Here is a 57,419-nt window from a genome sequence, read left to right as displayed (position 1 = left end):
TGCGATCGAAACGCGCGTTCAGATGCACGCGGATGTTCGGGTGGTCGAGCAACTTCTCGACGATGTACGTGTAGCCGTTCTTCGGCATACCCTGGAACGCGCTGTTGTAGTAATTGTCGTCGTAGTTGAAGCGGACCGGCAGACGCTTCAGGATACTCGCAGGCAGTTGCGACGGTTCCATGCCCCACTGCTTCTTCGTGTAGCCGTAGAAGAATGCTTCGTATAACTCACGACCAACGAAGCGCAGCGCCTGCTCTTCGAATGTCCGCGGCTCGACGATCGACTTGTCACCAATCGATTCCATGAATTCGCGCGCCTCGGCTGGAGAGAACGTCTTGCCGAAGAACTGGTTGATCGTCAGCAGCGAGATCGGCAGCGTGTACACGCGCCCTTTGACGATCGCCTTCACGCGGTTCACGAACGGCATAAATTCGTCGAATTCGTTGACGAAGTTCCAGACACGCTCGTTGCTCGTGTGGAAGATATGCGGACCATAGACGTGCACCATCACGCCAGTGTCGGCATCGCGCTCCGAGTGGCAGTTGCCCGCGACATGCGGACGGCTGTCGAACACGTCGACCGAATAGCCCTGCGCGGCGAGGCGATACGCAATCACGGCACCTGAAAAACCGGCACCGACAATACCAATCTTTTGCATGATTTACTCTTGATGAAACTGTCGTCAAAGACGAGTGACAGTTTTTCGAAAGATACGACGTATGATCGAATGTGGGATATTTGATTCCCGCATCGTCCGACACGCCCACTCCGGCCCATCGATCTGTATCCGGGCCGGCTGGCCCTGCGCAATCCGCACGCGCCGACGGCTAAGTACTTGTCCGGGAACGCGGACGATACTAACAAAGGGCTCATGACAGCGTCAATTTGTGAACTTTTGGGTGCTTTTCCGGCAGACTCCTTCACATCACCGACACAATCGAGCCATGTTCGAGTGTCACGCGCTTCGTGGCCAGCCGATCCACGAGCCCCTGGTCGTGAGTCGCGATGACGAGAATGCCGGCATCGCCGACGAACTTCTCGAGCCGTTCCTCGGCCTTCTCCTTGAAATGCGCGTCGCCGACGCTCATCCACTCGTCCATCAGCAGAATCTCGGGCTTGATGACCGTCGAGATCGAGAATGCGAGCCGCAACGTCATGCCGGACGAATACGTCCGTACCGGCATATCGAGAAAGTGACCGAGCTCGCTGAAATCGGCGATCTCGTCCGCGAGCTCGTCGATCTGCTTCGGCTTGAGGCCGAGGAACAGCCCGCGCAGGTACATGTTCTCGTAACCGGTCGACTCGCCGTCCATCCCTAGCATCGAATCCAGCAGACTGGTAATGCGCCCCTGAACGCTGATCTTGCCCTGCTCGGGGGTATAGACGCCGGCGAGCACACGCAGCAGCGTGGTCTTGCCGGCTCCGTTGCCACCGATGAGCGCGACGCGCTCGCCTTCGTGGATGTCGAGATTGATGTCGCGCAGCGCTTCGACGATCGTGAGCTTGCTCGATTGTGCCGCCACAAACCGCCCGCCGCTCGCGGCGGACATCACGGTCCGCTTGAACGATCGTGCGCGCGCGTCGTAGATCGGGAACCGGACCGTCACGTTTTCCAGTGAAATATGCATATGACGTCCCCTCTTACAGCCAGTACGTGACGCGATGCCGGTATCGATTCAGCACGAGCATCGCAAGCACGTTGCCGATCACGGCCATCGCAATCGCGCGCACCCAGATGTACCCGTCCGGCGCGACGCCGAGCAGCGGCTCTCGCAGCAGCTCGAGCAAATAGAAAAATGGATTGGCGTGTATCAGGTGCTGACGCGCCATCGGTAACTGTTCAGCTTTCCAGATGATCGGCGTAACGAAGAACAGCACCTGCACGAGGTTTCCTATCACGGGCTGCATGTCACGGAACCGCGTGCAGAAAATCGCGGTGGCGCAGCCGATCCAGAACAGGTTCGCAAGCACGATCACCGCCGCGAGCGGGAAATACAGCACGCTCCAGTTCAGGTGCACGGGCAACACGGCCCAGACGACCACGAAAACGATGATGTTGTGTGCGAATATCAGCGAGTGCCGATACATGACCCGGAACACAAACAGGGACAGCGGCAACTCCATCTGCCTCAGATAGTGGGTCGACGCGGAGAACGCTTCGCCGAAATCGGAAATCTGGCCGGCAATGAAGCCCCAGAAGATCAGCCCGAGCGCGAGGTGGGGAATGAACGCGGACGGGTTGTAACCGAACAGTGTGCCGTAGAGCGGGCCCATCGCACCGATCATCACGCCCATGCTGATGGTCAGCCAGAACGGCCCGAGTAGCGAGCGTCGGTAGCGCTGGCGGATGTCCAGCATGCCGAGCGCAAGCCAGAGCGACCGCTGATGCCATCCTCCCCTGATGTCCTTTACTGCACTCGAATAATTCACTCTCGGCTGCTCAAGAAATAATTGGCCCGTGATTATACCGGCGAACCGAACCCGAACCGCGGCCAACGCACGTCGTTCGGTGTCAGGGCGCGCCTCGACAAAAGCCGCAATCTTATCCTGAGCAGCCCGCTCAATCTGTCAGAAAAAGTTACTTGCCGCCAGCGGAGCCGCCACACAGCCCCCAATCGGGCGGCGGAAGAGTCAGGTCCTCGGATCTCGCAGACACCGCGCCAACCCCTCCCGCCAATCCGGCGCCCTCAGCCCGAACACGTCGAACAGCTTGTCATTGGACAGCCTCGAATTGTGCGGCCGCGTCGCCGGGGTCGGATACTGATCGCTGGTAATCGGACGCACCTCGACGTCCTTACAATTTGTTGCAGCGAATATCGTCTGCGCAAAATCGCACCACGACGTCTCCCCGGCATTCGTCAGATGATAAATGCCCCGATGCTGGCGCCACCAATCGCGCGCCTCCACGCGATCGGCACAATATCGCGCGACGACATGCGCGGTCAGCGCGGCAATGGTGCAACTCCAGGTCGGCGCACCGATCTGATCCGCGACGACATTCAGTTCGCGGCGCTCCCGCGCGAGACGCAACATCGTCGTCAGAAAATTGCGTCCGGTCGCGCTGTACACCCAGCTCGTCCGAAACATCAGATGCTCGCCGCCAACCGCGGCCACCGCCTGCTCGCCCGCGAGCTTGGTTCGGCCGTACGCGTTCAGCGGCCCCGTCGGATCGTCTTCACGGAATGGCGCATCGCCGCAGCCGTCGAACACGTAGTCGGTCGAATAGTGCACGAGCAATGCGTCGATGCGCTTCGCCTCTTCGGCCAGCACCCCCGGCGCATCGCCGTTGATGCGCCGCGCGAGCGCCTCTTCGGATTCCGCACGATCGACGGCCGTGTACGCGGCGGCGTTCACGATCACCGCGGGACCGATATCGCGCACGACGCGGCGAATCGAGTCGAGATCCGCGAGATCGAGCCCATGCCGATCGAGCGCGACGATCGGCGCGAGCCCCTGAAGCGCGCGCACGAGCTCGAACCCGACCTGCCCGTTCGCGCCGGTCACGACGATGGGCGGCGTATCACGCATAGGTATCGGCCTCGACGAGCGGCTTGCCCGCCGCGTCCTTCACCGCGAGCACGGGTTCGGTTTCGATCGGCCAGTCGATGCCGAGAGCGGGATCGGACCACAGCAGCACACGCTCATGCTCGGGGAACCAGTAGTCGGTCGTCTTGTACAGCAGCTCGGCGGATTCGGACACGACGACGAAACCATGCGCAAAGCCCGGCGGTACCCACAATTGCCGGCGATTGTCGGCCGATAGCGCAACACCCGCCCATTTGCCGAACGTCGGCGAGCCGCGGCGCAAATCCACCGCCACATCGAACACCTCCCCCTGCACGACCCGCACGAGCTTGCCCTGCGCATGCTCGATCTGATAATGCAACCCGCGCAGCACGCCGCGCGACGAACGCGAATGGTTGTCCTGCACGAACTCCACATCCACGCCGATTTCGTTCGCGAATTCCCGCGCGTTGAAGCTTTCGAAGAAGAAACCGCGCGCATCGCCGAACACCTTCGGTTCGATGATCTTGACGTCCGGCAGCGCGGTCGCCGTTACTGTGATTGCCATATCACCCTGTCGTTCAGCAGGTTGTTCAGATAGACGCCGTAGCCGCTCTTCGCGAGCGGCGCCGCGAGCCGGGCGAGTTGCGCGCCGTCGATCCAGCGGTTGCGATACGCGATCTCCTCCGGGCACGCGACCATCAGCCCCTGCCGCTTCTGCAGCGTCGCGATGAACGTCGATGCTTCGATCAACGAATCATGCGTGCCCGTATCGAGCCACGCGAAGCCGCGCCCCATGATCTCGACGCGCAGCTTGCCCGTGTCGAGATAGCGCGAGTTCACGTCGGTGATCTCGAGCTCGCCGCGCGTGGACGGCGCGATATCGGCCGCGATGTCGCACACGTCGTTGTCGTAGAAGTACAGGCCCGTCACCGCATAGCTCGAGCGCGGCTTCGCGGGCTTCTCCTCGATCGACAGCGCACGGAACTGCTCGTCGAATTCGATGACGCCGTAGCGCTGCGGATCGACGACGTGGTACGCGAACACGGTCGCACCGCTGCGCGCGTTCGCGTTGCCGAGTTGATGCGCGAGATCGTGACCGTAGAAGATGTTGTCGCCGAGGATCAGTGCGCACGGATCGTGGCCGATGAAGTCGCGGCCGATGATGAACGCCTGCGCAAGCCCGTCCGGCGACGGTTGCACCGCATAGCTGAGATTCATCCCCCACTGCGCGCCGTCGCCGAGCAGCGTCTCGAAACGCGGCGTGTCGGCGGGCGTCGAGATCACGAGCACGTCGCGAATGCCGGCGAGCATCAGCGTCGTCAGCGGGTAGTAGATCATCGGCTTGTCGTACACCGGCAGCAGCTGCTTCGAGATCGCCTGCGTGATCGGATACAGGCGCGAACCTGATCCGCCGGCAAGAATGATGCCCTTGCGCTTCATCGGACTGCCTCCCATCGCATCACGCGTAGTGCCTGTCGATCCATTGACGGTAGCTGCCGCTCGTCACGCCCTCGATCCACTTCGCGTTGTCGAGATACCAGCGGACGGTTTTCGCGAGCCCGGTATCGAACGTCTCCGCGGGCCGCCAGCCGAGCTCGCGCTCGATGAGCGTCGCGTCGATCGCGTAGCGGCGGTCGTGGCCGGGCCGGTCCTTCACGAACTCGATCTGCTCCGCATACGACGCGCCCGACGGGTTCGGCCGCTGCGCATCGAGCAGCGCGCAGATCGCGCGCACGACGTCGATGTTCGCCTGCTCGTTCCAGCCGCCGATATTGTAGGTCGCACCCGGCGTGCCGCGCTCGAGCACTGCGCGAATCGCAGCGCAATGATCGCTCACGTACAGCCAGTCGCGCACGTTCCGTCCGTCGCCGTACACGGGCAGCCGCTTGCCGGCAAGCGCGTTCAGGATCATCAACGGAATCAGCTTCTCCGGAAACTGATACGGACCGTAGTTGTTCGAGCAGTTCGTCGTCAGCGTCGGCAGCCCGTACGTGTGATGCCACGCGCGCACGAAGTGATCGGATGCGGCCTTGCTCGCGGAATACGGGCTGTTCGGCGCATACGGGGTTCGTTCGTCGAACGCGGCATCGGTCGCGCCGAGCGAGCCGAACACCTCGTCGGTCGAGACGTGCAGGAAGCGGAACGCATCCCGCTCTTCGCCGGGCAGCGTGCGCCAGTACGCGGTCGCCGCGTCGAGCAGCGTGAACGTGCCGACGACGTTCGTCTGCAGAAAATCGCCGGGACCGTGAATCGAGCGATCGACGTGGCTCTCGGCCGCGAAGTGCACGATCGCGCGCGGACGATGCGCGGCGAGGAGCGCGTCGATCGCCGCACGGTCGCAGATGTCGACCCGCGCGAACACGTGACGCGCGTCGCCGTCGAGCGGCGCGAGCGTTGCCGCGTTGCCCGCGTACGTGAGCTTGTCGACGTTCACGACGGGCTCGCCGGCGTCACGCAGCCAGTCGAGCACGAAGTTGGCGCCGATAAACCCCGCGCCGCCTGTCACCAGAATCATCGCTCGTTCCCTCAGCGATCGGCACGCATCGACGGCAGTTGCACGCCGGCCAGATACTCGCCGAACTCCGCGCCCATTTCCGGATGGCGCAGCGCGAACTCGACGGTCGCCTTCAGATACCCGAGCTTGCTGCCGCAGTCGTAGCGCTTGCCCTGATATTTGTATGCGAGAACCTGCTCGTCGGCGAGCAGTGCTTCGATCGCATCGGTGAGCTGCAGCTCGCCGCCCGCGCCCGGCTTCAGATTGCGCAGATGGTGGAAGATCCGCGGCTTCAGCACGTAGCGCCCGACCACGCCGAGGTTGGACGGCGCCACTTCCGGCGCCGGCTTCTCGATGATCGCCGACATCTTGACGATCGACTCTTCCCACTCCTTGCCGTCGACGATCCCGTACGACTTCGTGTCCGACGGCGGAATCTCTTCGACCCCGATCACCGAGCTGTGATAGTGATCGAACACGTCAACCATCTGCTTCATCACCGGCGGGTTGCCGTCGAGCAGGTCGTCGGCGAGGATCACCGCGAACGGACTGTCGGCGACCAGCTTCTCCGCGCACAGCACCGCGTGGCCGAGGCCGAGCGCTTCCGGCTGGCGCACGTAGACGCAGTCGACGTGGCTCGGCTTGATGCTGCGCACGAGTTCGAGCAGCTTCTCCTTGCCGCGCGCCTCGAGCTCGGCCTCGATCTCGTACGACTTGTCGAAATGGTCCTCGATCGCGCGCTTGCTGCGGCCCGTGACGAAGATCATCTCGGTGATGCCGGCGGCGATCGCTTCCTCGACCGCGTACTGGATCAGTGGCTTGTCGACGACGGGCAGCATCTCCTTCGGGCTCGCCTTCGTGGCGGGCAGGAAGCGCGTGCCGAGGCCGGCAACCGGAAAAACGGCTTTGGTGACTTTTAGCATCGGGAGGACATCTGTCTGTGCATCGGATGGGCGCTGATTATATGTGCATTACCTTCCCGGCACTGTCAAATTAGCTTCGCCGGGCCGACTTCTCCCTGTATTGCGCGATGCGTGGGGCGGCCGTGCGCGGTGCGGATCGGACCCCGAAAGTGCTGGTGCTGGATGGCACCTCGACGCGATCCGCATCTGGCACGCAGTCTTTGTAACGTCATCGTGCTATCGTTTCCCACTTCGTCAGTCTCGGCCCGCAAGAGGCCTGTCATCGCCGCGCATGCCCGACTCATCCCGCCCCATCATCCCCATCGCCTTCGGCGACCTACAGGGCTGTCATTCCGCTTTCGCCGCGTTGCTCAAGAAACTCGCGCCGAACCCCGACACGCCCTTCTGGTTCTGCGGCGACGTCGTCAACCGCGGCCCGTCTTCGCTCGCGATGCTGCGCGCGCTCATCGAGCTCGGCCCGCGCGCGACGGTCGTGCTCGGCAATCACGATCTGCATCTGCTCGCGGTGGCGGCCGGCATCCGCACCGAGCGCCCCGGCGACACGATCGGGGAGATTCTCGACGCGCCCGACGCCGAATTGCTGCTCGAATGGGTCCGTCACCGCCCGTTCGCGCATGTCGAGAACGGGATGCTGCTCGTGCACGCAGGCGTGCTGCCGCAGTGGGACGTCACGCTCGCGCTCGAGCTCGCCGACGAGTTGCAGCGCGCATTGCGCGCGCCCGACTGGCACGACACGCTGCGCCAGCTCTACGGCAACGAGCCGAACCAGTGGCACTCGAATCTGAAGAAGCGCGACCGGCTGCGCGTCGCGTTCAACGCGTTCACGCGGATCCGCTTCTGCACGGCCGACGGCGCGATGGAATTCCGCGCGAACGGCGGGCCCGATGCGGCGCCGCGCGGCTACATGCCGTGGTACGACGTGCCCGGCCGCCGCACCGCCGATGCGACGGTCGTGTTCGGCCACTGGGCCGCGCTCGGCATCATGATGCGCAAGCGGCTCATCGCGCTCGATTCGGGGTGCGTGTGGGGGAACAAGCTGTCGGCCGTTCGTCTCGCGGACGATCCGGCCAAGCGCACGGTCACGCAGGTGAAGTGCGAAGCGTGCAGAGCGCAGGGGGAATGACGGTCGAAGGGCCTACGGCGACGGAGCAGACGCGGTCAGAAAACCGTTTATCTTCAATGGTCCGCCGCCGCACGAACAGGCGCTCGCGTATCTGCTGCGCAATACGGCTCATATCGTGAGCCGCATTTCACGGTTTGCGGCTCACGTTTCGCCCCCCTTGGTACCGCCCGAGTCATCGATCAGTCCTCATCGCGTCAAGGTCACCGTCCCAGTGGAGCTTTCCTCGGAATTGCTGGATTTGCTCTTGCTGCTTGAGTCTGATGATCGTCTTCAAGCCGAGCTCGACAACCTCCCGCGCGGTCTTAATGCCGGTCGCAGCAAGCGCTTCGGCTATCAACCTGTCGTCAATTTCGATGTTGGTACGCATGGCGTATCTCGCAATGTGTATAAGCGACTAAAACTATGCACCATGATCGCTCGCCGCGATGCTCATGCGCGGCGCAGCCGCCACCGCGCGCCGCCGTTGTGCACGACGAGCCGCAGCAGTTCTCGGCACCACATCTGATTCTGAGCAACGGAAAGAATACGTATTTCGCGTACAATACGTATCGTTACTGAAGGAACTCCAATGCCTATCATTACCGCTACCGATCTGGCCCGCCACACCCGTCAGATCCTTGATAGGGTCGCCCGCAGCGGCGAAACCGTGATCGTCGAACGCAACCAGACTCCCGTCGCGCGCATCGTGCCGGCCGAACCGAACATGACCGCCTCGCAGGCTCTCGAGGGGCTGGCAACCGGCCTGTCGGCGATCGAAGGACAGCGTTGGCTGCAAGACAGCCGCGCCGATTTCAGCGATGAGGTCCGCGATCCGTGGGCGTAATCATCGACAGTTGCGTGTGGGTCGGCCTGGCGGCCGGTCAGGTCGCGCCGCGCGCGATCATCGAAGCCGCGGGCGACGCGCCGGTCTACATTTCAGTGGTGTCGTTGGGTGAATTGGCCTTCGGCGTACAGGTCTGCGCCGACGCGGCCGAGCGCGCGCGCCGAGCCGCGCATTTGCGACAACTTGAACGACGCCCTGTGTTGGACCTCACGCGGCACACGGCGTCCGCCTTCGGGGTGCTCGCTGCAGCTGTGAAGCAAGCGGGCCGTTCGCCGCGACCTCGCTATAACGACTTGTGGATTGCCGCCCAAGCGATCGAACACGGATTCCAGTTGATGACCTTCAATATCGCGGATTTCGCCGATTTACCGGGAGTTCGGTTGAGCACGCTTTCCTGACGTGCGCAATTCGCGCATGCATCGGCCACGATCGACGACCACCATTTTTTGAGACACCGTTTCTTCGCGTCGCCCCCGCGTCACCCCTCCCGTCCCGTCACCGCGTCATCGGCCGCGACCTCCGTCCCTACATCGACCGCCTTCTCCGGATACGCGTCCCGCGCCAACTCATTGAGCGCATCGATGGTCGGCCGCCCAGCCTGCGCCTGCATCTCGCCCAACGCAGCCGCCACCGCCGCCTGAGCCGCAGCCGCCACCGCGCGCCGATCCCCGCCCGGCTCGATCGGATCGCACACATACAAATGCGCGACGAACGGCCCCCCACCGAGCACCAGGTCGAGCGACCGCCCAAGCGACAGATCCCCGACATACGCCGGCGACACCGACTGGCGCCCGTGCGCATCCTCGTACATCACGCAGATCGGCTGCACCGCGCAGCCGGCCGACACCGCGGCCTGGAACAGGTTCGCGTGAAACGGCAGCAGCCCGAGCCCGTCCGACGTCGTCCCTTCCGGAAACACGCACATCAGCCCGCCGCCGCGCAGCCGCTCGGCCATCGCATGCATCGCCCGCATCGCCTCGGTGCGCTTCTCGCGCTGCAGGAACAGGGTATCGAGCTTCTCGGCGAGCCAGCCGACGACGGGCCACTGCCGCACCTCGGCCTTCGACACGAACGGCGTCGGCCGCCACGCGTTGATCACGTAGATGTCGGCCCACGACACGTGATTGCCGACGACGAGCGCGCTCGCATCGAGCCGCGCGCCGCCGTTGTGCACGACGAGCCGCATCCCGGCGAGCCGCAGCAGCTTCAGCGACCAGCGCCGCGTGAGCTCGGCGCGCCGCGCGGGCGTCACGCGCGAGAAGCACAGCGCGACGATCGCCATCCCGCGCAGCAGATGGAGCACGAGACGCAGCTTGCGAAGGGCGATCATGGCGACGGCCCGCGTCAGTTGCGCTCGAACGCGAGCTGCCCGGCGACGAGCGTCGCGCGCACGCGCGCCGGCAGCTCGTAGCCGAGGAACGGCGAATTGTGGCCCTGGCTCTTCAGCGCGCGCGGATCGACGCGCCAGTGCGCGCGCGGATCGAACACGCAGAGGTCGGCAACGCCGCCTTCCGCGATCCGCCCGGCCGGCAGCTTCAGCACGTCCGCCGGCGCCGACGTGATGCGCTTGAGCGCCTGCGCGAGCGGCGTGCGCGTCTCGTCTGCCCACTTCACCGTCAGCGACAGCAGCAGCTCGAGCCCGGTCGCGCCCGGCGTCGCCTCGCCGAACGGCAGCAGCTTCTCGTCGTCGTCGACCGGCGTGTGATCGGAGCAGATCGCGTCGATCGTGCCATCGGCGAGCGCCGCGCGAATCGCTTCGCGGTCGCGCTCGCTGCGCAGCGGCGGATCGAGCCGGAACTGCGAATCGAAGTAGCCGATGTCGACGTCGATCAGATGCAGCTGGTTCACGGCGACGTCACAGCTCACCGGGAGCCCCTCGGCCTTCGCCGCGCGCACGAGCGCCACGCCCGCCGCCGACGACAGCCGCGCGAGGTGCACGCGCGCGCCCGTCACGCGAACCAGCTCGAAAATCGTGTGCAGCGCGATCGTCTCGGCCGCGACCGGCACGCCGGACAACCCGAGCCGCGACGCAACCGGCCCGCTCGCCGCGACGCCGCCCTTCGCGAGGAACGCATCGAGTGGCCGCAGCCACACGGTGAAGCCGTACGTGCTCGCATACTGCAGCGCGCGCAGCATCACCTGCGTATCGCGCACCGGCACGTTCGCCTGCGTGAAGCCGACACAGCCGGATTCGGTCAGCTCGACCATCTCGGTGATGGTCTCGCCCTTCAGGCCGACCGTCAGCGCGCCGAGCGGATACACGTGCGCCTGATGCAGATTGCGCGCGCGGAACTTCAGCATCTCGACGAGGCCGGGCTCGTCGAGCACCGGGTCGGTGTCCGGCGGGCACGCGAGGCTCGTCACGCCACCCGCGACCGCGGCCGCCATCTCGGATTCGAGCGTCGCCTTGTGCTCGTAGCCCGGCTCGCGCAGCCGCGCGCACAGGTCGACGAAGCCGGGCGACACGTAGAGGCCCGTCGCGTCGATCGTCTTCGCCGCGTGGAAATCGGCCGGCGCCGCGCCGATCGCGGCGATCTTGCCGGCCGCGACGAACACGTCGGCCTGGCGTTCGGTGCCGGAGACCGGATCGAGCAGCGTGCCGCCTTTGATATGAATCTTCATGCGCTGTCTTCTGAAAGCTGTGAATGCGTTGAATGAGGAGTCGCAGCCGCGCGGCGCGCGGTCAGTCGCTCGTGCCGGCGACGATGCCCATCACCGCCATCCGCACCGCGATCCCGAACGTCACCTGGTTCAGGATCACCGACTGCGGACCGTCGGCGACCTGCGAATCGATCTCGACGCCGCGGTTCATCGGGCCCGGGTGCATCACGATCGCGTCGGGCGCGGCGAGCGCGAGACGTTCCGGCGTGAGCCCCCAGCTCTTGAAGTACTCCTGCGCGGACGGCAGCAGCGCGCCGCTCATCCGCTCGTTCTGCAGGCGCAGCATGATGATCACGTCGACGCCCTTCAGCCCTTCGTCGAGGTTGTGGAACACGCGCACGCCCATCTGCTCGAGCCCGCCCGGCAGCAGCGTGCGCGGGCCGATCGCGCGCACTTCGGGCACGCCGAGCGTCGTCAGCGCGTGGATGTCCGAGCGCGCGACGCGCGAGTGCAGGATGTCGCCGACGATCGCGACGCGCAGCTTCGTGAAGTCGCGCTTGTAGTGGCGGATCGTGTACATGTCGAGCAGGCCCTGCGTCGGGTGCGCGTGGCGGCCGTCGCCGGCGTTGATCACGTGCACGTGCGGCGCGCAGTGCTCGGCGATCAGGTACGGCGCGCCGCTCGACGCGTGGCGCACGACGAACAGGTCGGCATGCATCGCGGACAGGTTGTTGATCGTGTCGAGCAGCGATTCGCCCTTGCTCGTCGACGATGCGTTGATGTTCAGGTTCAGCACGTCGGCCGACAGCCGCGTCGCGGCGATCTCGAACGTCGTGCGCGTGCGCGTCGAGTTCTCGAAGAACAGGTTGAACACCGACTTGCCGCGCAACAGCGGCACCTTCTTCACCTCGCGGTCGGTCACGCTGACGAACTGCTCGGCGGTGTCGAGGATGTGCGTGACGATCGAGCGCGGCAGCCCTTCGATCGACAGCAGGTGCTTGAGCTCGCCGTTCTTCGTGAGCTGCGGGTTGCCCTTCAGGAAGCCGTAGCGGAATCGCTCGGCGTTCGCGGCGGCAGCGGCATTGCCAGTGCGGCCAGTGGTGTCGGTGGTCATGATGTGCGTGATTCCAGCTTATGCATAACAGGCCGCGGGTCTAGGCCGCGATTCGGGGCCGCGATTCGGGGCCGCAATTCGGGGCCACGGTTCGCGCGGCCCGTCGTTCCGGTTCGGGATCGGCTCAGGCGCCGCGCGTCTCGACGCGCAGCGTGAATTGCGCCGGGCCGTCGCGCTCGAGCACGAGCGTCGCGTCGGCGCCGACGTCGGGCGTGCCGCCGACGAAGCGGGCGGCGACCGGCAGCTCGCGCCCTCCGCGGTCGGCGAGCACCGCAAGCTCGACCGATGCCGGGCGGCCGTAGTCGAACAGCTCGTTGAGCGCCGCGCGCACGGTGCGGCCCGTGTACAGCACGTCGTCGACGAGCACGATGTGCGCGCCGTCGACGTCGAACGGCAGCGACGTCGGGCTCGCCTGGCTGTGCAGGCCTTTCTTCGCGTAGTCGTCGCGATGCAGCGCGACGTTCACGACGCCGAAGCCCGGCGCGCCGAGATCGCGCGCGAGCCGCTCGGCGAGCCACGCGCCGCCGCTGTGGATGCCGGCGAGCACGGGCGCGCCGGGGGCGGCGAACGCGGCCTCGCCGTACGCGCCGCGAATCTGGTCGAGCAGGACGCGATATAGCGCCTCGGCATCAATGGGGCTCATGATCGGACTGTTGATCGAGATACTGTTGAAGGATCACGCGGGCCGCTTCGGCGTCGAGCGCGTCGTTGCGGCCGACCCGCACACCCGCCGCGCGCAGCTCGGCCGCGGCCTCGACGGACGAATAGCGCTCGTCGACCCAGCTCACCGGCAGCCCGAAGCGGCCGTTCAGCTGATTGCCGAAGCGTTTCGCCAGCTGGGTCATCTCGTGCGGCGTGCCGTCCGGATGCATCGGCAGGCCGACGACGAGCGCGTCGGGCCGCCATTCGGCAAGCAGCTCGCCGACCGCCTTGAAGCGATGCTCGCGATTGAGATTGGAAATGACGACGAGCGCGCGGGCGGAGCGCGTCAGCGTGTTGCCGATCGCGACGCCGATGCGCTTCTCGCCATAATCGAACGCCAGGAGCGTCGCATCGCGCGAGCTCGTCGCGCTCATGCGTGCCCTGCCTCGCCGGACAGCATCGACGAGCTGACGCCGAGCAGCCCGAGCGCGGCTTCGAAGCGCTCTTCGGCGGGCGTATCGAAGACGATCCGCGGATCGGCGGCGACGGTCAGCCAGCCGTTCTTCGAGATTTCCTCTTCGAGCTGCCCCGCGCCCCAGCCGGCATGGCCGAGCGTCAACAGGAAGCGTTTCGGGCCGGTGCCCGTCGCGACCGCCTCGAGCACGTCCTTCGACGTCGTCATCTCGAGCCCGCCTTCGACCGACATCGACGAACTGTAGCTGCTGCCCGCGACCGGCTCGTGCAGCACGAAGCCGCGTTCGGTCTGCACCGGCCCGCCGAAGTAGACGGGGATGTGCAAGAGCGGCTCGATCTCGAGCTTCAGGTCGATACGGTTGAACAGCGATTCGAGGTCGATGTCGGTGGGACGATTGATGACGAGGCCGAGCGCGCCGCGCTCGCTGTGATCGCAAAGATAGACCACCGTTCCCGAGAACGTCGGATCGGCCATGTTCGGCATGGCGATCAGGAACTGGTTGGTGAGGTTGATGCGATCGGGATTCGACATGGTTTGAATTTTAGCAAAGACTCGCGGCCTGGCCGATGCCGCGATCAACTAGCAACGCCGCCGCGCGCGTCGCACGCGGCGGGCGGATCACACGGCACTCTATCACGCGCGCGGCGGCCGACGGCAGGATCGTGCGGCCGCGTGTCGCTGCCTGTCGCTGCCTGTCGCTGCATGTCGCTGCATGTCGCCGACGGACAAACTGCACGCATCATGCGTGCCCGGCCCCGCCCTGCGTCGCGCCGAGCGTCGCGCCCAGCGCCGCGCACGCGGCCGTCAGGTCCGGCGGCGGGACGCCCGCCGCGATCTTCAGCAGCGCCGCGCGCATCATGTCCGTCGCGTGACGGTGCGCGGACAGGCCGCCGTCGCCGAAGCCCGCGCCGTGCGCGACGCGGCGCCACGCGAGGCCGAGCGTGTCGGCGAGCAGCGCCGTATGGCCGAGGCCGAGCGCGCACGCGGCCGCGCCGACCCGGTACGCGGCATCGGCCGCGCGCCACGCGGCGCCCGCGTCGGCCGCGCCGGGATCGACGGACAGCTCGGCCATCGACGCATCGGCGGTCTGCAGGAAATCCTCGTACGCATGCGCGTTGACGGTCACGACGCCGAGCTTGCGCGTCGGCGCCACGGCAACCGCGTCGAGCTCCGCGCGCGACGCATCCGCTTCCCACAGCGCCTCCGACGCGGACGTGCCGGCGACGTGCCAGTCGACGGTGAGCCCGTAGTCGTGCAGCACGTCGACGAGCGCCACATCCTCGGCGGCCGCGCCGAACAGCGCGAAATCGCGCCAGAGCAGCGCGGCGGTCTCGCGCACGAGCTCGGGCGACGCGACGCGGCGGCCGCGCGCATGCTCGCCGAGCAGCAGGTTCACGCGCGCGACGAAGCGCTTCAGCTCGGGCGCGCCGCTCGCGCGCAGCGCGCGCATGCACGCGGCCGCGAGCCGCCAGAAGTCGTACGGCGCATCGTCGCCGGCGAGCTCGGTCATGCACGCGTCGATCTCGTCGAGCGCAGGGTCGGACGGCGCATGCGCGCGCAGCGCGGCGAGCAGCGCCTGCTCGTAGCGCGCGCGCAGCCGCGCGACGGCGGCAGCCGGCATTGGTCTCAGCGTCGCCGGCGGCACCGCGCGGCCGACGAGCGCGAGCGCATCGGCCGGCACCGGCGTGCCGAGATCGGCCGCGCTTTGCGCGCGCAGCATCCGGTAGTGTTCGAAGAGGATCGGCGAGCAGGCCTGCTCGCGCAGATTGTGCCGCGCGACGGTCAAGCGAAAGTCGCGCAGCGCCGCACGCAGTCCGGCGGACGTCGGCTCCGTGCCGACGAGCAGCGCCGCCTGCGCCAACTGGCCGGCGAAGCGGGCGGCCGGCAGCCAGCCGGCTTCGGCCAGCGCCGCGGCCGCGGAAGACATCGGCACCGCGATGTCGGCGTGGCGGCCGAGCGCGTCATCCGCTGCATCGAGCCACATCTCCGCGGTGCGCACCGCGCCGCCGCGCGGGTTCGGCAACGCATCGCATACGGGAGGTACCGCCAGATCGGGCATCATGGACACTCGCGCCAGTCATGACCAAAGCGAATTCGAATTCGCGCGGGCCGCGGCGCGCCGGCGGACCGGCCGGCCGGCACCCGCTCCGCGCGAGGCCTAAGCGGGAATGTCCTGATGAAAGCGGCAATGGTCGGGTCAGATCTGGACCATCTCGAAGTCTTCCTTGCGCGCGCCGCATTCCGGGCACGTCCAGTTGATCGGGACGTCCTCCCAGCGCGTGCCCGGGGCGATGCCCTCCTCCGGCAGCCCGGCCTCTTCGTCGTAAATCCAGCCACAAATCAGGCACATCCAGCTCTTGTATTCCATCTTAAGCCGCGTCGGAAAAGTCGGTAAATTGGTGAGCCACGATGGTACCGTGTCGGGGCCGGACTGCCTAGCGATCGGGCTCTAGAGGGACGACTACGTTGCGCCAAGCTAAAAATTCCGTTCTATCCGACGGATTCCGCCGCATAATGGCTGCGAAGGTCGCACCCGGCGCTGGTGCGGCCGCTTGCCTCACCGATCTCTTTTGCCCGATTCGTCCATGTCCAGCAACGCCCCTCCGATCGTCCTCACCTTCGGCCTTTCCGATCCCACCGGCGGTTCCGGCTTGCAAGCCGATCTGATGACGCTGGCGAGCATGGGCTGCCACGGCGTGTCCGTGCTGACCGGCTACACCGTGCGCGATTCGGCCGCCTGCGACGAAGTGACCGGCCTCGACCCGGACGTCGTCGCCGCGCAGGCGCGCATGCTGCTCGAGGACATGCCGGTCGCCGCGTTCAAGATCGGCGCCGCGACGCGTGCCGAGGTCGTCAGCGCGATCGCCGAGGTCGTCGCCGACTACGACGGCGTGCCGCTCGTGCTCGCGCCGGACTTCACGCTCGACGACGAGCACGTGCTCGCCGCCGACGACCTGCGCGAATCGATCGCCGACCTGCTCGCGCCGCAGACGACGCTGCTCGTCGCCGATTACGCGACGCTGATTGCGCTCGCGCAGCCCGACGGCGACGCGGAAGCGCCGAACCTCGACGCCGCGCTGTCGCATCTACTGTCGCAGGGCTGCGAGTACATCCTCGCGACCGAGACGGGTTCGCACCGGCTCGTGAACACGCTGTACGGCGAGGAAGGGCAGATTCGCGAGGATCTGTGGGAGCGCACGCCGCACCGGCTGATGGGCATCACCGACACGCTCGGCGCGGCGATCGCGGCGCTGCTCGCGAATGGGCAGGAACCGCCGGAGGCGGTGCGCGAGGCGCAGGAATATCTGTACCAGGCCGCGCGCGATGCGTTCCGCCCCGGCATGGGCGCGTATCTGCCGGACCGGTTCTTCTGGGCGCGCAGCAACGACGAGGAGCCGTCGCCGCGCACGGTGCAGGCCGATTCGCTGCCGCGCATTACGCATCGGCACTGAACGGACACGAATTCACTCTCGTTTACCGTTTCAATTCAATGATTTAAAAAGAATTGGTGGTTAGCGTACAATTTAGTACGCTATCGACACGTATCCGCCTACCTCGGCTTCCTAGCAGTTCCTCGGCTTGCCCGCGGCGTATGCCTCCCTAGTGATCTCATCACCGAAACGGAGTGCGTCGTTATAGAGTCGATTGTCATGAGGAATCGGACCAGCCTCGTCCTCGCCGTAGAATTTGCGATAGGTTTTCTTGTCGAGGTGATTCCAACGAAACATCACTTCTTCAAATGGATAGTCAACGTAGACGTCCTCACTGTTGAAGCGCTCCCCTTTGTTGATTCCCATCGGTTCCTCCCTCCGATTCGTCTCGCACGCTCTCGCCGTCAATAGGGAGCTTCAGCGCGAGGCTATTCGTCCTGCTTGGGTTCGAACGACACGAACGCGAGACAACCGGGATTTCGCTCCTTGAAACCGAACGACAGCTTGCCCCACTGCAGAGTCGCCGAATACGTCGTCGCGTCGTCGAGCGAACGCCCATGCGGAACGTCGGTAATGCCGAGATGATTGTAGCGCCCGCGAACCACGTCGAGCCCCACGCAGGAACCACCGACGTGCAGCACCATGAATCCCGGATGGGTGCCTTTGCGCTTCACGCGCAAATCCACATCTTCGATAATCACGCCGTCCGAAAGCTCGAAGGGCGTGCTCTTGAAGAATTGGAACACGTCGTTTCCTTCGTCGTCGGCCTCGGCCAGCGGGATCGCGAACACGTTCTCGATCTTCGTTCTCGAGAACGGGATCTGCTGCGCCAATGCGTCAATGGCTTGCCACAGCGTCATCGTCGGCTGCGTCATGTGCGAATCCATCACGGTTTTCCCATGCGCCTGGCCCCATCCGGCAAACCAGACCGCGACGCCAAACGCCACAAGACCCCGTCGAATACTATTTCTTGGATGTACCGTGCCCATCATGGTCTCCAAAAAGACGAATCCCACGTTCCGAAAAACGTGGGATTCGTCAGCAACCGGAAGACCCGCATCGCTGCGGGTCTTTTTTTGGCTGAGGCACGCGTCGCCGCGCGCCCCGGACACCCTCGACCGAAGTCGATTACATGTCCATGCCCATGCCGCCCATGCCGCCCGGCATGCCGCCCGCCATCGGGGCGTCTTCCTTCGGCAGTTCGGCAACGGCTGCGTCCGTCGTCAGCAGCAGGCCGGCGACCGATGCGGCGTTCTGCAGCGCGGTGCGCGTGACCTTGGTCGGGTCGACGACGCCGGCCTCGACCATGTCGACGTACTCGCCCGTCGCTGCGTTGTAGCCGTAGTTGCCCTTGCCCGCGGCAACCGCCGCCACCACGACGCTCGCTTCTTCGCCGCCGTTCGTGACGATCTGGCGCAGCGGCTCTTCCATCGCGCGCAGCACGATCTTGATGCCGGCGTTCTGGTCGGCGTTCACGCCGGTCAGGCCTGCGATCGCGGTGCGAGCGCGGATCAGCGCAACGCCGCCGCCCGGGACGATGCCTTCTTCAACGGCAGCGCGGGTCGCGTGCAGCGCGTCTTCGACGCGTGCCTTCTTTTCCTTCATTTCGACTTCGGTCGCAGCGCCGACCTTGATCACCGCCACGCCGCCGGCCAGCTTCGCCACGCGCTCTTGCAGCTTTTCACGGTCGTAGTCCGACGTCGCTTCCTCGATCTGCGTGCGGATCTGCTTCACGCGCGCTTCGATGTTCACGGCTTCGCCAGCGCCGTCGATGATCGTCGTGTTTTCCTTGCCCACTTCGATGCGCTTCGCCTGGCCCAGTTCAGCCAGCGTCGCCTTCTCGAGCGTCAGGCCGGTTTCTTCCGCAACCACTTGACCGCCGGTCAGGATCGCGATGTCTTCCAGCATCGCCTTGCGACGATCGCCGAAGCCCGGCGCCTTGACCGCAACGGTCTTCAGGATGCCGCGGATGTTGTTCACGACCAGCGTCGCGAGCGCTTCGCCTTCGACGTCTTCAGCGATGATCAGCAGCGGACGGCCAGCCTTCGCGACTTGCTCGAGCACCGGCAGCAGATCACGGATGTTCGACACCTTCTTGTCGTGCAGCAGCACGAACGGGTTCTCGAGGACGGCGACTTGCTTGTCCGGGTTGTTGATGAAGTACGGCGACAGGTAGCCGCGGTCGAATTGCATGCCTTCGACGACGTCGAGTTCGTCGGCGAGCGACTTGCCGTCTTCGACGGTGATCACGCCTTCCTTGCCGACCTTGTCCATCGCTTCAGCGATGCGATCGCCGATCGACGAATCGCTGTTCGCCGAGATCGAGCCGACCTGCGCGATTTCCTTGTTCGTCGTGCACGGCTTGCTGAGCGTCTTCAGCTCTTCGACGGCGGCAGCCACTGCCTTGTCGATGCCGCGCTTCAGGTCCATCGGGTTCATGCCCGACGCGACGTACTTCATGCCTTCGCGAACGATCGATTGCGCGAGGACGGTTGCCGTCGTCGTGCCGTCGCCGGCGTTGTCGCTGGTCTTGGAAGCGACTTCCTTGACCATCTGCGCACCCATGTTCTGGAGCTTGTCCTTCAGCTCGATTTCCTTCGCGACCGACACGCCGTCCTTGGTGACCGTCGGGCCGCCGAACGAGCGCTCGAGCACCACGTTGCGGCCCTTCGGACCCAGCGTGACCTTCACTGCGTTGGCGAGAATGTTCACGCCTTCGACCATCTTCGAGCGGGCGGAATCGCCGAATACGACGTCTTTAGCTGCCATCTTCTAACTCCTTGAATACTTTGGGAATGTCGACCGTTCGAACGCTTACTGCGCGTTGACGACGGCCATGATGTCTTCTTCGCGCATCACGAGCAGTTCCTGCCCGTCGACCTTGACGGTCTGGCCCGCATACTTGCCGAACAGCACGCGATCGCCGACCTTCACGTCGAGCGCGATCAGCGCGCCCTTGTCGTCACGCTTGCCCGGGCCGACGGCCAGGATTTCGCCCTGATCCGGCTTTTCTGCTGCGGCTTCCGGGATCACGATGCCCGAGGCGGTCTTGGTTTCCTGATCCAGGCGCTTGACGATCACGCGATCGTGCAACGGACGAAGGTTCATATTCACTCCTCTCTTGAATGAGACTGAACAACGCTTGAGGGACCTGCCCGGCGGAACGCCCGGCAGAGAATTGTTAGCACTCTCGTGCAGCGAGTGCTAATTATATGGACGGGTTTTGACAATTTCAAGGAGCCGGAAGATCGGCCGATCGCGCGCGGGGCGCCGACCCGGACGCCCCACGGGAAAACCCCGATATTCCGGCGGCGGCGTCGCACGCCGCGCGTTCAGGCCGCGCGTTCAGGCCCCCCGGACCTGCTCCCGGGCCTGCGCGTTGTCCAGCGTCAGCACATAGCGGCGCAGCAGCCAGACGCAGCGCTCGAACAGCGACGTCGCCGTGAAGATCGATTGCTGGACATCGAGCGGAAACGCCTGGTCCGCGCGCTGCAGGCCGCGGCGGATGGAATCCATCAACTCGGAACGGTCGTGGGTGAGCGCACGCAGCAGGTGCAGGTCGTCCGGATCGGGTTCGCGCGCCGCGTCGGCCAGCATCTCGAGCAGCATGTGCAGGCTCTCGATGATGTTGCCGATCAGCATGCGCATCTCGCCCGCGATCGACGGATTTCCGCACGCGGCGCACATCGCGTGCAGGGTTTCCTGGAGCGAGCCGAGCAGCTCGTTCTGGCCCCGCAGCACGATGCTGTATTCGAGCACGTCGCGGCTGCGGCTGCGGTCGACGACTTCCGTCAGAAACTGCCCCGCTTCCTTGAGCACGTTCTGCTCGGCGGCGAAGCGCACGTCGATCGTCGGTCCGTTCGAATCGCCCTCCTCGCGCAGCGGCGCAAGGTAAAGCGGCAGCGTCACGAGCAGGCGCTGCAACTCCTTGCTGACGAGGATCAACGCGCTCTCGGATTCGGCCAGCGCGCCGTCGATCAGATAGCGAGGACGACCGAGGGTTTCCGCGTCGGACGGCGGGGAGAGCCTTTCGATCCAGCGAATCAGCGGGCCGTTGAGGATCTGCACCATCAGATAGGACGCAACCGGCACCATCACGTACAGCGCGGCCAGTTGGCCGGAGGGCGACAGGCCCAGCGCGCGCAACGCCGGTTGCAGATACGGATGGCCGCTCAGCGCATTGCCGATGTAGAGGCACAGCAGCGTGCCCGCGCCAAGCAGCCGGAGCGCCAGTTGAAAGAGCACGAACTGGCGCGCGCTGCCGCTGCGCTGGCCGATCAGCGGCCACGACGACAGCGCCGATCCGAAGTACGCGCCGATGACCATGATGGCCCCCGCGTTGAAGTTCAGCACGCCCGCGGCGGCCATCGACATCGCCACCAGCGTGATCGCGGAGGCCGACTGGGTCGCGAACGCGACGGCGGCGCCGATCGCGAATCCGAGCACGGGATAGTCGGCGGCGAACAGCAGATGGTCGTGCAGCCACGGGGACGCCTTCAGGAGCGTCGCACTCGCCTTCAGAAAATCGATGCCCAGAAACAGCATGCCCATGCCCAGCAGCCCGCCGATCACATGGCGATAGCGCGGCTTCTCGTCGAGCCTGAAAAACACCGCCCAGCCGGTCAGGCCGATCAGGATCAGCACCGCCAGGTGAATGTTCAGCGACGCGATGACGACCAGCGTCGCCGTGCCGATGTTGGTCCACGCGATCGCGGAAAACGCGCGGCGCGTGTCGATGGCCCCGGCGGCGATCAGCACCAGCAGCAGACAGGTGACGGCGTTCACGCTCTGGAAAATGGTGCCTGCCGCGAGGCCGAACAGCGCGACCGATCCTTTGCGCGAAACCGCCCGCGTGATCATGATCCGCATCTTGCGGCCGACCAGTTGCTGCAAATGCGTGCCGATGAAGCGCATGCCGACAAAAAACAGACCGAGCCCGGAGAAAATGAGCGCAAAGATGTCCATCGCTGATGCTCCTGCGTCGTGCGAAGTGACGGATCGACAGAGCGGCCGCGGCCGGCTACGCGTCGAAGTGGGACAGTGCCGCCGACGGATCGTCGGCGACGGTCAGAATCTTCAGGAAGCCGCTGATCTCGAACACCTCCCTGACGTGCGGCCGCAACCCGCAGAGCACCAGGCGCCCCTGCGCCTGCCTCGCGCGCTTGGCCGCCATCAGCACCACGCGCAGCCCCGCGCTGGAGATGTAGTCGACCGACGAGAAATCCATCAGCGCCTTCGCGCCCGACGACGCAAACAGTGTCTGCATATGCTTCTCGAAATCGCCGGACGTCGCGCTGTCCAGCCGGCCTGACAGATTGACCTGACGCACGCCGTTCGCGTCGATGCACTCGCACTGAAAAGTCATGTTCCGTTCTCCTTCTGTTGGAAGATTCGACGCGCCGGCGTCATCGGCGTGGCCCCGGCCGCGTCGTGCTCATTGCTGCAAGGTCTTAAGCAGTACGATCAGATTGCCGCTGCCGTCGTGGTACGCGCGTGCCGAGTCCATCATGGTCTTGACCATGTGCACGCCGAGGCCGCCGATCGGACGATCCTCCACGTCCAGATCGAGGGTCGGCGCCGGCGCATCGGTGAACGGATCGAACCGCGGGGCGTCGTCCTTCAGCGCGATCTCCAGCCACTCGGCCGACATGCTCAGTCGCACGTGGATCCAGCGGTCCGCCGCCCCGTGCAGGCCGTGCACGATCGTGTTGGTGATCAATTCCTCGAGGCACAGATTGGCCGAGAAGGCCAGGTCCGGGCGATCGCTCAATGCGCGCTCGACCGCCTGCGCGAGCGTCGCGATCTCCTCGAGCCGCGTGCGCAGCCGGTAATCCAGTAGCAACGCTTTGTCGCGCAACTCCTCGGGGGGCGTTTCCTTCACGGAGCCTCCTTGCTTTCGGCAAAGAACCAGACAAGTCAGATCGTCCGACGCCTCCGCCCCTTCGACGAATTGCGCGACGTCGCGAACGAGGCCGTCGAGCAGATCGCCGGCCGTGGCGTCGGGGGGCGTCGCCGCCAGCCACGCACGCAGGCGTTCGTCGCCGTACTCGTCGCCCGTGGGGGAGAACGCCTCGGTCACGCCGTCCGTATAGAGCAGCAGGCTGTCGCCCGGCTCCAGCACGGCGGCATGATCCGTGTAGCGCATGTCGGGCAGGATGCCCAGCGCGACGTCGCGCGGGCACGGCAGCGCCGTCACTTCGCCGGACGCGCTGCGCAACAGCGGCGGATGATGCCCGGCGCTCGCATAGACGAGGCTGCCGTTGCTCGGGTCGTAGATCACGTAGCACGCGGTCACGAAGAGCTCCATCGGATTGCGCTCGCACAGCAGCGCGTTCGCGTGCGCGAATACGTCGGCGGGCGAGCTGCCCGCCGACGACAGATCGAGCAGCACCGTGCGGGACACCGCCATGAAGAAGGCCGCGCCGATGCCTTTGCCGGACACGTCGGCCACCAGCACGCCGTAGCGGCCGTCGGGCAGCGCGAAGCAATCGTAGAAATCCCCGCTCAGCTCGCGCGCCGGGAACATGCCCGCGCAGACGCTCCAGCCGTCCTCGTCCGGAAACGACTGCGGCAGAATCGCCAGCTGCATGCTGCGCGCCAGATGAAGCTCCTCCTGCACGCGCTTGCCGGCGGTGAGCAGCAGTTCGTTCTTGTCCGCGAGCTCGGCGGTGCGCCGCTGCACCAGCGTTTCCAGCTCGCGCTGGCGAGACTCGCTCTGCGCACGGATGACCGCCAGCAGGCGCTGGACCTCCGCCGCCATCGTGTTGAAATTGCGCGCGACCAGCACCAGCTCGTCGCGGGTGTCGACTTCGATGCGCGTCGCCAACTGCCCGCCGCAGAACGCGTCGGTCCCCCGGGACAGTCGGCGCAGCGACCGCAGCGTCGACAGATAGATCCCGGCGAACAGATACGCGATGGCCACGATCACGCCGAGCAGCAACGTCGCGACGATCAGTCGAGTCCGATCGAGCCGGTCGATCCGGGACGCGAGGTGCCGGTCCGCCACGGCGGCCGCTTGCTTCAGCACGCTCTGCGCAAGCGCCAGGTTCGCGCGCGTGAGCCCGCCCAGCGCGTCGTTCGCCTTCGGATCGTCGAGCGCCTGGTCGGCGGCGTCCTGCTGCCGGACGATTCCATCCAGCAACCGCTGCAGCGCCGGCTGCAACGCGGCCGCCGCCTGATCCTGACTCGCCACCAGCTGGCCGATGCCGGCCTTCAGCGCGGGCGTCGACTCGGTCAGCACGACCTGCGCACCCAGCGCGTAGGACGCCATCTCGCCGGTGTGCAGCGCGAGCGCGTCGCGCTGCTTGCCGAGCGTTTCCAGCACCAGCGGCAGGCGGTTCGTCAGCATGTCGAAGGTCGCGTCGAGCTGCGGATCGACGCTGAGCCGGTACGTGCGCGCACTTTCCCCGATCAGCGCGAGCAATGCGTTGATGCTCGCCGTCATCGTCGCAAAGCGTCTCCGGAGGTCGTGATCCGCACCCGGGCTGTTCGCCTGCTCCCAGTTGCGCAACAGCCGCTCGGCGGGCGCCGCCATGCCGGCCCGCGCCGCGTGGTCGGCCAGCCGGTCGATGTCGGCGCTCAGCGCGGGAGACGGCGCCGCACCGGCGTCGTCGATACCCTGGCTGCGCAGCGCGATCAGGCTCGCGAGCACGTCGATCTGTGCGGCGTACTGCGTCAACCCTTCACGCTCGACGCCGGCCACGCGCCGCTCGTCGCGCACCTGCCGTTGCAGCGGCCAGCTCAACAGGCCGAGCGCCATCAGCACCACCGCCCCGATCAACAGAAACTTGCGGGAAAAGGTCAGGTGGCTGGACAGCCAGATGGTGGGCGCCAGCAGGCGCTGCACGCAGGAGCGCCGCCTGATGCGGGTGTCGGATGCGGGCACGTGTATCGAGGTCATTCACTTGCCCGGGTCGAGCACGATCTTCGCCGTCCCGTCGCGATCGTTCCGGCCGACATACCCGATCGCGCCGGACGTGTTCTGCACGATCTTGCTGACCTCTTCGGCCGTCGCGACCTGCCGGGGCGGGAAACCCATGCCGGTAAACGCCTGGCGCGCCCAATACGCACGCAATTGCGCGGGGCTGCGGCCGGTGATCTTGCTGTAGAACTCGGTGCGCAGCGGCGACCCTTCCTCGATGTCGATCGGATCGATCGCCTTGCCGTCAGGCCAGCTCTGAACGTGTTTCAGGAAGATTTGCGTGGCCTCGTCGGAACTGATCCGGTTGACCGGCGTGTCGCGGTTCGCGATCACGACGAACGGCTCCTCGGCCAGCGCGGTATGGGCCAGAAAGCAGCCCAGCAGCGCGAAGTAAAGCGATTTCATGGTTTGCGGCCTCAGAAAACGGCGTCGAAAGTGGCGGAGATCAGGTTCACCGTGTTCTTGAACGGCAGACTGGATACCGCGAAGTTGCCGGGCGTCATCGCATTCGGCGTGGTGATCCTGTCGTATTGCAGTTTCAGATCCATGCCGTCCCTGAAATCCCAGCGCACGCCCACGCTGGCGGAGCGGGTCGACAGATCGGCGAATCGGGCGGCCTGCTCGAGTGCCCCTTGCGCTTGCGCGAGGCCCGCATCCAGCGCCGGGTTCAGCCCCGTTGCGGACAGCGCACCGGCACCGTATGCCGGACTCGTGCGATCCCGGCGCGCATACGTGACGTAGGGCGTGAAATTGCCGTGCGTGTACCCGACCGTGATCTGATAGCTCTGGTATTTGCCGACGATCGCCGAACGCGAATCCAGATACGTCCATTCGCCCAGCACGCGCCATTTGTCGAGCGTCGCGTCGAAGCCGATGCTCGTGTAGATCGGATGGCTGTCGAACGGATTCCGGTATCCGTCGATACCGGCGGCCTGGTTGCGCAGCGCGGCCGCCAGCGGCGCGGGCAGGAACGGATTGGCCGCCAGCGCCGTCAGCGCGCCGGATGCGTCGTCGAGGCCCGCGTTGAGCTGATCGATCGCGCCGGAGCGGAACGTGTAGTCCTTTATCCAGGTGCGCGAGACGCGGAAGGTGACGCTCGGCAGCGACGCGCTGACCGCGAATCCGGCGATGCCGTTGATGCTCGCATCCGCCGCGGCCACCGGATTCAGATTGTAGAAATAGTGCTTGTATCCGTCGTGCCCGAAGTAGCCTTGCACCAGGATCGCGGTGCTGCCGAACGCGTGTCGCCATTGCACGTCACCGCCGTCGATGCCGTTGAAGCTGTTCACGTCGCCATAGACGGGAATCGGCGGGCGCACCGTCATGTATGCGTAACCGATCTCGGCGACGTCCGAATCGAAGAACACCGGGCTGCGGATGCGGCCGACGCGCACCGCGAAGTCGGTGCCGAACTGCTGCCGTAGATATCCCATGCGCAGTTCCGGCTGCATGTCGTTGCTCGGGCGCGAAACGGCCTGCGCGACGAACGACGTGTTCTGCAGCGGGCGCCATTCGAGCTGGAGGCCGACGACCGAGTCCAGGTAAGCGGACACGCCGTTCTCGGCCGGCCGTTTCTGCGTGTACGCATTGACGACACCGGCGCTATCGTTGTCGTTGTAGGTCAGCCCCAGCGTTGAAAACCCCGACAGATGCAGCGTGTCGAAGAGGGGCTTGCCGGAGGTCGCGTCGTCCGCCCACGCCGGCGCGCTTGCAAGACACAACGTCGACAGCGCCGCGCACGCGACGACGCGACGGCGGCCGTGCGGGCGCGCGATTGCCTGCACGGGACGCGATTCCCCATGTGCCGCGTTCCCGGCGACGCGGTATGCGTGATTCATTTGTTATTCCCCGATTTCGGCCACCGCGGGCGACGCCGGCGCCGACGATCGGGCGGACGGTCATTCACCATTCGCGCGTCAATCTACGCGCCGGGTCCAGTATCGGAAATACCGCGAATGCGGTAACGCCAGATCGCGGCGCGCCACGCAACGGCCACCGGCTCTAATTCGGCAACTACATAAAACAGCCGTGCAAACCCGTGATAATTCGAGATTTTCAAAGATTCGATTGACTTCAACGCGAATTTTCGGGAATCTACGATCGAATTCATTGGAGCCCCTGCTCCCGGCAAAGCGGTCACGGCATATTTTGCAGATATGTAGTTTAACTACTGTGTCCGCTACGATTCGTGGCCTTTTCGTTTCTCCGCAGGTGCCTCATGCTGACTCTGCACATCGCCGATCGCAGACCGACAGGTCGGACCATCCGGTATTCCGCTTCGACGCCGCGGCATACCGCTTCAAACGCTTGCCGCCATCCGCCGTCGGTCCCTTTATCGGCCGACTCGCGCGTTCATCGATATCCGCATTCGAACCCCCGCCGTTCCGACCGGTGCGACCACGCGATGGACGCCGTGCCCACCGCGCCCCGCGACGGTTTTCACCCGCACGGGTAACCGACGCCGCAAGCATCGCGCGCTGATCGCGAACATATGCCGGATAGCGGCCGCCCCGCGCGCCGCGCCCGTACGATCACGGAATGGCGACGCGTCGGGCCGATTGTCCGGCGAGCGGCCGGCATCGGCACCTCGGATGACGGCCGGCGCGCCATCAAGCAAGACGAACAAACAGGAGAATCATCGATGTCCAATCAGTGGTGGCGAGGCGGAATCATTTACCAGGTGTATCCGCGCAGCTTCGCCGACAGCAACGGCGACGGCGTGGGCGACCTGCCCGGCCTCGTCGACAAGCTCCCGTACATTCAGGCGCTTGGCGCGGACGCGATCTGGATCTCGCCGTTCTTCAAGTCGCCGATGAAGGATTTCGGTTACGACGTGTCCGACTATCGGGACGTCGACCCGCTGTTCGGCACGCTCGCCGATTTCGACCGGCTGATCGACCGCGCGCACGCGCTCGGCCTGAAGGTGACGATCGACCAGGTGCTCAGCCATTCGTCCGACCAGCACCCGTGGTTCGTCGAAAGCCGCGAGAGTCGCGACAACCCGCGCGCCGACTGGTACGTCTGGGCCGACCCGCGGCCGGACGGCACGCCGCCGACGAACTGGCAGTCGGTGTTCGGCGGCTCCGCGTGGCAATGGGAATCGCGCCGCCGCCAGTACTATCTGCACAACTTCCTGACGAGCCAGCCCGATCTGAATTTCCACTGCCCGGCCGTGCAGGACGCGATGCTCGGCGAGGTCCGCTTCTGGCTCGAGCGCGGCGTCGACGGTTTCCGCTTCGACGCGTGCAACTTCCATTTCCACGACCGCGCGCTGCGCGACAACCCGCCCGCGGCCGCGCTCGGCGCGTTCATGGTCACGCCGGAGAACCCGTACGGGATGCAGCGGCATCTGTACGACAAGACGCAGCCGGAGAACCTTGCGTTCTTCAAGCGGCTGCGCACGCTGCTCGACGAATACGGCGCGGCGAGCGTCGGCGAGGTCGGCGACGACGACGCGCTGACGACGATGGCGCAATACACGGCCGACGGCGACAAGCTGCACATGGCGTACAGCTTCAACCTGCTGACGCCCGAATTCACCGCCGCGCACGTGCGCGGCACCGTCGAGGACATGGAGGCGAAGCTCGCCGAATACGGCGGCCAGGGCTGGGCCTGCTGGTCCGCCGGCAATCACGACGTGCCGCGCGTGATGTCGCGCTGGGGCAACGGACACGCGAGCCCGCAGCTCGCGAAGCTGGTGCTCGCGCTGCTCGCGACGCTGCGCGGCAGCGTCTGCGTGTATCAGGGCGAGGAGCTCGCGCTGACCGAGGTGGATATCCCGTTCGAACGTCTGCAGGATCCGTACGGCATCACGTTCTGGCCGGAGTTCAAGGGGCGCGACGGCTGCCGCACGCCGATGCCGTGGCGCTCGGACGCGCCGCACGGCGGCTTCTCGCCGGTCGAGCCGTGGCTGCCGGTGCCACCCGAGCATGTCGCGCACGCGGTCGACCGGCAGCAGGACGACCCGGCGTCGGCGCTCGCGTTCTTCCGGCATTTTCTCCGCTGGCGCAAAGCGCATCCGGTGTTCCGCGACGGCGACATCCGCTTCGTCGATTCGGCCGAGCCGATCCTCGCGTTCGAGCGCACGCTCGGCGCCGAGCGGATGCTCGTCGTGTTCAATCTCGGCGACACGCGTCAAAGCTTCACGCTGCCTGGCGTCGGCGTCGGCGGCGTCGCGCGCACGCTCGACGGCCACGGCCTGCCCGGCGCCGAGCTGACCGGCACGCGGCTCGATCTCGCGCCGCACGGCGGCTGGATCGGCACGCTCGCCGCATGAGGGCGGCCCGGATGACCCACACGCCACGCATCGGCACAGACACGGAGACATCGATGCTCGACAACGAAACGATCGCCGCGCTCGCCAACGGAGACCACGACGATCCATTCGCGGTACTCGGCATGCATCAGGTCGACGGCAAGCTCGTCGTGCGCGCGTTCCTGCCGGACGCGGTGTCGGTCGCCGTCGTCGATCGCGCGAGCGACCGCCGCGTCGCGACGCTCGAGCGCATCGGCGACAGCGGGCTGTTCGCCGGCATCCTGCCGCGCCGCCGGCACCGTTTCGCGTACCGGCTGCGCGTCGACTGGGGCCCGCACGAGCAGGACATCGAGGACTGTTATCGCTTCCCGCCAGTGCTCGGCGAGATGGACGTGTGGCTGCTGGCCGAAGGCACGCATCATCGTCCGTACGAAAAGCTCGGCGCGCATCCGGCCGAGATGGACGACGTCGCCGGCACCAGTTTCGCGGTCTGGGCGCCGAACGCGAAGCGCGTGTCGGTCGTCGGCAACTTCAACAACTGGGACGGCCGCCGCCACATGATGCGGCTGCGCCGCGAATGCGGCGTGTGGGAAATCTTCATTCCGCACGTCGCGCCCGGCGACCTGTACAAGTTCGAGATCAAGACGCGCGACGGCGCGCTGCTGATGAAGGCCGACCCGTTCGCGTTCCGCGCGGAGATGCGGCCGAGCACCGCGTCGGTCGTGCATGGTCTGCCGCCCGTGCGCGACGGCGATCCGGCGCGGCGGCGCGCGAACGGGCTTGCCGCGCCGATGACGATCTACGAAGTCCATCCGGGCTCGTGGCGCCGCGTGCCCGAGGACGACGACCGCTGGCTCACGTACCGCGAACTCGCGGACGAGCTGATTCCGTACGTGAAGGACATGGGCTTCACGCACATCGAACTGCTGCCGATCAGCGAGCATCCGTTCGACGGCTCGTGGGGCTATCAGCCGACCGGCCTCTACGCGCCGACGTCGCGCTTCGGCACGCCGGACGATTTCCGCCACTTCGTCGACGTCGCGCACGCGAACGGGATCGGCGTGATCGTCGACTGGGTGCCCGCGCACTTCCCCGCCGACTCGCACGGCCTCGCGCGCTTCGACGGCACGTGCCTGTACGAGCACGAGGATCCGCGCGAAGGCTTCCACCAGGACTGGAACACGCTGATCTACAACTACGGCCGCAGCGAGGTCGCGAACTATCTGACCGGCAACGCGCTGTTCTGGATCGAGCGCTACGGGATCGACGGGCTGCGCGTCGACGCGGTCGCGTCGATGCTCTATCGCGACTACAGCCGCGCGGAAGGCGAGTGGATTCCGAACCGTTTCGGCGGCCGCGAGAATCTCGAGGCGATCGACTTCCTGCGGCAGATGAATCAGGTCGTCTGCGCGGCGCGGCCGGAGGCGATCACGATGGCCGAGGAATCGACGAGCTTCCCGAACGTGTCGCGCCCGCTCGAGATGGGCGGGCTCGGCTTCCACTACAAATGGAACATGGGCTGGATGAACGACACGCTGACGTACATGCGCGAAGACCCGGTCCATCGCAAGTATCACCACGACAAGCTCACGTTCGGGATGCTGTACGCATTCAGCGAGAACTTCGTGCTGCCGCTGTCGCACGACGAGGTGGTGCACGGCAAGGGGTCGATCCTGTCGCGCATGCCGGGGGACGAATGGCAGCGCTTCGCGAACCTGCGCGCGTACTACGGCTTCATGTGGGGGCACCCGGGCGGCAAGCTGCTGTTCATGGGCAATGAATTCGCGCAGTCGGCCGAGTGGAACGCGAACGCGAGCCTCGACTGGCATCAGCTCCAGTACGCGCCGCACGAAGGCGTGCAGCGGCTCGTGCGCGACCTGAACGCGACGCTGCGGCGCGAACCCGCGCTGCACGCGCTGAACTTCGATTCGCGCGGCTTCGAATGGATTGCCGCCGACGATCGCGACAACTCGGTGTTCTCGTTCGTGCGCAAGGCTGAAGACGGCAGCTTGGTGGTCGTCGTCTGCAACTTCACGCCGGTGCCGCGACACGACTACCGGATCGGCGCGCCGCGGGCCGGCCGCTATCGCGAGATCCTGAACACCGACGCGCCGTGCTACGGCGGCAGCGGGATCGCGAACGGCGAGCTGCAGACGGAAGCGGTTGCCGCGCACGGCCGCGACTGCTCGCTGAATCTCGCGCTGCCGCCGCTCGCGACGGTCATGCTGAAGCTCGAGGAGTGAGATGACTGTTCCGGACACACTGACACCCGGCGCGCCCTACCCACTCGGCGCGCGCTGGGACGGCCACGGCGTGAACTTCGCGCTCGTCGCGCCGCGCGCCGAATCGGTCGAACTGTGCGTGTTCGATCCGGACGGCCGGCGCGAGCTCGCGCGCCTGCCGATGCCGGACTGCGAGCACGGCGTATGGCACGGCTATCTCGCCGGCGCGGCGCCGGGGCTCGTGTACGGCTACCGCGTCGCGGGCCCGCACGCGCCCGACCAGGGCCTGCGCTTCAACGCGAACAAGGTGCTGCTCGATCCGTACGCGCGGCTCGTCGTCGGCCGGTATCGCGCGCAAGCCGAGTTCGATGGCCGCGACGCGGCCGAGCCGGGCCGCGCCGATCCGGCCGACAACGCGGCCGTCGCGCTGAAGGCCCGCGTCGTGCACGAGCCGTACGACTGGGACAACGACGCGCCGCCGCGCGTGCCGCTCGCCGACACCGTGCTGTACGAGCTGCACGTGAAAGGGCTCACGCAGCTGCATCCGGATGTGCCGCCCGCGCTGCGCGGCAGCTACGCGGGCGTCACGAGCCCGGCCATGCTCGATTATTTGCAGGCGCTCGGCATCACGACGGTGAGCCTGCTGCCGGTCCATCACCGCGCGGACGAGGCACGCCTGCAACACCTCGGCCTGTCGAACTACTGGGGCTATTCGACGATCGGCTTCTTCGCGCCGGAAACGCGCTATGCATCCGGCCACGCGGGCACGACGCCGATCGGCGAGTTCCGCGACATGGTGAAGGCGCTGCATGCGCGCGGGATCGAGGTCGTGCTCGACGTCGTGTACAACCACACCGCCGAAACCGACGAGGACGGCCCGACGCTGTCGTTCCGAGGGATCGACAACGCGCTCTACTACCGGCTGCGCGCCGGCGATCCGGCGCGCTACGAGAACTGGACCGGCTGCGGCAATTGCCTCGACCTGTCCGAGCCGCGCGTGCTGCAGCTCGTGATGGATTCGCTGCGCTACTGGGTCGAGGAGATGCACGTCGACGGCTTCCGCTTCGATCTCGCGCCGATCCTCGCGCGCGGTGCGCGGGACTTCGACGCGGGTTCCGCGTTCTTCGCGGCGCTTCGCCAGGACCCGGTGCTCGCGCGCGTGAAGCTGATCGCGGAGCCGTGGGACATCGGCCCCGACGGCTATCGGCTCGGCGATTTTCCGGCGGGCTGGCTCGAATGGAACGACCGCTACCGCGACACGATGCGCGATTTCTGGCTGCGCGGCGACGACTCGGCCGGCACGCTCGGCGCGTTCGCGATGCGCTTCGCCGCGTCGAGCGACCGGTTCCGGCACGGTGGGCGGCAACCAGCCGCGAGCGTGAATTTCATCGCCGCGCACGACGGCTTCACGCTGCGCGACGTGGTCAGCTACGACCACAAGCACAACGACGCGAACGGCGAGCACAATCGCGACGGCCACTCGGACAACCATAGCTGGAACTGCGGCGTCGAAGGGCCGACCGACGACGCGTCGGTGCTCGCGCTACGCGCGCGGCTGCAACGCGCGCTGCTCGCGACGCTGCTGTTCTCGCAGGGCACGCCGATGCTGCTCGCCGGCGACGAGATCGGCCACTCGCAGCTCGGCAACAACAACGGCTACTGCCAGGACAACGCGACCTGCTGGCTCGACTGGGCACGCGGCGAGCACGCGCTCGCCGACTACACGCGAAGGCTGATCGCGCTGAGAAAGCGCTACGCGGCGCTGCGCCATGCGCGCTGGTATGAGGGTGACACGCGCGGCGCCGAGCGCGCCGGGGGGCAGCCGGACGGTCAGCCGCGCAATCAGCCGCACAATCAGCCGGACGATCAGCCGGACAATCAGCCGGACATCGCGTGGCTGACGCCGGAAGGCACGCCGATGACCGCCGCCGACTGGGAAGACCGCGCGCGCCGCGCGATCGGCATCCGCGTCGCGGGGCCGGCCGACGCGCACGCGTGCGTGCTGCTGTTCAACGCGCATGCGCACGACGTCGTGTTCGCGCTGCCGCCGGGCGCGTGGCGCGTGATGCTCGACAGCGCCGAGCCGGACACGCGCGAGCACGACGCGGCCGGCACCGCGACGGTCCCCGCGCGCGGCGTCGTGCTCGCGGTGGAGGCGCGCTAGCGAGCGGCAAAGAACTGAGGTAAAGGGCACGAGGTAACGGACGCGACCGGACACGAGGCGCCACGAGCGCCACGGGCGGTCGAAACAGACGCGATGGACGTGATAGAAGCAGAAGCGTGATAGAAGCGCGACAGAATCGAAAAGGAGGACACATGGCGATCAAGACAATCGCGACGCAACCGTTCCCCGGCCAGAAGCCGGGCACATCGGGGTTGCGCAAGAAGGTGACGGTATTCAGGGAACCGAACTATCTGGAGAACTTCGTGCAATCGATCTTCGATTCGCTCGAAGGCAGCCAGGGCCAGACGCTGGTGCTCGGCGGCGACGGCCGGTTCCACAATCGCGTCGCCGTGCAGACGATCCTGAAGATGGCGGCCGCGCACGGCTTCGGGCGCGTGCTGGTCGGCCAGGGCGGGCTGTTCTCGACGCCCGCGATCAGCTGCGCGATCCGCAAGACGGGCGCGTTCGGCGCGATCGTGCTGTCCGCGAGCCACAACCCGGGCGGGCCGGACGGCGACTTCGGAATCAAGTACAACGTCGGCAACGGCGGCCCCGCGCCCGAGAAGGTGACCGACGCGATCCACGCGCGCACCGGGACGATTCGCGAATACCGGATCAGCGACGCGCCCGACGTCGATCTCGACACGCTCGGCCGCTCGACGATCGAAAACATGACCGTCGACGTGATCGACCCGGTCGCCGACTACGCGGCGCTGATGCAGCGGCTGTTCGACTTCGACGCGATCCGCGCGCTGTTCAGCGGCGGCTTCACGATGCGCTACGACGCGATGAGCGCGATCGGCGGCCCGTACGCGAAGGCGATCCTCGAAGGCATGCTCGGCGCGCCGGCCGGCACGGTCGTGAACGGCGAGCCGCTCGAGGATTTCGGCGGCCATCATCCGGACCCGAACCCGGTGAACGCGGCCGACCTGATCGCCAGCATGAGCGGCGCCGCGGCGCCCGACTTCGGCGCGGCGTCGGACGGCGACGCCGATCGCAACATGATCGTCGGCCGCGGCTTTCCGGTCGCGCCTTCGGACAGCCTCGCGATCCTCGCGGCCAACGCGACGCTCGCGCCCGGCTATCGCGACGGCCTCGCGGGCATCGCGCGGTCGATGCCGACGTCGACCGCCGCCGACCGCGTCGCCGCCGCGCTCGGCATCCGCTGCTACGAAACGCCGACCGGCTGGAAATTCTTCGGCAACCTGCTCGACGCCGGCCACGCGACGCTGTGCGGCGAGGAAAGCTACGGCACCGGCTCGAACCACATCCGCGAGAAGGACGGCCTGTGGGCCGTGCTGTTCTGGCTGAACATCCTCGCCGCGACGGGCAAGGACGTCGAAACGCTCGTGCGCGAGCACTGGGCACGCTTCGGCCGCAACTACTACTCGCGCCACGACTACGAGGCGATCGACAGCGCGGCCGCGAACGCGCTGATGGAACACTTGCGCGCGCAACTTCCGTCGCTGCCGGGGCAAAGCCTCGACGGCTACACGGTCGAGCTCGCCGACGACTTCGCGTACACGGACCCGGTCGACGGCTCGGTGTCGAAGCAGCAAGGCGTGCGGATCGTGTTCGCGGGCGGCTCGCGCGTCGTGTTCCGGCTGTCCGGCACCGGCACCGAGGGCGCGACGCTGCGCGTCTACCTCGAGCAATACGAGGCGGACCGCGCGAAGCACCACATCCCCACGCAGGCGGCGCTCGCCGACCTGATCGCGATCGCCGGCCGCGTCGCCGACATCGCGGCCCGCACCGGGAGGACCGAGCCGACCGTCGTGACCTGACCGCCAGCGCGCCCCATCCCGTCCCGGCCAGCATCGCATTGCGCCGCGCACGCACCAAGCGTGCGCGGCTTCAGAGAGAAGAATGAGGAGATAGCCATGAACCAGTTCGTCGATAGCCTCGCGGCCGCCCGCGAAGTCCGCAACCATACCGTCGCGCTCGTGCTCGCCGGCGGGCGCGGCTCGCGCCTGTATCAGCTGACCGACCATCGCGTGAAGCCCGCCGTCTACTTCGGCGGCAAGTTCCGCATCGTCGATTTCGTGCTGTCGAACTGCGTGAACTCGGGGCTGCGGCGCATCGCGGTGCTCACGCAGTACAAGTCGCATTCGCTGCTGCGGCACCTGCAGCGCGGCTGGAGCTTCCTGCGCGGCGAGATGAACGAGTTCGTCGATCTGCTGCCCGCGCAGCAGCGCGTCGGCGAGGAGCACTGGTATCGCGGCACCGCGGACGCGATCTACCAGAACCTCGACATCATCCGCTCGTACCACCCCGAGTACGTGCTCGTGCTCGCCGGCGACCACATCTACAAGCAGGACTACTCGCTGATGCTGCTCGATCACGCGGAATCGGGCGCCGGCTGCACGGTCGGCTGCATCGAGGTGCCGCGCGCGGAGGCGCGCGCGTTCGGCGTGATGGCGATCGACGAGGCGCGCAAGATCCATGCGTTCGTCGAGAAGCCCGCCGATCCGCCGCCGATGCCCGGCAACGACGACGTGTCGCTCGCGAGCATGGGGATCTACGTGTTCGACGCGAAGTATCTGTACCAGCTGCTCGAGGACGACCTGAAGAACCCCGATTCGAGCCACGACTTCGGCAAGGACATCATTCCGCGCGTCGTCGCCGACGGCCGCGCGCTCGCGCATCCGCTCGGGATGTCGTGCGTGCCCGCGGCGAACCGCGACAATCCGTACTGGCGCGACGTCGGCACCGTCGACGCGTTCTGGGCCGCGAACCTCGATCTCGCGTCGACGACGCCCGCGCTGAACATCTACGACCGCGACTGGCCGATCTGGACGCACCAGGAGCAGCTTCCGCCCGCGAAGTTCGTGCACGACCGCAGCGGCGAGGCGGGCGTCGCGTTCAACACGCTCGTATCCGGCGGATGCATCATCTCCGGTTCGAATCTGTCGAATTCGGTGCTGTTCTCGCAGGTCCGCGTCCACTCGTTCTGCACGATCGATCAGGCTGTCATCCTGCCGGCCTGCGACATCGGTCACAATTGCAGGCTGAGCCGCGTCGTCATCGATCGCGGCTGCCAGATTCCGGAGGGCACGGTGATCGGCGAGGATCCGGAGCTCGATGCGAAGCGCTTCTACCGGACCGAGCAGGGCGTCGTGCTCGTCACGCGCCCGATGCTCGAGAATCTCGCGAATCTCGAGAGTCTCGGGAATCTGTAACGCGCGCCCCGCCACCCACGACAGGAACCGTAGAAAGGAACGCCCATGCGCGTGCTACACGTTTGCAGCGAAGTCTATCCGCTGCTGAAGACCGGCGGCCTCGCCGACGTCGCCGGCGCGTTGCCGGTCGCGCTCGCCGCGCTCGGCTGCGACGCGCGCCTGCTGGTGCCCGGCTTTCCCGCGTTCCGCGACGGGATCGCCGACCGCACGCTCGTCGCCGAGCTGCCGGCGCGCTTCGGCGCGGCCGCCGGCATCAAGCTGTACCACGGCGTGCTGCCCGGCACCGACGTCGCGATCTACATGATCGACGCGCCCGACCTGTACCATCGGCCCGGCGATCCGTACGCGGATGCGAGCAAGCACCCGTACGCGGACAACCATCGCCGCTTCGCGCTGCTCGGCTGGGTCGCGGCGCAGCTCGCGCAAGGGCTCGACACGTTCTGGCGGCCGGACGTCGTGCACAGTCACGACTGGCACGCGGCGCTCGCGCCCGCGTACCTGCGCGCGGCGGAACTCGCGACCGGCCAGCGCGGCGCGGCGAGCGTGATCACCGTGCACAACCTCGCGTATCAGGGCGTGTTTCCCGCGTATTCGTTCGGCGAGCTGGACCTGCCGCCGTCGTTCTTCGACGTGAACGGCGCCGAGTTCTACGGCCAGGTGTCGTTCCTGAAGGCCGGGCTCTACTATGCGAACAAGATCACGACGGTCAGCCCGACCTACGCGAACGAAATCCAGTCCGACGAGCAGGGCTGCGGGCTGAACGGGCTGCTGCGCGACCGCGCGCACGATCTGCTCGGAATCCTGAACGGTGTCGACGACGCGATCTGGAACCCGGCGACCGACCCGCGAATCGCCGCGCGCTTCACGCCGTCGTCGGTCGCCGGCAAGGCGAAGTGCAAGACGGCGCTGCAGCAGGAAACCGGGCTCGCGGTGCAGAACTCGGCGCCGCTCTTCGGCGTCGTCAGCCGGCTCACCGAGCAGAAGGGCCTGCACCTGATGCTCGCCGCGCTGCCGGACCTGCTGCATCGCGGCGGTCAGTTCGTGCTGCTCGGCAGTGGCGACGCGGACATGGAGCGCGCGTTCCGCGCGGCCGCCGCCGCGCATCCGGAGCAGGTCGCGGTCGTAATCGGCTACGACGAGGATCTGTCGCACCGGATCATCGCGGGCAGCGACGTGATCGGCGTGCCGTCGCGCTTCGAGCCGTGCGGGCTCACGCAGCTCTACGGGCTGAAGTACGGCACGCTGCCGCTCGTGCGGCGCGTCGGCGGGCTCGCCGACACGGTCGTCGACAGCGCGCTCGAGAACCTCGCGGACGACATCGCGACCGGCTTCGTGTTCGACCGCTTCGACGACGACAGCCTGCGCGCCGCGCTGCGCCGCGCGTTCGCGCTGTTCGCGCGCAAGAGCGACTGGAAGCAGGTGCAGAAGCAGGCGATGAAGCAGCAGTTCGGCTGGGACCGGGCCGCCGCGCAGTTCATGTCGGTCTACCAGCAGATCGCGACGCCGCGATCCGCCTGACCCGCAACGCGGCCGGCCCGGCGCCTCTCGCGACGGCCGGCCGCCCTTCCCTTATCAAATGAGCGTTCGATGAATCTTCAGGCATTCCAATACGACCAACTTTCGAGCGACGTGCCGGCACTCAAGCACTCGATCGCGAACAAACTGATCTACGCGGTCGGCAAGGACCCGGTCGCCGCGCGTCCGCAGGACTGGATGCACGCGACCGCGCTCGCGGTGCGCGACCGCCTCGTCGAGCGCTGGATGCGCACGACGCGCGAGCAGTACACGCAGGACGTGAAGCGCGTGTACTACCTGTCGATGGAATTTCTGATCGGCCGCACGTTCACGAACGCGCTGCTCGCGCTCGACATCTACGACAACGTGAAGCAGGCGCTCGCGGAGCTCGACGTCGACTTCGGCCAGATCGCCGATCTCGAGCATGACGCGGCGCTCGGCAATGGCGGGCTCGGCCGCCTCGCCGCATGCTTCCTCGATTCGATGGCGACGCTCGGCGTGCCGGGCTTCGGCTACGGCATCCGCTACGACTACGGGATGTTCCGGCAGCGGATCGTGAACGGCCGGCAGGTCGAGAGCCCCGACTACTGGCTGTCGGACGGCAATCCGTGGGAGTTTCCGCGGCCCGAGGTGCAGTACCGCGTGCGCTTCGGCGGACGCATCGAGCAGGACGGCGAGCTCACGCGCTGGCTCGACACGCAGGACGTGCTCGCGATGGCGTACGACACGATCATCCCCGGCTACGCGACGGAGGCGACCAACACGCTGCGCCTCTGGTCCGCGAAGGCGACGCACGAGATCAACCTCGCCGCGTTCAACCAGGGCAATTACTTCGACGCGGTCGAGAACAAGAACCACTCGGAGAACGTGTCGCGCGTGCTGTACCCGGACGACTCGACGCCGGCCGGCCGCGAGCTGCGGCTGCGGCAGGAATACTTCTTCGTATCCGCGAGCCTGCAGGATCTGGTGCGCCGCTATCTGTCGAGCCACACCGGCTTCGATCAGTTGCCGGAACGCGTCGCGATCCACCTGAACGACACGCACCCGGTGCTCGCGGTGCCGGAGCTGATGCGAATCCTGATCGACGACCATCGGCTGCCGTGGGCGAGCGCGTGGGCGCTGACGCAGCGCGTGTTCTCGTACACGAACCACACGCTGATGCACGAGGCGCTCGAGACCTGGCCGGTCGACATGCTCGGCCGCGTGCTGCCGCGCCATCTGAAGATCATCTTCGAGATCAACGCGGCGGTGCTCGCGCAGATCACCGCGCGCTTCGGCGCGGACATGGACCTGATGCGCCGGCTGTCGCTGATCGACGAGCACGGCGAGCGGCGCGTGCGAATGGCGTATCTGGCCGTCGTCGCGAGCCACAAGGTGAACGGCGTGTCGCAGCTGCATTCGGAGCTGATGAAGCAGTCGATCTTCGCGGACTTCGCGCGCGTATTCCCCGAGCGCTTCAACAACAAGACGAACGGGATCACGCCGCGGCGCTGGCTGTCGCAGGCGAATCCGGCGCTGGCCGCACTGATCGACCGCACGATCGGCTTCACTGCGGGCCACCCTGCGGACCACACTGCGGGCCGCACCGCCGACCCCGACTGGCGCCGCGAACTCGACCGGCTGAAGGCGCTCGAGCCGCACGCGAGCGACCCGGCGTTCGCCGATGCGTTCCGCGCCGCGAAGCTCGACAACAAGCGGCGCCTCGTCGACTGGATCGGCTCGCATATGGGCCTCGCGCTCGACCCGGCGTCGCTGTTCGACGTGCAGGTGAAGCGCATTCACGAATACAAGCGCCAGTTGCTGAACCTGCTGCACGTCGTCACGCGCTACAACCGGATCGTCGCGAACCCGGATGCGGACTGGGTGCCGCGCACCGTGATCTTCGCGGGCAAGGCGGCGTCCGCGTATCACATGGCCAAGCAGATCATCCACCTGATCAACGACGTCGCCGCGACGGTGAACGCCGATCCGCGCGTCGGCAACCGGCTGAAGGTCGCGTTCGTGCCGAACTACAGCGTGAGCCTCGCGGAGCTGATCATTCCGGCCGCCGACCTGTCCGAGCAGATCTCGACCGCGGGCACCGAGGCGTCCGGCACCGGCAACATGAAGTTCGCGCTGAACGGCGCACTGACGATCGGCACGCTCGACGGCGCGAACGTCGAGATCCGCGAGCAGGTCGGCGCGGACAACATCTTCATCTTCGGCAACACCGCGCCCGAGATCGACGCGCTGCGCGCGCACGGCTACAACCCGCGCGAATACTACGAGCGCAACCCGGAACTGAAGCGCGCGCTCGACCAGATCCGCGACGGCGCGTTCTCACCGGACGAGCCGGGCCGCTATCAGGCAGTGTTCGACACGCTCGTGAACTGGGGCGACCACTATCTGCTGCTGGCCGACTACGACGCGTACGTCGCCGCGCAGGAGCGCGTCGACGCGCTGTACCGGCAGCCGCACGCGTGGACGGCGAAGGCGATCGCGAACGTCGCGAACATGGGGGCGTTCTCGTCGGACCGGACGATCGCCGAGTACGCGCACGACATCTGGCAGACGACGACGCTCGCCGACCGGAGCCAGCGCTGACGCAGGCGCCGACGCTGACACATTCGGCCGCCCGCGCGCGGCCTGACACAGAAGAAGGAGCAGGAAGAACCCGACGGCCGCGCGCTGACCCGCGCGGCCGTCGTGCGTGTTGCGCTCAGTGCGCCGGAATCACCAGGTGCTGGCCGACCAGGATCAGGTTCGGGTTCGCGAGGTTGTTGCGGCGCTGGATCTCGCGATAGCGCGCGCCGTTGCCGAGCTTGCTCGACGCGATCAGGTTCAGCGTGTCGCCCTGCTTCACGACGTACGCCTGCTCGCCGGCGCCGGCACTCGTCGTCACGGCCTGGTCGCTGACGAAGTACTTGCGCAGCAGATCCAGATACTCCGGCGACTGCTTCAGCTTCGCGATCGCCGCGTTCAGGTAGATCAGCAGATCCTGATCCTGCGCGCGCACGGCGATCTTGTACGCGATGTTCGAGCCGTCGAGCTTCGTCACCGCGAACTTCAGGTCCGTGCCCTTGATCGAGCTGACCGCGAACGGATAGTCGTAGATGAACGCGTCGACCGCGTGACTATCGACGCTCTTCGCGATGAAGTCCGGATCGGAATCGTCGACCTCGACGAAGTGCGCGTTCGGATACTGGCGCGTGACGAACGCGCGTACGTCCGGATCGCCCTTCAGGATGCCGACCGTGCGGCCGGCGAGATCGTCGCCCGAGCGGATCGCGGAGCCCTGCTTCACGATCAGCGAGTAGCCGAAGTCGTCGACGTACGGCACCGAGTAGACGACGCCCGACGGCGTGTTGTCCGGGAACGTGAGGCCGTCCATCGCGATGTCGACCGTATGGTTGCCGCTGCCGTCGGTGTCGAGCAGCTGCTTCGGCACGCCCGGATACGTGTCGACCTCGTGACGCGTATCGACGACGATCTGCTTGCCGCCCGTCGCGAACGACGGATCCGCGAACAGCAGATGCGCGAACTCGACGTTGAAGCCGTGCGCGTTGCCGCCCTTGTCTTCGCCGAAGAACGGCTCGCTCGGATTCTGCACCGAGATCCGCACCACGCCGTTGTTGAGGATCGACTTCAGCGTGCTCTGCTCGGGCTTGAAGTTGGCGCCCGTCGCCGTGTCGGCGGTCTTCGCGTCGCCGTGGCCCAGGTCGACGCCGGTGCCCGCCTGCGTCGACGCGCTGCCTTGCGTGGTGCCGCCGCCGCCCGCGGCGCTCTGCAGCCGCGACAGGCCGCCCTGATGCACGAACCAGACCGCCACGAGAACCACGAGAAACGCGACCGCGCCGAGTAATTTTTTCATGATCGTTTTACCGTCCGACGTTTATTGTTTTTTCGACGAAAGCTGCGGCGCGCCCGACGCGTCGAGCGTCCGGCCGGAGCCGTCGTCGAGCGCCGCCTGCTGCGCCTGCTTGACTTCGGGGTTGTCCATCAGCGACGTCTCCATCTCGGAGAACGCCTTGTTGACCGAGCGCATCACCGAATCGACGGCCGCGTCGGTCTTGATCTGCTCGAACGTATCGGCTGTCTGCTTGCCCGCGATCTTGTTCATCTGCTGCGCGGCCTGCGACATGTCCCACATCGCCTTCGCGCGGTCGATCGCGGCCGCGAAGTTCTTCAGCTCGGTCTGCACCTGCTTGTAGCGGCTTTCACGGAACGAGAGCAGCTGCTTCATCGTGTCGAGCTGCGCGCGAAAGCGCGGCGCGTCGTCCGGATACTGCTTCTCGAACAGCTCGGTCTTGTTCTCGAAGTTCTTCACCTCGGTGCGGAACGCAGTGATGCTGTCCGCGAACTTCTGCGCGGCCTGGCGCTTGTCGGCGAGCTGGTTGATCAGCGTCTCGACCGGATTCGCCTGCGCCTCCTGCACCATCAGCTTGACCTTCTGGTTCGCGAACTTCATCGCGACGACGGGCGCGAGATAGATCGCGCCGAGCCCGACGACCGCCGCGGTGATCAGCGCGACGAGCCCTTTCAATACGAGCAGCGCGGCGGGCGCGGCCACCGCCACGCCGGCGATGATGATCGCCCACTTGATCAGCTTTGCCTTGCGATTATCCGTACTGCCATTTGCATCATTCGAAAGCAGCGACATACCTTTCTCTCCTTGTACCTCGACTTGTACGACGGTTTTTTTCTCTTTCACGCGCAATCTAACCCCATCCGGCAGCGGCCCCGCACGGATGGAGATCGGAAAAACGGAATACTCGTCGCCTCGGAATTGGGCGGAATTCATCGAAAACGCCGGATTTGTTCTTGGCAGTGAGCTTACCAAAAAGCGTGTGAATCGCGTCGCCTCGAATCCATACATTTTCATTACACAGAAAATTACTTTTTCAATTCGCTTTCGACGTCGAGCCGATGAAAACCGTAAGGCTATTCATTACATCGCGTAATTTAATGCGAATCATTCTCGTTTACATTGACTTTCTTGTTAGCGACCAATACGATCCGCCCGTCGTATTCAGATCGCATAGCAAGGCAGGGAGAATCCAATGAAATCAGCGTTCATCGCGTGCGCGTGCGCCGCGAGCGTCGCGACCACCGCCGCGTTCGCCGACACGCCGGTCGACGCGCAGCCCGAGGCGCCCGAAGCCGACCTCGCGATCCACGCGCAGCCGTCGACGTTCTGGACGGGCGTGTGGAGCCGCCAGAACCTGCTCGGCGACATGGGCGGCCTGCGCCCGTGGCTCGGCCAGTACGGCGCGACGCTGAGCATCACAGAAACCAGCGAATATCTCGCGAACCTGCGCGGCGGCCTGAAGACGGGCGGCACCTACGACGGCCTCACGACCGCAACGCTCACCGTCGACACGAGCAAGGCGCTCGGCGTGCCCGGCGGCACGTTCAACGTCAGCGGCCTGAACATCCACGGCCGCAACCTGAGCCAGACCAACCTCGGCACGCTGAACACCGCGAGCGGCATCGAGGCGCAGGACACGACGCGCCTGTGGGAGCTGTGGTATCAGCAGTCGTTCCTCGACAAGCGCGTCGACGTGAAAATCGGCCAGCAGAGCCTCGACCAGGAATTCATCGTCAGCCAGTACGCGGCGACGTTCGTGAACACGATGTTCGGCTGGCCCGCGCTGCCGTCGTACGACCTGCCGAACGGCGGGCCCGCGTATCCGCTCGCCGATCTCGGCGTGCGCGTGCGCGGCCAGATCACGCCAAACCTGACCGCCCTCGCGGGCGTGTTCGACGGCGATCCGCTCGGCAACAACCCGAACAACCTGTCCGGCACGAACTTCAACCTGCACAACGGCGCGCTGTATATCGGCGAGCTGCAGTACGCGGTGAACCAGCCGGCCGACGGCCAGATGGACACGGGCCCGTCGAACGCGCTGCCCGGCACGTACAAGCTCGGGCTCTGGTATCACAACGGCCGCTTCGCGGACCCGCGCGTCGACGACACCGGCCTGTCGCTCGCGAACCCGGCGTCGACCGGCGTGCCGCAGCAGCATCACGGCAACTACAGCTTCTACGCGGTCGCCGACCAGATGGTCTGGCGCCCCGACCCGACCGGCGCGAAGAGCGTCGGCGTGTTCGCGCGCGTGATGGGCGCGCCCGGCGACCGCAATTTCGTCAGCTTCGCGGCAAACGCGGGCGTGGTGCTGAAGGGGCCGTTCGACGGCCGCGACAACGACAGCGCCGGCCTCGCGCTCACGTACATCCGGATCGGCAGCCACACGACCGATCTCGATCAGGACTACGCGGCGCTCGGCCCGTACGGCGTGCGCACGAACGAGACGACGCTCGAGGCGACGTACCAGTATCAGCTGAACCCGTGGTGCGTGCTGCAGGCGGACGCGCAGTACACGTTCAACGCCGGCGCCGGGCAGAACCCGAGCGACCCCACGCAGCCGCTGCGCAACACATTCGTCGTCGGGATGCGCGCGAACGTCACTTTCTGAGCGCCCCCAGACCTGCCGCTTCGCGTCAGGCCCCCCGAGGGGGTCAAGAAAACTTGGGACGGCCCGGCGTTTTCTTGAGAGCGCCTTTTTTTTCGCGCGCCGGCCCGGTCGGGCCAGTGCGCCAGTCAGGAGATCGATCGATGGTTCCACGCTCTTCCCCGTCGCGCCGACGCGTCGCGCAAGCGCTCGCGGCCGCGGCAGCCGTGGCCGCGCTCGCCGCGGCATCCGCCGCGCACGCGCAGCCGCAGGGCTTTCTCGAAACGCTGCACCGTCACACGACGCTGATCAACACGGTGCCCGACAACGGCGACCAGAACCCGTACGCGATCGCGGTCGCGCCGGTCGCGGCCGGCACCGTGCAGCAGGGCGACGTGCTCGTCGACAACTTCAACAACGCGGCGAACCTGCAGGGCACCGGCGGCACGATCGTCGACTACCGGCCGTCGACGAAGCAGATGAGCGTGTTCGCGTCGATCCCGCGCGACCTGAAGACGTGCCCGGGCGGCGTCGGCCTGTCGACCGCGATGACGATGCTGCGCTCCGGCTGGGTGATCGTCGGCAGCACGCCGAGCAACGACGGCACGACGAACACGAAAGGCGCCGGCTGCCTGATCGTGCTCGATCCGCACGGCCACGTCGCATCGACGTTCACGAGCGCGAACATCAACGACCCGTGGGGCAACATGGCCGTCGTCGACAACGGCCAATCCGCAACGCTGTTCGTCAGCATGGCGGGCTTCGGCGTCGGCGGCGCCGACGGCAATCCGCCCGTCTACAAACAGGCGACCGTGCTGCGCATCGACCTCGACATCCCGGACGGCAAGCCGCCCGTCGTGAAGCAGGAGACGGTCGTCGCGAGCGGCCTCGGCGCGCAGGCGGACAAAGGCGCGTTCCTCGTCGGCCCGACCGGGCTCGCGCTGTCGGCCGACCGGCAGAAGCTGTATGTATCCGACGCGATCGGCAACCGGATCGTCGAGATCGACGACCCGATGACGCGCGACACGAGCGCGGGCGTCGGCCGGCAAGTGACCGCCGACGGCTTCCTGCGCCGCCCGCTCGCGCTCGCGACCGCGCCGAACGGCCACCTGCTCGCGACGAACGCGCAGAACGGCCAGGTCGTCGAGATCGACCCGGTCGCCGGCAAGCAGCTGTACGCGCGCTGGATCGACACCGACAAGGCGCAGTCGCCACCGGGCAACGGCGACCTGTTCGGGATCGCGATGACGCCGGAAGGCGACGGCTTCTACTACGTCGAGGACGACGTGAACACGCTGATGCTCGCAAAGTGACGGATTCGATATGGCAGACGATTTGAACGAGCCGCCGCGCCCCGCGCGACGCGGCTTCCTGAAGGCGGGCGGCGCGGCGATCGCCGGGGGCCTCGCGGCGACGGCGATGCAGCCGGCCCGCGCGGCGGCGGCGGCGACCGACGCGCCCATCGACGCGCCCGGGAATGCGCCCGGGAACGCACCGGCGCACGAGGCGCATGACGGCGCGGAGCCGTTCTACGGCAAGCACCAGAGCGGCATTACGACGCCGCAGCAGAGCCACGCGTATTTCGCGGCGCTCGACCTGACCACGACCCAGCGCGCGGACGTGATCGCGCTGCTGAAGACGTGGACCGACGCGGCCGCGCGTCTCGCGCGCGGCCAGACGGCCGAGCCGATCGCCGGGCCGGCCGGGAATGACGGCAGCGACGGCCACGACGGGGACAAAGCCCCCGTCGACTCCGGCGACGCGCTCGGTCTCGGCCCCGCGCGGCTCACGATCACGTTCGGCTTCGGGCCGGGCCTGTTCGCGGTCGCGGGCAAGGACCGCTACGGGCTCGAGAAGAAGCGCCCGGCCGCGCTCGTCGACCTGCCGCGCTTCAACGGCGACCAGCTTCTGCCGGAGAAGACGGGCGGCGACCTGTTCATCCAGGCATGCGCGAACGATGCGCAGGTCGCGTTCCACGCGGTGCGCCAGCTCGCGCGGCTCGGCGCGAACGCGACGCGGATGCGCTGGGGCCAGGCGGGCTTCCTGTCCGGCCGGCCCAGCGAGACGCCGCGCAACCTGATGGGCTTCAAGGACGGCACGATGAACCCGCCGATGTCCGATCCGGCCGCGATGAGCCAGTTCGTGTGGGCGGGCGACGAAGGCCCGGCCTGGATGAACGGCGGCACGTACACGGTCGTGCGGCGGATCCGGATCACGCTCGAGCACTGGGACAACACCGAGCTCGGCTTCCAGGAGCAGGTGGTCGGCCGCCACAAGTACAGCGGCGCACCGCTCGGCGGCAAGCACGAGACCGATCCGCTCGACCTCGACGCGGCCGACAGCGACGGCAACCCGGTGATCCCGGACAATGCGCACGCGCGCCTCGCGTCGCCGCAGCTGAACGGCGGCGCGCAGATCCTGCGCCGCGCGTATTCGTACAACGACAGCACGAGCTTTTATATCGAGCGCTGGCCGCCGTGGCGCCAGCAAACCGAGTACGATTCGGGGCTGATGTTCGTCGCGCACCAGCGCGACCCGCGCAAGGGCTTCATCCCGATCAACGAAAAGCTCGCGAAGCTCGACATCATGAACCAGTTCACGACGCACGTCGGCAGCGCGATTTTCGCGTGCCCGCCCGGCGCGCAGCCGGGCTCGTTCATCGGTGCCGCTTTGTTCGACGCATAAATAGGAATTCTTCGTTTTCGCTCAAGGATTTATCGAAATGACCACCGTTTTCTCCGTCCGCCGTGCACGGCGCTCCGTTCTCGCCACCGCCGCCGCTGCCGCGCTGATGCTCGCCGGCACGATCGCCCACGCCGCGACGATCACGCTGTACAGCGCGCAGCACGAGCAGGTCGTCACCCAGCTCGTGAAGGATTTCGAGGCGCAGACGGGCATCACCGTGAAGGTGCGCTCGGGCGAAGGCCCGGCGCTCGCCGCCCAGCTCGTCGCCGAGGGCGACCGCACGCCGGCCGACGTCTATTTCACCGAGAACTCGCCGGAGCTCGTGCTGCTCGACGAGCGCGGCCTGCTCGCGAAGGTCGACGCGTCGACGCTCGCCGCGGTGCCGGCGCGCTTCAGCGCGGCCGACGGCAACTGGGCCGGCGTGCTCGCACGCGAGAACGCACTCGTCTACAACACCGGCAAGATCCAGCCGAAGCAGTTGCCGCCGTCGCTGCTCGACCTCGCGAAGCCGGAATGGAAGGGCAAGGTCGGGATCGCGCCGAGCGACGCCGACTTCCTGCCGCTCGTGAGCGCGGTGCTCGCGACGAAGGGCGAGGCCGCGACGCTCGCGTGGCTGAAGGGCCTGAAGGCGAACGCGCAGATCTTCGACGACGACGAGGGCGTGACGGCCGCCGTGAACCGCGGCGCGGTCACGACCGGCATCATCAACAACTACTACTGGGCGCGCCTGCACGCGGAGCTCGGCGACAAGTCGACGCGCAGCGCGCTGTTCCACTTCGCGAACGGCGACGTCGGCGGCCTGATCAACGTGTCGGGCGCGGCGGTGATGAAGGCGTCAAAGCACAACGCGGACGCGCAGAAGCTCGTCGCGTACCTGGTCGGCGAGCGCGCGCAGACGCTGATGGCGAAGGGCCACGTGAGCTTCGAGTATCCGCTGCACCCCGGCGTCGCGCCGGACCCGATCCTGAAACCGTTCGATCAGCTGAGCCCGCCCGCGATCCCGTTCGCGAAGCTCGGCGACGACAGCCAGGCCGGCAAGCTGCTCCGTGAAGCCGGCCTGCTCTGACGCGGCGAGCGCGCGCGACGACCACACGCCGCCCAGCGTAACCGATCGGCCCGCCCCGCCGGTTTCCCGCCGGCGCGGCGGGCCGCGCGCGCTGGTCGCGGCGGCATTCGTCGGCCCGCTCGCGGTGCTGCTGCCGATTGCGTTCACGATCTATCGCGCGTTCGGCGTCGGCGCGAGCGACGCGGCCGACCTGCTGTTCCGCCCGCTCGTCGGCGAGCTGCTCGCGAACACGCTCGAGATCACCGTCGCCGCGATGCTCGTCTGCGCGGTGCTCGGCACCGCCGCCGCGTGGTTCGTCGAGCGCACGACGCTGCCCGGCCGCCCACTATGGGCCGCGCTCGCGGCCGCGCCGCTCGCGGTGCCGCCGTTCATCACCAGTTATGCGTGGGTGTCGATCAGCCTCGATCTGCAGGACTTCGCGGGCGCGCTGCTCGTGCTCGTGTCCGCGTACTTCCCGCTCGTCTATCTGCCGGTCGCGGCCGCGCTGCGCGAGCTCGACCCCGCGCTCGAGGAAAGCGCGCGCACGCTCGGCTGCTCGCCGCGCGGGATTTTTCTGCGCGTCGTGCTGCCGCAGCTGCGCCCCGCCCTCTTCGGCGGGATGCTGCTCGTCGCGCTCGGCGTGCTGTCCGAGTTCGGCGCGTTCCAGTTGCTGCGCTTTCGCACGTTCACGACCGAGATCTACGCGGAATACCGGACGTCGTTCGACGGCGGCGGCGCGTCGCTGCTCGGCTGCGTGCTGATCGCGCTGTGCCTCGTCTGCGTCGTGTTCGAGGCGCGCGTGCGCGGGCATGCGCGCTACGGCGCCACCCATCGCAGCGCGCGCCGCGCGGCGATGCGCTACGAGCTCGGCCCGTGGCGCTGGGCCGCGGCCGCCGGCTTCGCGGCGCTCGCGGTCGCGACGCTCGGCGTGCCGCTCGGCATGATCGGCTACTGGCTCACGCAGCAGGGCGCGGCCGCGGTCACGCCGGCCGACGTGTCGCCCGAGCTGCTGTGGCAGGCGTCGCTCGCGTCGGCCAGCTACGGCCTGTCCGCCGCCGCGCTGACGACACTGCTCGCGCTGCCGCTCGCGTTCCTGCTCACGCGCTTCCCGGGCCGCATCGCGACCGCGTTCGAACGGATCGTGATGACCGCGCAGGGCGTGCCGAGCATCGTGATCGCACTCGCGGTCGTGTCGCTGACCGTGCGCTTCGTCGAGCCGCTGTACCAGAGCTCGCCAATGCTCATCGGCGTGTACGCGATTCTGTTCCTGCCGCTCGCGGTCGTCAGCGTGCGCGCGGCGTTCGCGCACGTGCAGGTGCGGCTCGAGGAGACCGCGCGCTCGCTCGGGCTCGGCTGGCGGGCCACGCTCGTGCGCGTCGTGCTGCCGCTCGTCGCGCCCGGCCTCGGCGCGGCCGCGACGATGGTGTTCATCTCGGTCGTCACCGAGCTGAACGCGACGCTGCTGTTGTCGCCGACCGGCACGCACACGCTCGCAACCCAGGTGTGGAGCGACACGTCGACGCTCGCATTCGCGGCGGCCGCGCCGTATGCGGCGCTGCTCGTCGCGCTGTCGCTCGGCGCGTCGGCGCTGCTGTTCTTGTTACTCGGCCGGGCGTCGGTGCGCGCATGACGCGCGCTTCGTCCGGCGGCTTCTTCCTCGCACGTCCATGAGCGAACTTCGGATCCGCGGTCTCTCCAAATCCTTCGGCGCGCACGCGGTGCTGCGCGACATCGACCTGACGGTCAAGCGCGGCGCGCTGCTCGCGCTGCTCGGCCCGTCCGGCAGCGGCAAGACCACGCTGCTGCGCATCGTGTGCGGCTTCGAGCGCGCGGAACTGGGCACCGTCGAGATCGACGGGCAATGCGTCGCGGGGCCGGACACGCACGTCGCGCCCGAGCGGCGCCGGATCGGCTACGTGCCGCAGGAGGGCGCGCTGTTCCCGCATCTGTCGATCGCGGACAACATCGCGTTCGGGCTGCCGCGCGCGGCGCGGCGCAAGCATCATCGGGTCGGCACGCTGCTCGAGATGGTCGGGCTGCCGGCCGCTTACGCGAGCCGCTCGCCGCAGCAGCTGTCCGGCGGCCAGCAGCAGCGCGTCGCGCTCGCGCGCGCGCTCGCGCCGGAGCCGTCGTTCGTGATCCTCGACGAGCCGTTCTCGTCGCTGGACACGTCGCTGCGCCACGAGACGCGCACGGCCGTGGCCGCCGCGCTCGACGCGGCGGGCGCGACCGCGGTGCTCGTCACGCACGACCAGCCGGAAGCGATGACGCTCGGCAACGAGGTCGCGGTGCTGTGGGAAGGCCAGATCGTGCAGATCGCAGCACCCCAGGCGGTGTACCGGCAGCCGGTCACGCGCGAGGTCGCGACGTTCGTCGGCCAGGCGGTGCTGCTCGACGGCGTCGTGCGCGGCGGCCGCATCGCGTGCGCGCTCGGCGATCTGCCGCTCGCCGCGCCGCTCGCCGACGGCCCCGCCGACGTGATGCTGCGCCCCGAGCAGATCGCGGTCGCGCCGGCCGGCGGCGCGGGCGGACACCCGGCGCACGTCGAGGCGACGCAATTCGCCGGCCAGGACGCGGACGTGTTCGCGCGCCTCATCGGCCCGTCCGGCGCGCTCGTGCGCGCGCGCGTGCCCGGTCATCGCTGCCCGGCGGTCGGCGAGCGCGTGACGCTGCACGTCGACGGCGCGGCGATGGCGTACGCGCGGTAGCGGCGCGCCAGCGTCGTGGCGGCCGCTCGGCCGCCACGCTCTTTCGATCGCCCCCAAAGCACGCGTCACGCCCCCGCGACGCCGTCGTCCTCGACCGGCGCGAACCTGCGCCCGTCCGCCTCGACCTGCGCGCCGAGCCGCCGCGCGAGCCCGCGCGCGCCGTCGCGCATCACGACATCGTGGTTCCATTCGAACAGCGGCCGCGCGAGCGGCTCGAGCCAGTTCATCCAGCGCACATGCGTGCGGATGTGCCAGTCGTAGCGGACGACCGTGCGATCGTCGTCGCCGGCGAAGAGCCACCGGCCGTCGCCTTCGACCGCGCCGCTCGCGCGGCCCTCGAGCGCGCGCAGCGGCTCGACGCGCACGACGCGCATGTCGAACGTCAGCCGGTACGGCAGCGCGCCCTTCCACGTATAGCGGTGCAGCGCGCCGACGCCGTGCGCGTCGCCGGGCTCGATCTCGACCGTGCGCTGCGCGCTCTTCCACCAGTCCGGCCACGCGTCGGCCTGATAGATCGCGTCCCAGACCGAGCGCACCGGCGCGTCGATCCGCCACGTCGTCGAAAACCGGTACTCGGCCATCGGGCTGCTCCGCGTCACGGTTCGAAGAAATGGTCCGGAAACGCGACGTCGATCTCGACGTCGTCGAGCGTCACCGTTTCGAGCGGCGTATCGCCGCCGTCCGCGTAGCTGACGACCTTGCGTGGAAAACCGTCGCGCGCGTCGAGCCACAGCGCGTAGCGATGCACGCCCGCGACCTGCTCGCCGGGCGCGCCCGTCACCGTGACGTGCACGGCCGCGCGGCCGTCGACGGTCTCCTCGCCCGCGTCGTCGGTCGTGCCGCGCCGCTGCAGCGCGTGGACGTTGCGCAGGAGCTGCCCGACGTCGGATTCGTCGACGCGATGGCCGCTCGCGTCGCGCACGAGCCGGTTCGCCGGCGACAGCGACAGCGCCGGCGGCAGGTGCGCGCCGAACGGTCGCAGCCGCACCTTGCGGCTCGCCGGGTCGTAGACGAGCACCGCGCCGCGATGCGGCGTCACGAAATCCATCCGCACGTAGCCGGGCTTCCGGTACGCATAGCGAAACTCGGTCGGCTCGCCGTGCGACGGCGTCGAGCGGATCGTCGCGCGATACGACGTCGCGCGCTCGAAGCTCGCCTGCGCGGCGCTCACTGGATCGGTCATCCCCGCTCCCATCAACGTGGCGGCCACATGCACAGTGAGCACAGTGAGCACGGTGGGCACGGCGCTCATGGCGACGCCTCGACCTCCAGCACGCCTTCCATCCCGCGCTCGCGATGGCTCTTGAAGAACAGCAGCCGATGCGTGCAATAGTAGGCGAACCGGCCGGGCTCGGTCGGCGTGAAGCGTAGCGTGCGCGGCGTCGTGCTCAGCTCGGTGTGCACCGCGATGCCCGCCTGCGGCGCGTTGATCTCGAAGCTGTGCGGGATCATCCCCGGCTCCTGCGTGACGGTCAGCTCGACCGGCACGTTCGCTTTGACGATCACGTGCTTCGGGCGGAAGAAGTAGCTGCCGCCGACGATCGCGACGCGCTGCACGCCGTCGGCGTCAACCGCCGCGCGATAGACGGCTTCGTCGGCGTGCGCCGGCAACGGAACGCTCGCGGCCAGCGCGAGCGACGCCGCCGCCGCGCAGGCGGCGGTCAGGATCCGGGTCGTCATCGACATCGTCGACATCGCGTCCTCCTCGTTTCGCGCGATGCGCGCGGTGTGTGCAGCATTGCGAATGCGCGTCATCCGCTCCAGGCGCCGACCGGGCCGCCGAGCTCGCCGCACACGTCCGTCGCGATCTCGGCGAGACGCGCCTCGGCGTCGCTGCCGGACAGCGCGTAGCCGGTTCCGTGGACGGCCCAGTAGAACGTGCTTCGGCCGGCCGCGCGCAGCACGCGCGGCGCCGCGGTGCCGCCTGCGAACGCGCTCACGTACAGCGTCACGCGTTCGCCGCCCGCGCGCTGGTACATCAGCTGCGCGGCCGGGCCCGATCGGCCGGGCAGCAGCCGGCCGCCGATCAGCGCGTAGCCGTATTCGTCGAGCGACGGCGCGCGCACCGGCCGCCCGATCCGCTCCGACAGCCACGCGGTCAGCCGCGCGGGCTCGGCCGCGTCGAGTTCGACCGGATGCCGGCGCTCGGGCGCGTAGACCGAGTATGCGACGTCCGCGCGCGCCGCGAAGTCCGGCTGCCGCGTGAACGCGCCGAGCCCGGCGTACAGCGCGATGCCGAGCAGCAGCCCCGCCGCGAGCCCGCCGACGCCGAACGCGGCGCTGCGCCGCCACGACGCGCGCCGCTGCACGAACAGCGCCGGCGCCGCGTCGGGCAGCGGGAACAGCGCGTGCAGCGCCGCGCGCTGCGCGCGGTAGTGCGCGAGACGCGCGGCGTCGTCCGGATGGGTCTGCACGCGCGCGAGCAGCTCGCGCCGCGCCGGCGCCGACAGCTCGTCGTCGAGCAGCGCGGACAGCAGTTGCGCGGCCGCATCGGCGTCCGGCTCGTTCGAAGGCTTGTGCGGATCGTCGCTCATGGTTTTCCGATCACCCCGATCACCCTTAACGCGGCGCCGCGCGTGGCCCCCCGCTCGTTCCGCTCGTCGGATAGTTGCGCGCGCATGTGCTCGCGCGCCCGTGCGAGCCGCGACATCACGGTGCCGGGCGGCACCGCGAGCACCTGTGCGGCCTCCTGGTAAGTCAGCCCCTCGAGCGCGACGAGCAGCAGCACCTCGCGCTGCTCGACCGGCAGCCGGTACAGCGCGCGCTCGACGTCGCGCAGCAGCAGCCCGCTGATCTCGCCGGCCGGCGCGGGCATCGTCTGCCACGGCGCGACCGCGTCGTCGACCGCGAACTCGTGCCGCGCGCGCAACTGGTCGATGAAGCGATGGCGCAGCAGCGTCAGCAGCCACGCGCGCAGATTGCCGTCCGCGCGCGGCGGAGGCTTGTTCAGCGCGCGCTCGACCGTGTCCTGCACGAGATCGTCCGCCCAGGCCGGATCCCCGGTCAGCGCGCGGGCATACCGCGTCAGGTGCGGCAGCCAGACCAGCAGGTCGGATTCGTAGCTCATGCCGGCGCGGCGACGTGCGGCATCGGTTTCATCTCTCCGTCCCCCTTTGCAACATGGCGCGACGGGACGATCGACGCCTCCGTCGGCCATTATCCCGCCGCGCGGGCGCGACGGAACTCGGTAGATAAACGGACGGACGGGGACGGTTATTCCACTGTCTTTGAAACCGGCCGGATTCGGCTCGGGGATGTCGGGACTCGGTTCCGGCGCACGCGAGCGCCGACGGTGCGCGCGGACGTTCGATCGTCCGCGGCGAATCACAGAAAAAACGGCACGACACCGGAGTGTCGTGCCGCCAGATCGCTGGACCGGCGGGCTGCTGCCCGCCGGTCGGAGCGTGTCGCGCGTTTTACTTCAGCACGTTCGTCAACGTCGAGAGCAGGCCCGACACCGGCGACAGCGGGTTCGTGCCCGCACCGCTCTGGTGACTCGTCGTCACCGTCAGAGCCGGGACCGAGCCGACCGCTGCCCCAGCCGCGTTGCCGACCGAGTTCACGACCGTGCTCGTCGCACCGGCGCCGTTCGTGACGACCGAGTTGGCCGCGCCGATCGTGCCGATCGTACCGCCCGCTACACCGCTCGTTACGCCGCTCGTTACGCCGTTCGCCGCACCGGCGCCGGCACCGAGCAGACCGCCGCCCGCGCCCGCCACCGAGCCTGCCGCGCCCGTGAGCGTGCCGCCGACCTGGCCGAGCGTCCCGGCGCCGCCGGTCAGCCCACCCGTCAGCCCACCCGTCAGCGCGCCGACCGTCTGCGTCAGCGCGCCGCCGATGCCGCCCAGCGCACCGGTGACCGTGCCCACCACGCCCTGAACCGGACCCACCGGATTCACGCCGCCGACACCGCCGAGCGAACCGGTAATCGAGTTCACGACGCCCTGGACCGGCGCCAGCGGGCTCGAGCTGCCGGCGCCGCCCAGCGCGCCGGTGATCGAGTTCACGACGCCCTGGACCGGCGCCAGCGGATTTGCGCCGCCGATGCCGCTCAGTGCGCCCGTCACCGAGCCGACTGCGCTGCCCAGTGCACCCGTCGGGTTGCTGCTGGTCACCGTGTTCACGACCTGATTCACGACGCCCTGGACCGGAGCGAGCGCGTTCGAGCCGCCGATGCCGCCGAGTGCGCCCGTCACCGAGCCCAGCGAACCCTGCAGCACGCCGACCGCGTTGCCGCCGGCGTTCTGCAGACCCTGGACGATGCTCGTGATCGGCGTGATCTGCGTGCCGGTGCCGGCCAGCGTGTCCACGACCTGCGTCACCGCGCCTTGCACCGGTGCCAGCGGGTTCGAGCCGCCGATACCGCCGACACCGCCGATGCCACCGACACCGCCGAGCGTGCCCGTGATCGTGCTCACTGCGCCGCCCAGTGCGCCCGCCGGATTGCTGCCGCCGAGGGAACCGGTCACCGTGTTCACGACACCGTTCAGCGCGCCGGTCGGGCTGTTGCCGCCCAGTGCACCCGTCACCGTGCCCACGACGCCGTTCAGCGCGCCGGTCGGGTTGCTGCCGCCGAGAGAGCCCGTCACCGTGTTCACGACACCGTTCAGTGCGCCCGTCGGGTCGTTGCCGCCCAGCGTGCCCGTCACCGTGCCCACGACACCATTCAGCGCGCCCGTCGGGCCATTGCCACCGAGGGAACTGGTCACCGTGTTCAGGACACCGTTCAGCGCACCGGTCGGGTTGTTGCCACCCACCGTGCCGACGACACCGTTCACTGCACCTTGAGCCGTGTTGACGACACCGTTCAGCGCGCCCGTCGGGTTGCTACCACCCAGCGTGCCGGTCACCGTGCCCACGACGCCATTCAGCGCGCCCGTCGGGCTGTTGCCGCCGAGGGAACCCGTCACCGTGTTCAGGACACCGTTCAGTGCGCCCGTCGGGCTGTTGCCGCCCAGCGTGCCGGTCACCGTGTTCACGACACCGTTCAGCGCGCCGGTCGGGTTGTTACCGCCCACCGTGCCGACGACACCGTTCACTGCACCTTGAGCCGTGTTCACGACACCGTTCAGCGCACCCGTCGGGCCGTTGCCGCCGAGGGAGCCGGTCACCGTGTTCACGACACCGTTCAGTGCGCCCGTCGGGCTATTGCCGCCCAGTGCGCCCGTCACCGTGCCCACGACGCCATTCAACGCGCCCGTCGGACCATTGCTGCCGAGGGAACCGGTCACCGTGTTCAGGACACCATTCAGCGTACCCGTCGGGTTGCTACCACCCAGCGTGCCGGTCACCGTGTTCACGACACCGTTCAGCGCGCCCGTCGGGTTGTTCCCGCCTACCGTGCCGACGACACCGTTCACTGCACCTTGAGCCGTGTTGACGACACCGTTCAGCGCGCCCGTCGGACCGTTGCCGCCCAGTGCGCCCGTCACCGTGCCCACGACGCCGTTCAGTGCGCCCGTCGGGCCATTGCCGCCGAGGGAACCGGTCACCGTGTTCAGGACACCGTTCAGCGCGCCCGTCGGGCTGTTACCGCCCAGTGCGCCCGTCACCGTGCCCACGACACCATTCAGCGCACCCGTCGGGTTGCTGCCGCCCACCGTGCCGACGACACCGTTCACTGCACCTTGAGCCGTGTTGACGACACCGTTCAGCGTACCCGTCGGGCCGTTGCCGCCGAGAGAGCCGGTCACCGTGTTCACGACACCGTTCAGCGCGCCCGTCGGACCATTGCTGCCAAGGGAACCCGTCACCGTGTTCAGGACACCATTCAGCGCGCCCGTCGGGCCATTGCCGCCGAGGGAACCCGTCACCGTGTTCAGGACACCGTTCAGTGCGCCCGTCGGGCTGTTGCCGCCCAGTGCGCCCGTCACCGTGCCCACGACACCGTTCAGCGCGCCGGTCGGGTTGTTACCGCCCACCGTGCCGACGACACCGTTCACTGCACCTTGAGCCGTGTTCACGACACCGTTCAGTGCGCCCGTCGGGCTGTTGCCGCCCAATGCGCCCGTCACCGTGCCCACGACACCGTTCAGCGCGCCCGTCGGGCCATTGCCACCGAGGGAACCCGTCACCGTGTTCAGGACACCGTTCAGCGTGCCCGTCGGGTTGTTGCCACCCACCGTGCCGACGACACCGTTCACTGCACCTTGAGCCGTGTT

The 57,419-nt window shown here is 67.5% G+C and carries 52 protein-coding genes (1 of these 52 running past the window's edge); 17 read left to right on the top strand and 35 right to left on the bottom strand.

Annotation, left to right across the window (positions count from 1 at the left end; all coding sequences use genetic code 11):
* The 8 genes from glf to galU form a co-directional block, all read right to left on the bottom strand.
* A protein-coding gene (gene glf, locus HZI36_RS19595) for a UDP-galactopyranose mutase (RefSeq protein WP_179404318.1) crosses the window boundary here: on the bottom strand, positions 1-658 show its 5' portion. 494 nt of this gene lie to the left of the window's left edge; only the first 658 of its 1,152 coding nucleotides appear in the window; it begins with the start codon at positions 656-658; its stop codon lies off the left edge, out of view.
* Positions 659-920: 262 nt separating this feature from the next.
* Positions 921-1,628 (bottom strand): ABC transporter ATP-binding protein, encoded by a 708-nt coding sequence (locus HZI36_RS19590; RefSeq protein ID WP_179404317.1) that lies wholly within the window; start codon positions 1,626-1,628, stop codon positions 921-923.
* Between the two features lie 13 nt (positions 1,629-1,641).
* Positions 1,642-2,496, bottom strand: coding sequence for an ABC transporter permease (locus HZI36_RS19585; RefSeq protein ID WP_246327141.1), 855 nt, complete (start codon positions 2,494-2,496; stop codon positions 1,642-1,644).
* A gap of 135 nt (positions 2,497-2,631) precedes the next feature.
* A complete protein-coding gene (gene rfbD, locus HZI36_RS19580; RefSeq protein WP_179404316.1) occupies positions 2,632-3,528 on the bottom strand; it encodes a dTDP-4-dehydrorhamnose reductase in 897 nt (298 codons plus the stop codon).
* A complete protein-coding gene (rfbC, locus tag HZI36_RS19575) occupies positions 3,521-4,072 on the bottom strand; it encodes a dTDP-4-dehydrorhamnose 3,5-epimerase (RefSeq protein ID WP_179404315.1) in 552 nt (183 codons plus the stop codon). Before rfbC ends, rfbD begins: the two co-directional genes overlap by 8 nt.
* Positions 4,057-4,947 (bottom strand): glucose-1-phosphate thymidylyltransferase RfbA, encoded by an 891-nt coding sequence (rfbA, locus tag HZI36_RS19570; protein WP_179404314.1) that lies wholly within the window; start codon positions 4,945-4,947, stop codon positions 4,057-4,059. The genes rfbC and rfbA overlap by 16 nt, the downstream gene beginning before the upstream one ends.
* Before the next feature lie 19 nt (positions 4,948-4,966).
* A complete protein-coding gene (gene rfbB, locus HZI36_RS19565; protein ID WP_179404313.1) occupies positions 4,967-6,022 on the bottom strand; it encodes a dTDP-glucose 4,6-dehydratase in 1,056 nt (351 codons plus the stop codon).
* An 11-nt stretch (positions 6,023-6,033) separates the two neighbouring features.
* Positions 6,034-6,924 (bottom strand): UTP--glucose-1-phosphate uridylyltransferase GalU, encoded by an 891-nt coding sequence (gene galU / locus HZI36_RS19560; RefSeq protein WP_179404312.1) that lies wholly within the window; start codon positions 6,922-6,924, stop codon positions 6,034-6,036.
* Positions 6,925-7,195: 271 nt separating this feature from the next.
* Here galU and HZI36_RS19555 point away from each other — a divergent pair, with 271 nt between their 5' ends.
* Positions 7,196-8,047 carry a symmetrical bis(5'-nucleosyl)-tetraphosphatase gene (locus tag HZI36_RS19555; RefSeq protein WP_179404311.1) on the top strand — a complete coding sequence of 284 codons (852 nt, stop codon included), beginning with the start codon at positions 7,196-7,198 and terminating at the stop codon, positions 8,045-8,047.
* Positions 8,048-8,219: 172 nt separating this feature from the next.
* On the opposite strand, the gene HZI36_RS19550 is transcribed toward HZI36_RS19555, so the two are convergent.
* On the bottom strand, positions 8,220-8,414 hold the full coding sequence (locus tag HZI36_RS19550) for a type II toxin-antitoxin system VapB family antitoxin (protein ID WP_179404310.1): 195 nt from the start codon (positions 8,412-8,414) through the stop codon (positions 8,220-8,222).
* A gap of 201 nt (positions 8,415-8,615) precedes the next feature.
* Between HZI36_RS19550 and HZI36_RS19545 the strand changes: the two genes are divergently transcribed.
* Positions 8,616-8,870, top strand: a complete 255-nt coding sequence (locus tag HZI36_RS19545) for a type II toxin-antitoxin system Phd/YefM family antitoxin (RefSeq protein WP_179404309.1) — start codon at positions 8,616-8,618, stop codon at positions 8,868-8,870.
* Complete coding sequence (locus HZI36_RS19540; protein ID WP_179404308.1) at positions 8,861-9,268, top strand: PIN domain-containing protein; 408 nt, start codon at positions 8,861-8,863, stop codon at positions 9,266-9,268. The genes HZI36_RS19545 and HZI36_RS19540 overlap by 10 nt, the downstream gene beginning before the upstream one ends.
* Positions 9,269-9,348: 80 nt before the next feature.
* Here HZI36_RS19540 and HZI36_RS19535 read toward each other — a convergent pair whose 3' ends face one another.
* From HZI36_RS19535 to HZI36_RS19500, 8 genes are all read right to left on the bottom strand, one after another.
* Positions 9,349-10,200: a lysophospholipid acyltransferase family protein gene (locus HZI36_RS19535; protein ID WP_179404307.1), complete on the bottom strand. Its 852-nt coding sequence runs from the start codon at positions 10,198-10,200 to the stop codon at positions 9,349-9,351.
* A 14-nt stretch (positions 10,201-10,214) separates the two neighbouring features.
* Complete coding sequence (locus tag HZI36_RS19530; RefSeq protein ID WP_179404306.1) at positions 10,215-11,492, bottom strand: dihydroorotase; 1,278 nt, start codon at positions 11,490-11,492, stop codon at positions 10,215-10,217.
* A 61-nt stretch (positions 11,493-11,553) separates the two neighbouring features.
* A complete protein-coding gene (locus tag HZI36_RS19525) occupies positions 11,554-12,585 on the bottom strand; it encodes an aspartate carbamoyltransferase catalytic subunit (RefSeq protein ID WP_179404305.1) in 1,032 nt (343 codons plus the stop codon).
* Positions 12,586-12,709: 124 nt separating this feature from the next.
* Positions 12,710-13,228 carry a bifunctional pyr operon transcriptional regulator/uracil phosphoribosyltransferase PyrR gene (pyrR, locus tag HZI36_RS19520; RefSeq protein WP_179404304.1) on the bottom strand — a complete coding sequence of 173 codons (519 nt, stop codon included), beginning with the start codon at positions 13,226-13,228 and terminating at the stop codon, positions 12,710-12,712.
* Positions 13,215-13,661 (bottom strand): Holliday junction resolvase RuvX, encoded by a 447-nt coding sequence (ruvX, locus tag HZI36_RS19515; protein WP_179404303.1) that lies wholly within the window; start codon positions 13,659-13,661, stop codon positions 13,215-13,217. Before ruvX ends, pyrR begins: the two co-directional genes overlap by 14 nt.
* Positions 13,658-14,233 (bottom strand): YqgE/AlgH family protein, encoded by a 576-nt coding sequence (locus HZI36_RS19510; RefSeq protein WP_179404302.1) that lies wholly within the window; start codon positions 14,231-14,233, stop codon positions 13,658-13,660. The genes ruvX and HZI36_RS19510 overlap by 4 nt, the downstream gene beginning before the upstream one ends.
* A 208-nt stretch (positions 14,234-14,441) precedes the next feature.
* Entirely contained in the window at positions 14,442-15,764 is a 1,323-nt protein-coding gene (locus HZI36_RS19505; RefSeq protein WP_179404301.1) for a FimL-related protein, read from the bottom strand.
* 135 nt (positions 15,765-15,899) lie between these two features.
* A complete protein-coding gene (locus HZI36_RS19500; protein WP_004186709.1) occupies positions 15,900-16,070 on the bottom strand; it encodes a rubredoxin in 171 nt (56 codons plus the stop codon).
* A gap of 217 nt (positions 16,071-16,287) precedes the next feature.
* Between HZI36_RS19500 and HZI36_RS19495 the strand changes: the two genes are divergently transcribed.
* The gene (locus HZI36_RS19495; RefSeq protein ID WP_179404300.1) at positions 16,288-17,154 is read left to right on the top strand and encodes a hydroxymethylpyrimidine/phosphomethylpyrimidine kinase; all 867 of its coding nucleotides are present in this window, start codon (positions 16,288-16,290) and stop codon (positions 17,152-17,154) included.
* A 111-nt stretch (positions 17,155-17,265) separates the two neighbouring features.
* On the opposite strand, the gene HZI36_RS19490 is transcribed toward HZI36_RS19495, so the two are convergent.
* The 10 genes from HZI36_RS19490 to HZI36_RS19445 form a co-directional block, all read right to left on the bottom strand.
* Positions 17,266-17,499 (bottom strand): hypothetical protein, encoded by a 234-nt coding sequence (locus HZI36_RS19490; protein WP_179404299.1) that lies wholly within the window; start codon positions 17,497-17,499, stop codon positions 17,266-17,268.
* 62 nt (positions 17,500-17,561) lie between these two features.
* A complete protein-coding gene (locus HZI36_RS19485) occupies positions 17,562-18,122 on the bottom strand; it encodes a hypothetical protein (RefSeq protein WP_246327140.1) in 561 nt (186 codons plus the stop codon).
* Positions 18,123-18,261: 139 nt separating this feature from the next.
* Positions 18,262-19,902, bottom strand: a complete 1,641-nt coding sequence (gene groL / locus HZI36_RS19480) for a chaperonin GroEL (protein WP_179404298.1) — start codon at positions 19,900-19,902, stop codon at positions 18,262-18,264.
* Between the two features lie 45 nt (positions 19,903-19,947).
* Positions 19,948-20,241 carry a co-chaperone GroES gene (gene groES, locus HZI36_RS19475; protein ID WP_179404297.1) on the bottom strand — a complete coding sequence of 98 codons (294 nt, stop codon included), beginning with the start codon at positions 20,239-20,241 and terminating at the stop codon, positions 19,948-19,950.
* Positions 20,242-20,478: 237 nt separating this feature from the next.
* Positions 20,479-22,098 (bottom strand): Na/Pi cotransporter family protein, encoded by a 1,620-nt coding sequence (locus HZI36_RS19470; protein ID WP_179404296.1) that lies wholly within the window; start codon positions 22,096-22,098, stop codon positions 20,479-20,481.
* A 55-nt stretch (positions 22,099-22,153) separates the two neighbouring features.
* Positions 22,154-22,498, bottom strand: coding sequence for an STAS domain-containing protein (locus tag HZI36_RS19465; protein WP_179404295.1), 345 nt, complete (start codon positions 22,496-22,498; stop codon positions 22,154-22,156).
* Positions 22,499-22,567: 69 nt separating this feature from the next.
* Positions 22,568-25,033, bottom strand: coding sequence for a SpoIIE family protein phosphatase (locus HZI36_RS19460; protein ID WP_179404294.1), 2,466 nt, complete (start codon positions 25,031-25,033; stop codon positions 22,568-22,570).
* The gene (locus HZI36_RS19455; protein WP_179404293.1) at positions 25,034-25,459 is read right to left on the bottom strand and encodes a substrate-binding domain-containing protein; all 426 of its coding nucleotides are present in this window, start codon (positions 25,457-25,459) and stop codon (positions 25,034-25,036) included.
* Positions 25,460-25,470: 11 nt separating this feature from the next.
* Positions 25,471-26,892 (bottom strand): hypothetical protein, encoded by a 1,422-nt coding sequence (locus HZI36_RS19450; protein WP_179404292.1) that lies wholly within the window; start codon positions 26,890-26,892, stop codon positions 25,471-25,473.
* Between the two features lie 83 nt (positions 26,893-26,975).
* The gene (locus HZI36_RS19445) at positions 26,976-27,164 is read right to left on the bottom strand and encodes a hypothetical protein (protein ID WP_179404291.1); all 189 of its coding nucleotides are present in this window, start codon (positions 27,162-27,164) and stop codon (positions 26,976-26,978) included.
* 531 nt (positions 27,165-27,695) lie between these two features.
* Here HZI36_RS19445 and HZI36_RS19440 point away from each other — a divergent pair.
* From HZI36_RS19440 to HZI36_RS19410, 7 genes are all read left to right on the top strand, one after another.
* On the top strand, positions 27,696-29,330 hold the full coding sequence (locus HZI36_RS19440) for an alpha-glucosidase family protein (protein ID WP_179404290.1): 1,635 nt from the start codon (positions 27,696-27,698) through the stop codon (positions 29,328-29,330).
* A 53-nt stretch (positions 29,331-29,383) separates the two neighbouring features.
* The gene (glgB, locus tag HZI36_RS19435) at positions 29,384-31,552 is read left to right on the top strand and encodes a 1,4-alpha-glucan branching protein GlgB (RefSeq protein ID WP_179404289.1); all 2,169 of its coding nucleotides are present in this window, start codon (positions 29,384-29,386) and stop codon (positions 31,550-31,552) included.
* A 1-nt stretch (position 31,553) separates the two neighbouring features.
* Positions 31,554-33,695 carry a glycogen debranching protein GlgX gene (gene glgX / locus HZI36_RS19430; RefSeq protein ID WP_179404288.1) on the top strand — a complete coding sequence of 714 codons (2,142 nt, stop codon included), beginning with the start codon at positions 31,554-31,556 and terminating at the stop codon, positions 33,693-33,695.
* A 152-nt stretch (positions 33,696-33,847) separates the two neighbouring features.
* The gene (locus HZI36_RS19425; protein ID WP_179404287.1) at positions 33,848-35,479 is read left to right on the top strand and encodes an alpha-D-glucose phosphate-specific phosphoglucomutase; all 1,632 of its coding nucleotides are present in this window, start codon (positions 33,848-33,850) and stop codon (positions 35,477-35,479) included.
* Positions 35,480-35,575: 96 nt separating this feature from the next.
* Complete coding sequence (gene glgC, locus HZI36_RS19420) at positions 35,576-36,874, top strand: glucose-1-phosphate adenylyltransferase (RefSeq protein WP_179404286.1); 1,299 nt, start codon at positions 35,576-35,578, stop codon at positions 36,872-36,874.
* Positions 36,875-36,919: 45 nt separating this feature from the next.
* Positions 36,920-38,392, top strand: coding sequence for a glycogen synthase GlgA (gene glgA / locus HZI36_RS19415; RefSeq protein ID WP_179404285.1), 1,473 nt, complete (start codon positions 36,920-36,922; stop codon positions 38,390-38,392).
* A 69-nt stretch (positions 38,393-38,461) separates the two neighbouring features.
* Positions 38,462-40,972 carry a glycogen/starch/alpha-glucan phosphorylase gene (locus HZI36_RS19410; RefSeq protein ID WP_179404284.1) on the top strand — a complete coding sequence of 837 codons (2,511 nt, stop codon included), beginning with the start codon at positions 38,462-38,464 and terminating at the stop codon, positions 40,970-40,972.
* Positions 40,973-41,087: 115 nt separating this feature from the next.
* Here the strand turns inward: HZI36_RS19410 and HZI36_RS19405 are convergent, their stop codons facing one another.
* Positions 41,088-42,239, bottom strand: a complete 1,152-nt coding sequence (locus tag HZI36_RS19405; RefSeq protein WP_179404283.1) for a transporter substrate-binding and LysM peptidoglycan-binding domain-containing protein — start codon at positions 42,237-42,239, stop codon at positions 41,088-41,090.
* Between the two features lie 21 nt (positions 42,240-42,260).
* Positions 42,261-43,028, bottom strand: coding sequence for a hypothetical protein (locus HZI36_RS19400; protein ID WP_179404282.1), 768 nt, complete (start codon positions 43,026-43,028; stop codon positions 42,261-42,263).
* 400 nt (positions 43,029-43,428) lie between these two features.
* On the opposite strand from HZI36_RS19400, the gene HZI36_RS19395 reads away from it, so the two are divergent.
* The 6 genes from HZI36_RS19395 to HZI36_RS19370 all read left to right on the top strand — a co-directional run bounded on the left by HZI36_RS19395 (position 43,429) and on the right by HZI36_RS19370 (position 51,258).
* Entirely contained in the window at positions 43,429-44,844 is a 1,416-nt protein-coding gene (locus tag HZI36_RS19395; RefSeq protein ID WP_179404281.1) for a carbohydrate porin, read from the top strand.
* 140 nt (positions 44,845-44,984) lie between these two features.
* The gene (locus HZI36_RS19390) at positions 44,985-46,133 is read left to right on the top strand and encodes a hypothetical protein (protein ID WP_179404280.1); all 1,149 of its coding nucleotides are present in this window, start codon (positions 44,985-44,987) and stop codon (positions 46,131-46,133) included.
* Between the two features lie 10 nt (positions 46,134-46,143).
* A complete protein-coding gene (efeB, locus tag HZI36_RS19385; RefSeq protein WP_179404279.1) occupies positions 46,144-47,505 on the top strand; it encodes an iron uptake transporter deferrochelatase/peroxidase subunit in 1,362 nt (453 codons plus the stop codon).
* Positions 47,506-47,542: 37 nt separating this feature from the next.
* On the top strand, positions 47,543-48,571 hold the full coding sequence (locus HZI36_RS19380) for an iron ABC transporter substrate-binding protein (RefSeq protein ID WP_179404278.1): 1,029 nt from the start codon (positions 47,543-47,545) through the stop codon (positions 48,569-48,571).
* Positions 48,552-50,180, top strand: a complete 1,629-nt coding sequence (locus HZI36_RS19375; RefSeq protein ID WP_179404277.1) for an ABC transporter permease subunit — start codon at positions 48,552-48,554, stop codon at positions 50,178-50,180. The genes HZI36_RS19380 and HZI36_RS19375 overlap by 20 nt, the downstream gene beginning before the upstream one ends.
* A 37-nt stretch (positions 50,181-50,217) precedes the next feature.
* Positions 50,218-51,258: an ABC transporter ATP-binding protein gene (locus tag HZI36_RS19370; protein WP_179404276.1), complete on the top strand. Its 1,041-nt coding sequence runs from the start codon at positions 50,218-50,220 to the stop codon at positions 51,256-51,258.
* A 65-nt stretch (positions 51,259-51,323) separates the two neighbouring features.
* Here the strand turns inward: HZI36_RS19370 and HZI36_RS19365 are convergent, their stop codons facing one another.
* The 6 genes from HZI36_RS19365 to HZI36_RS19340 form a co-directional block, all read right to left on the bottom strand.
* Entirely contained in the window at positions 51,324-51,839 is a 516-nt protein-coding gene (locus HZI36_RS19365) for an SRPBCC family protein (protein ID WP_179404275.1), read from the bottom strand.
* A gap of 14 nt (positions 51,840-51,853) precedes the next feature.
* The gene (locus HZI36_RS19360) at positions 51,854-52,453 is read right to left on the bottom strand and encodes a LolA family protein (RefSeq protein WP_425485271.1); all 600 of its coding nucleotides are present in this window, start codon (positions 52,451-52,453) and stop codon (positions 51,854-51,856) included.
* A gap of 53 nt (positions 52,454-52,506) precedes the next feature.
* Entirely contained in the window at positions 52,507-52,953 is a 447-nt protein-coding gene (locus HZI36_RS19355) for a cupredoxin domain-containing protein (protein WP_179404274.1), read from the bottom strand.
* A 56-nt stretch (positions 52,954-53,009) separates the two neighbouring features.
* Positions 53,010-53,792, bottom strand: coding sequence for an anti-sigma factor family protein (locus HZI36_RS19350; RefSeq protein ID WP_179404273.1), 783 nt, complete (start codon positions 53,790-53,792; stop codon positions 53,010-53,012).
* A complete protein-coding gene (locus tag HZI36_RS19345) occupies positions 53,789-54,325 on the bottom strand; it encodes a sigma-70 family RNA polymerase sigma factor (RefSeq protein ID WP_179404272.1) in 537 nt (178 codons plus the stop codon). Before HZI36_RS19345 ends, HZI36_RS19350 begins: the two co-directional genes overlap by 4 nt.
* Positions 54,326-54,674: 349 nt before the next feature.
* The coding region (locus HZI36_RS19340) for a beta strand repeat-containing protein (protein ID WP_425485264.1) at positions 54,675-57,419 on the bottom strand (2,745 nt) is incomplete at its 5' end.

Origin of the sequence: Burkholderia guangdongensis, assembly GCF_013403875.1 — a bacterium.
In the GTDB taxonomy this organism is placed as follows: Bacteria; Pseudomonadota; Gammaproteobacteria; order Burkholderiales; family Burkholderiaceae; genus Burkholderia; species Burkholderia guangdongensis.
This window is presented reverse-complemented; position numbering and strand designations above follow the sequence as displayed.

Bases quoted from the DNA above. Each gene is read 5' to 3' on its own strand.
- HZI36_RS19590 (WP_179404317.1), bottom strand. From the start codon at position 1,628: ATGCATATTTCACTGGAAAACGTGACGGTCCGGTTCCCGATCTACGAC.
- rfbD (WP_179404316.1), bottom strand. From the start codon at position 3,528: ATGCGTGATACGCCGCCCATCGTCGTGACCGGCGCGAACGGGCAGGTC.
- rfbC (WP_179404315.1), bottom strand. From the start codon at position 4,072: ATGGCAATCACAGTAACGGCGACCGCGCTGCCGGACGTCAAGATCATC.
- rfbA (WP_179404314.1), bottom strand. From the start codon at position 4,947: ATGAAGCGCAAGGGCATCATTCTTGCCGGCGGATCAGGTTCGCGCCTG.
- rfbB (WP_179404313.1), bottom strand. From the start codon at position 6,022: ATGATTCTGGTGACAGGCGGCGCGGGGTTTATCGGCGCCAACTTCGTG.
- galU (WP_179404312.1), bottom strand. From the start codon at position 6,924: ATGCTAAAAGTCACCAAAGCCGTTTTTCCGGTTGCCGGCCTCGGCACG.
- HZI36_RS19555 (WP_179404311.1), top strand. From the start codon at position 7,196: ATGCCCGACTCATCCCGCCCCATCATCCCCATCGCCTTCGGCGACCTA.
- HZI36_RS19550 (WP_179404310.1), bottom strand. From the start codon at position 8,414: ATGCGTACCAACATCGAAATTGACGACAGGTTGATAGCCGAAGCGCTT.
- HZI36_RS19545 (WP_179404309.1), top strand. From the start codon at position 8,616: ATGCCTATCATTACCGCTACCGATCTGGCCCGCCACACCCGTCAGATC.
- HZI36_RS19535 (WP_179404307.1), bottom strand. From the start codon at position 10,200: ATGATCGCCCTTCGCAAGCTGCGTCTCGTGCTCCATCTGCTGCGCGGG.
- HZI36_RS19530 (WP_179404306.1), bottom strand. From the start codon at position 11,492: ATGAAGATTCATATCAAAGGCGGCACGCTGCTCGATCCGGTCTCCGGC.
- HZI36_RS19525 (WP_179404305.1), bottom strand. From the start codon at position 12,585: ATGACCACCGACACCACTGGCCGCACTGGCAATGCCGCTGCCGCCGCG.
- pyrR (WP_179404304.1), bottom strand. From the start codon at position 13,228: ATGAGCCCCATTGATGCCGAGGCGCTATATCGCGTCCTGCTCGACCAG.
- ruvX (WP_179404303.1), bottom strand. From the start codon at position 13,661: ATGAGCGCGACGAGCTCGCGCGATGCGACGCTCCTGGCGTTCGATTAT.
- HZI36_RS19510 (WP_179404302.1), bottom strand. From the start codon at position 14,233: ATGTCGAATCCCGATCGCATCAACCTCACCAACCAGTTCCTGATCGCC.
- HZI36_RS19505 (WP_179404301.1), bottom strand. From the start codon at position 15,764: ATGATGCCCGATCTGGCGGTACCTCCCGTATGCGATGCGTTGCCGAAC.
- HZI36_RS19500 (WP_004186709.1), bottom strand. From the start codon at position 16,070: ATGGAATACAAGAGCTGGATGTGCCTGATTTGTGGCTGGATTTACGAC.
- HZI36_RS19495 (WP_179404300.1), top strand. From the start codon at position 16,288: ATGTCCAGCAACGCCCCTCCGATCGTCCTCACCTTCGGCCTTTCCGAT.
- HZI36_RS19490 (WP_179404299.1), bottom strand. From the start codon at position 17,499: ATGGGAATCAACAAAGGGGAGCGCTTCAACAGTGAGGACGTCTACGTT.
- HZI36_RS19485 (WP_246327140.1), bottom strand. From the start codon at position 18,122: ATGGGCACGGTACATCCAAGAAATAGTATTCGACGGGGTCTTGTGGCG.
- groL (WP_179404298.1), bottom strand. From the start codon at position 19,902: ATGGCAGCTAAAGACGTCGTATTCGGCGATTCCGCCCGCTCGAAGATG.
- groES (WP_179404297.1), bottom strand. From the start codon at position 20,241: ATGAACCTTCGTCCGTTGCACGATCGCGTGATCGTCAAGCGCCTGGAT.
- HZI36_RS19470 (WP_179404296.1), bottom strand. From the start codon at position 22,098: ATGGACATCTTTGCGCTCATTTTCTCCGGGCTCGGTCTGTTTTTTGTC.
- HZI36_RS19465 (WP_179404295.1), bottom strand. From the start codon at position 22,498: ATGACTTTTCAGTGCGAGTGCATCGACGCGAACGGCGTGCGTCAGGTC.
- HZI36_RS19460 (WP_179404294.1), bottom strand. From the start codon at position 25,033: ATGACCTCGATACACGTGCCCGCATCCGACACCCGCATCAGGCGGCGC.
- HZI36_RS19455 (WP_179404293.1), bottom strand. From the start codon at position 25,459: ATGAAATCGCTTTACTTCGCGCTGCTGGGCTGCTTTCTGGCCCATACC.
- HZI36_RS19450 (WP_179404292.1), bottom strand. From the start codon at position 26,892: ATGAATCACGCATACCGCGTCGCCGGGAACGCGGCACATGGGGAATCG.
- HZI36_RS19445 (WP_179404291.1), bottom strand. From the start codon at position 27,164: ATGAATTCGATCGTAGATTCCCGAAAATTCGCGTTGAAGTCAATCGAA.
- HZI36_RS19440 (WP_179404290.1), top strand. From the start codon at position 27,696: ATGTCCAATCAGTGGTGGCGAGGCGGAATCATTTACCAGGTGTATCCG.
- glgB (WP_179404289.1), top strand. From the start codon at position 29,384: ATGCTCGACAACGAAACGATCGCCGCGCTCGCCAACGGAGACCACGAC.
- glgX (WP_179404288.1), top strand. From the start codon at position 31,554: ATGACTGTTCCGGACACACTGACACCCGGCGCGCCCTACCCACTCGGC.
- HZI36_RS19425 (WP_179404287.1), top strand. From the start codon at position 33,848: ATGGCGATCAAGACAATCGCGACGCAACCGTTCCCCGGCCAGAAGCCG.
- glgC (WP_179404286.1), top strand. From the start codon at position 35,576: ATGAACCAGTTCGTCGATAGCCTCGCGGCCGCCCGCGAAGTCCGCAAC.
- glgA (WP_179404285.1), top strand. From the start codon at position 36,920: ATGCGCGTGCTACACGTTTGCAGCGAAGTCTATCCGCTGCTGAAGACC.
- HZI36_RS19410 (WP_179404284.1), top strand. From the start codon at position 38,462: ATGAATCTTCAGGCATTCCAATACGACCAACTTTCGAGCGACGTGCCG.
- HZI36_RS19405 (WP_179404283.1), bottom strand. From the start codon at position 42,239: ATGAAAAAATTACTCGGCGCGGTCGCGTTTCTCGTGGTTCTCGTGGCG.
- HZI36_RS19400 (WP_179404282.1), bottom strand. From the start codon at position 43,028: ATGTCGCTGCTTTCGAATGATGCAAATGGCAGTACGGATAATCGCAAG.
- HZI36_RS19395 (WP_179404281.1), top strand. From the start codon at position 43,429: ATGAAATCAGCGTTCATCGCGTGCGCGTGCGCCGCGAGCGTCGCGACC.
- HZI36_RS19390 (WP_179404280.1), top strand. From the start codon at position 44,985: ATGGTTCCACGCTCTTCCCCGTCGCGCCGACGCGTCGCGCAAGCGCTC.
- efeB (WP_179404279.1), top strand. From the start codon at position 46,144: ATGGCAGACGATTTGAACGAGCCGCCGCGCCCCGCGCGACGCGGCTTC.
- HZI36_RS19380 (WP_179404278.1), top strand. From the start codon at position 47,543: ATGACCACCGTTTTCTCCGTCCGCCGTGCACGGCGCTCCGTTCTCGCC.
- HZI36_RS19370 (WP_179404276.1), top strand. From the start codon at position 50,218: ATGAGCGAACTTCGGATCCGCGGTCTCTCCAAATCCTTCGGCGCGCAC.
- HZI36_RS19365 (WP_179404275.1), bottom strand. From the start codon at position 51,839: ATGGCCGAGTACCGGTTTTCGACGACGTGGCGGATCGACGCGCCGGTG.
- HZI36_RS19360 (WP_425485271.1), bottom strand. From the start codon at position 52,453: ATGGGAGCGGGGATGACCGATCCAGTGAGCGCCGCGCAGGCGAGCTTC.
- HZI36_RS19355 (WP_179404274.1), bottom strand. From the start codon at position 52,953: ATGTCGACGATGTCGATGACGACCCGGATCCTGACCGCCGCCTGCGCG.
- HZI36_RS19350 (WP_179404273.1), bottom strand. From the start codon at position 53,792: ATGAGCGACGATCCGCACAAGCCTTCGAACGAGCCGGACGCCGATGCG.
- HZI36_RS19345 (WP_179404272.1), bottom strand. From the start codon at position 54,325: ATGAGCTACGAATCCGACCTGCTGGTCTGGCTGCCGCACCTGACGCGG.